Raw genomic sequence first — 56,724 nt, forward strand, 5'->3', positions numbered from 1 at the left:
GAAGATCGACATACCCGGAAGCTGCGTCGGCACGACCGTCTCGCGCGCGAGGAAGAACGACGTGTCCATCATCTCGAACGTCATGTTGTGCGTGCGCGAAATCTCGTCGAGCACCGCCTGCACGTCGGGCGTTTCGTTGAAGCCGTAATCGGCCTTCACGAGATAGAGCCCGCCGCCGATATCCTTCACCGTCACCCGCTCTGCGTCCACCACATACGGAATGTCGCGTATCACGAACGTGAGGAAGATCGTGCGTTCGTGCAGCACCTTGTTGTGCTTGAGATTGTGCAGCAGGCTCACCGGCACGAGCGATTCGCTGCCCGTGAGATAGATCGCCGTGCCCGAAACGCGATGCGGAGGGTGCGCGAGCAGCCCTTGCAGGAAAGGCATGAGCGGAATACCGTCGGCGGCCGTGCGCTCCTTCACGATCATGCGGCCCTTGAACCAGGTCATCAGCAGGAAGAACAGCAGCGCGCCGATGCCGAGCGGCAGCCAGCCCCCCTCCTCGACCTTCAACAGGTTCGCGCCGAAGAAGCCCAGATCGACGGCCAGTAGCACGGTGATGATGCAGGTGACGAGGGCCTTGTTCCACTTCCACACCTTCGTCATCACGACGGCGACGAGCACCGTGGTGATCACCATCGTAGCGGTCACGGCGATACCGTAGGCGGCGGCCAGATTGTCCGAACTCTTGAAGGCAACCACGATGCACAGAATGATGAAGAGCAGCATCCAGTTCACGACCGGCACGTAGATCTGGCCGATCGCGAGGTCCGACGTGTGCAGCACCTTCATGCGCGGCACGTAGCCAAGCAGAATGGCCTGGCTCGTGAGGGAGTACGCACCGGAGATCACAGCCTGCGAAGCGATCACGGTCGCCACCGTCGAAAGCACGACGAGCGGCAGCAACGCCCAATCCGGCGCGAGCAGGAAGAACGGGTTTTCGATCGCGCGATGGTCCTGCATCAGCAGCGCGCCCTGCCCGAAGTAGTTGAGCACGAGCGAGGGCATCACGAGCACGTACCAGGCGTAGCGAATAGGCTGCGCGCCGAAGTGACCCATGTCGGCGTAGAGTGCTTCCGCGCCGGTCAGCACCAGCACGACCGAGCCGAGCACCACGTAGGCCTGCAGCATATGTGCGCCCATGAAGGCGACCGCATAGTACGGATTGAGCGCGGCGATGACACCCGGGGCCTGCACGATGCGCGAAACGCCAAGCACGCCGATCGTGATGAACCACAGCACCATGATCGGCCCGAACAGGCGCCCGACGAGCGCCGTACCGTGACGCTGGATCCAGAACAGTGCGACCAGGATCACCATGGTGAGTGGCAGCACGAGGTGCGAGAGCTTCGGCGCGGCGATCTCGAGGCCCTCCACCGCCGATATCACCGAGATGGCTGGCGTGATGACCGCGTCGCCGTAAAACATGCACGCGCCGAAGATGCCGAGCGCCGTGAGCAGCGCGGCAGCCTTGCTCTTGCGATTGAACGAGCGCATGGCGAGCGCCATGAGCGCCAGCACGCCGCCCTCGCCGTTGTTGTCGGCACGCATCACAAAAAGGACATATTTGACGCTCACGACGATCACGATCGCCCAGAACAGCAGCGAGATGACGCCGAGGATGGACGTCTCGTTGAGCGGAATGCCGTGGGCCGGGCTGAACGCCTCTTTCAGCGAATACAGCGGGCTCGTGCCGATGTCGCCGAACACCACGCCGATGGCCGCTACGGCGAGAGTAGGTAGCGGCTGCTTGGCCACGTGTGTGCTAGTTGTCATATACGCGGTAATCCGTTGCGAGGCGGAAAAAACGAGCGCTATTCTAAACCGGGCTGCGGCGGAAACCGAGCGGTCGTCGCGGCACTGCGACATCCCTTGGTCCCCGCGCAGTTTAGCACTGGCCCCAGATGCCGTCTGCCCGCCTGCGCCACGGCTGGCGAATCGGTGGGCGACGCACAAAAAAAACGGAGCCGTGAAGGCTCCGTCGCTGGATCTGGCCACCGCAGGTTTGGGAACACTGGCGGCGGCACGACCTCTGCATTACTTCTGCGCGTCTTGCGCTCGCTGCAGACCACGCTTGATCCACGCACCGAGATTGTGGGGGCGCACCGTATCCCACTCCTCGAACGGCTGGTGGATCCACGGATTGGTCGGCAGATGCTGGACGAAATAGTCCGGCGTTACCTTCGAGCAGCCCTTGTACCAGAGCACCGCCGAGCGCACGCCGGTCACAGCCGGGTAACGCTCCTTGAGGTGCTCCTGCACACGAGCGAGCGTGACGCCCGAATCGACGAGATCGTCGACGAGCAGCACGTTGCCCTCCAGGTGACCGCGCGTCATCGTGATGTACTGCGCGATGTCGAGCTCGCCCTGCTCCGTGCCGGCGGCTTCGCGGTACGAGCTGGTTGCGAGGATCGCGAGCGGCAGGTCATAGATGCGCGAGAGCTGGTCGCCCACGCGCAGACCGCCGCGTGCGAGGCACAGGATCTGGTCGAACTTCCAGCGCGACTCGTGCACCTTGAGCGCGAGCAGTTCGATCAGCCGGTGATACTCGTCCCAGCCGACCCACAGGTTCTTTTCGTCGTTGCGCGGGTCCATCATTTGAATCATTTTTGCTTCTGCCTTCTTACCACTTAGACCTTGAACGGATGACGCAGCAGGATCGTTTCGTCGCGATCCGGGCCAGTCGAAACCATGTCGATCGGCACGCCGGCGACTTCCTGCACGCGCGTGAGATACGCCTGCGCGCTCTTGGGCAGCGCGTCGAACTGCGTGATGCCGATGGTGCTTTCGTTCCAGCCTTCAAACGTCTCGTAGACCGGTTCGCACGCGGCCACTTGCGAGGCGCCGCGCGGGAGAATGTCCACGTCCTTGCCGTCCACCTTGTAGCCGACGCAGAGCTTCACTTCGTCCAGACCGTCGAGCACGTCGAGCTTCGTGATGCACAGACCCGTCACGCCGTTGATCTGGATCGAGCGGCGCAGCGCGGCGGCGTCGAGCCAGCCGGTGCGGCGCGGACGGCCGGTGACCGAACCGAATTCCTTTCCGACCTTCGCGAGCGTGAGGCCCACTTCTTCCTGGCGATCGGCGTTGTCGGCGTCGTACAGTTCGCTCGGGAACGGACCCGAACCGACGCGCGTGCAGTACGCCTTCGTGATGCCGAGCACGTAGTTGAGCTTTTGCGGACCGACGCCCGCGCCTGCCGACGCCGCACCCGCGACGCAGTTGCTCGACGTGACGAACGGATAGGTACCGTGGTCGATGTCGAGCAGCGTGCCTTGCGCGCCTTCGAACAGGAGATTTCCGCCTTCGTGGTTCACGTCATACAGACGACGCGAAACGTCCGTGACCATCGGCTTCAGACGATCGGCGTACGAGAGCATCGTGTCGAGCGTTTGCTGATAGTCGACGGCCGGCGCACCCAGGTACTGCGTGAGCACGAAGTTGTGGTAGTCGAGATTCTCGCGCAGGCGCTCGGCGAAATTCTCCGGCTCGAACAGGTCCTGCACGCGCAGACCGCGGCGTGCCACCTTGTCTTCGTAGGCCGGACCGATGCCGCGACCCGTCGTACCGATCTTCGCGGCGCCGCGCTTGGCTTCGCGCGCCTGGTCGATAGCGATGTGGTACGGCAGGATGAGCGTGGTGGCTTCGGAGATGAACAGACGCTTCTGGACGTCGATGCCCGCTTCTTCGAGCTCGCCGATTTCCTTGAAGAGCGCTTCGGGCGAGAGCACCACGCCGTTGCCGATGTAGCAGGCGGTGCCGGCACGCATGATGCCCGACGGGATCAGTCGGAGAATGGTCTTCTTGCCGCCGATGATGAGCGTATGGCCGGCATTGTGACCGCCCTGGAAACGCACCACGCCTTGCGCGTGGTCCGTCAGCCAGTCGACGATCTTGCCCTTGCCCTCATCGCCCCATTGGGTGCCCACGACGACGACATTGCGTCCCGGGGTTACATTCACTGCGCTGGCAGACATGGTGTTTCGTTAGCTGGTTAAAAACGTATTCTACCTGGGTTCAGCGGCAAGGCCGCCTTTTTTTCCCCAGATTCGCGGAATTTCCTTTTGCACTCAACGGCATGCGCGATGCGAAGCGTGCTTTGGCGCGCTTGCGCAAAGGCTTGCGGGGCGGCGCGAATGGCCGCCCGAGTGCGGCATCAGGCGTGCTTTTCGACGACCCAGACGCCGTCGCGCTCGACGAGCACGCGGTCGCAGGCGAACTCGTCCATGTCGTGCTCGTGACCCGGCAGCGCCTGGATCACGACCTCGCCCGCATCGCGCAGCGCGGCGACCGCGCTGCGCAGCCCCTCGTCATGGCGCCACGGCGCGAGGATCGCGCTGCTGCGCGCTTCGACCGGCGAAATACGCGCCACTTCCCGCAAATCGAGCGAGAAGCCCGTCGCTGCGCGGGCACGTCCGTAGACTTCGCCCACCTTGTCGTATCGCCCGCCACGGGCCACGGCGTTCGGCACGCCGTCTACATAGGCCGAGAACATCACGCCGCTGTGGTACGCGTAGCCGCCGAGATCCGCGAGGTCGATCATCAGCTCCGCACCCTCGATCTCGCGCACGAGGAACGCGAGGTCGTCGAGCGCACGGGCAATGCCCGGCAGCGCCGGCAGACGCGTGCGGGCTTCGTCGATCACGCTCGCGTCGCCGTAAAGCGACGGCAGCGCGCGCAAGGCGTCGCGCGTGGCGGCTCCGAGGTTTTGCGTGAGTTCCGCGAGACGCGGCACGTCCTTGCCAGCGAGCGCTTCATACAAAGCGTCGCCAAGCGCGGCCGCAGCGGGATCCGCTTCGAAGATCGCCGCGAGCACACCTGCGTGCGAAAGGTCGAGGCGTACCTTCGCGAGGCCCGCGAGGCGCAGCGCATCGAGCATCAGCTGCTGGATTTCGAGGTCCGCTTCGAGGCCGGCATGGCCGTAGATTTCCGCGCCGGTCTGGATCTGTTCGCGCGTGGCGTGCAGACCGCGCGGCAGCGTGTGCAGCACGTTGCCCGCGTAGCACAGGCGCGTCACACCCTGGCGGTTCAAGAGGTGCGCGTCGATGCGCGCGACCTGCGGCGTCATGTCGGCGCGCAGGCCGAGCGTGCGGCCCGAAAGCTGATCGACGAGCTTGAACGTGCGCAGGTTGAGGTCGCGCCCGCTGCCCACGAGCAGCGACTCGAGATACTCGAGCAACGGCGGCATGACCATCTCGTAGCCATAGGCGCGGAAACGGTCCAGCAGGCGACGGCGCAGCTCTTCGATCTTGCGCGCTTCGGACGGCAGCACGTCCGCAATATTCTCGGGGAGTAACCAGGTCGACATCGGTTGAGTCCTACCACAATGAGGGCCGCGCGCGGCGAAACGCCACGCGGCCCGATAATTCGGAATCCGTCAAAAAACGCCAGTCGCACACCGCGTCTGAGGACAGCCGCGGCACGAGGCCGTCAGGTCGCCAGCATCAGCAGGACGAGGCCGAGCCCCATCACGATGAGCCCGCCGATCCTGATGTGATGCGGCGGCCGTTCCGCGATTTTACGGAATGTGTCACGCCACGCCGTCGGAAAAACGAACGGGAACATGCCCTCGATAATCAGCATCAGCGCGATCGCGAGCAAGAGGGAGCCAGCTATGTCCATGCGAAGAAATACGCCGCGCAGTGCGCGGCGCGTGTGTCTCGTTTTGTCTAGTGTTTGCGCGGGGTGGCGGAAGCCGGAGCGTTATCTCCGCTATTCGCGCCGCCGTTAGGACCACGCATGAAGCGGAAGAAGTCGCTCGACGAATCGACCACAATGACGTCGCCGGGCCGGAAGCTCTCGCGGTACGCGAGCATGCTCTGATAGAACCGGTAGAAGTCCGGGTCGCGCCCGAACGCCTCGGCGGCAATCGCGGCGGCCTTGCCGTCGCCCTCGCCCTTGATCGCTTGCGCCTGCGCGTAGGCATCGGCCAGCACGCCCTGCTGCTTGCGCTCCGCGTCGTCCTTGATCTGCTGCGCTTCGGCCGCGCCCTTCTCGCGAATCTCGGCGGCAGCCTGCTCGCGTGCGGCGCTCATGCGCTTGAAGACCGCCTGCGCCAGCTCCGGCGGGTAATCGACGCGCGTGAGTTCGATTGCGATCACGTCGATGCCGAGCGGCGCCGCGGTTTGCCTCAGCGCGTCGCGCGCGCCGTTGGCAATGGCTTCCTGCTGCGCGAGTGCCTCGGCGAGCGTGACCTTCGAGATCGCGTCGCTGAGCGCGTCGCGCGACAGCGAGGCGAGACGGTCGGAAAGCGTCTGCGCATCGCCCTTGGTGGCCTCGAAGAGCTTGAGCGGATCGGAAATGCGATAACGCACGACCGGGTTCACGAGCAGCTCGGTCTTGTCCGAGGTCGTGTAGCGGTCGGCGTCGGGCGCATCGAACGCCTGAATGCGCGTGTCGATGAACGTGACGGTCTGGAACGGCGGCGGCAGCTTCACGTGCAGCCCAGGACCGGCGAGCGTGGCATTGGCCCCGCCCGACGAAGAAATGATGGCGACGTGGCGCGGATCGACCATGAAGACGGCCGACGACGCAACCAGCACGACAACGACGACGGCAACGACGAGCGCAATGATCTTGTTCATATTGGCGCGCCCCTTATTGCACGTCGCTTTCGCGGCCGCGCGAGCGGAACGCATCGCGCGAACGGAAGGCGTCGCTCGCGGCAGCTGCCGCGTCGCTGGCCGTGGTTGCGGGAGCCGCACCTTGCTGCTGCGCGCCCTGCTGCTGGGCACCCGGTTGGGCCCCAGGCTGTACGGCCTGCTGCGCGCCTTGTTGTGACTCGCTGCCGGCTGCCGGCGCGGAAGCCGCATTGGCGTCCGAAGCCGCGCCTGCCGTTGCCGCACCAGCACCTGATGCCGCAGCGGCACCCGTTGCGCCTGCCGCCACAGCGGCGCGCTGGCGTGTCGTATCGACGAGCTTGTCGAGCGGCAGGTAGATCACGTTGTTGCCCGACTTGCTGTCGACGAACACCTTCGTCGCATTCGAATAGATGTGCTGCATCGTCTCGAGATACATACGCTCGCGAATCACCGCCGGCGCCTTCGCATATTGTTCGTAGACCTGCGTGAAACGTTGCGCGTCGCCCTGCGCCTGCGAAACCACGCGTTCGCTGTACGCTTTGGCTTCGTCGACGAGACGCGCCGCCTCGGTCTGCGCGCGCGGCAGCAGCTGGTCGGCATAGGCCTGCGCGTCGCGCTTCGCGCGATCGCGGTCCTGGCGCGCCTTGGCTTCGTCGTCGAGCGCAGCCTGCACCTGATCGGGCGCCGAGACGCTCTGGATCGCGACGCCGGTCACGCCGAGGCCGGTCTTGTACTCGTCGAGCGCGTGCTGGATCGTGTCGGCAAGCTGAGCGCGAATCGGTTCGCGGTCCGCGTACAGCATGTCGTTCGTGCTGCGCGCGCCCACCACGGTGCGCATCGCCGCCTGCGCGGCCTGCGTGACGGTGAGGTCGGGATCGACGCTGCGGAACAGATAGTCGGTCGGCTGCTTGACCTGGTACTGCACGGTAAAGCGCACGTTGAGAATGTCGCCGTCATGCGTGATGACCGCGGCATCCTTCACGTTTGCCGGGCGCACGAGGTTGCTGCGGCCGATCTCGACGGTGCGGATCTGACCGACATTGACGATTTCGTGAGTCTGGAACGGATACGGCATGCGCCAGTGCACACCCTGGCCGACCGTGTGGCGATACTGGCCGAACTGCAGCACGACGCCGGCCTGGCCTTCCTGAACGACGAACACGCCGCTGCCCACATAGATCGCGATGAGCACGCCGAGCACGATACCCACGCCGATGCGCGCGCCATGGCCATTGTCCGGACGCGGCCCGAAGCCGCCCGGCCCCTTGCCCTTGCGGCCGAAGAAAGCGGACACACGGCGGTTGAAGTCGCGCCACATTTCGTCGAGATCCGGCGGACCGTCGCCCTTGTCGCCGTTGCCACCCTTGTTGCCGTTATTGCCCGGCGGGCGGCGCCCGTCGTCAGAACGCTGGCCATTGCCGTCGCCTCGACCCCAACGCGGGTCGTTCAGCGAGAAAATGGCGCTTGCGCGCTGCCAGCCAGTCCGCTTGTTGTAATCGTTCACCTGTGTTCGTTCACCAGAGTAGACAGCGGGTCAATTGCGTGCGGACTCCATCGGAGCCGCTGGGCCGGCCTTGTGTGCAAGACAACGCCGGTCGCGCTTCAGCGCTCGTGTTCGGGTTCCCAGCGAGGTTCTTCCTGCACCGCGCTCCAGTCCGCGGCCAGGGACTGCGACGCATCGGCAAGCGGCTCGGCAGTCGCGATTTCAGCGATGGCGGAGCGCAGCGCATCCAGTCCGACACCCGTGCGCGCGCTCAAAAAGACGCGCGAAATATTACCATATTCATCACGCTCGACCGTTCCGCCGCGGGCCGCCAGTTCCGGCACGGCGTCGATCTTGTTGAAGACCAGCACCTGTCGGATCGTGTCCGCGCCGATATCGTGCAGCACGCCGTTCACCTGATCGATCTGATCGAGGCGCACGGCACTCGACGCGTCCACCACGTGCAGCAGCAGGTCGGCCTGAACCGTTTCCTGCAGCGTTGCGCGAAACGCGGCGACGAGCTGGTGAGGCAGCTCACGGATGAACCCGACCGTATCGGACAGCACGATCTGCCCCACTTCGTCGCCGAGCCAGACGCGCCGCGAAGTCGTGTCGAGCGTCGCGAACAACTGGTCGGCGGCGTAGGCCTGCGCCTTCGTGAGCGCATTGAAGAGCGTGGATTTGCCGGCGTTCGTATAGCCCACGAGCGACACCGACATCGTGCGGTTGCGTTCGCGCTGACGCCGCTGCGTGCCGTGCTGGCGCCGCAGCTTCGCAAGCTTGCCTTGCAGCATCTTGATGCGCTCGCCGATGAGCCGGCGGTCGGTTTCGAGCTGCGTTTCACCCGGGCCGCGCAGGCCGATACCGCCCTTCTGGCGCTCGAGGTGAGTCCAGGCGCGCACGAGGCGCGTGGCGAGGTATTGCAGCTGCGCGAGCTCGACCTGCAGCTTGCCTTCGTGGCTGCGGGCGCGCTGGGCGAAGATGTCGAGGATGAGGCTCGTGCGATCGACCACGCGGCGATTGAGTGCGCGCTCCAGATTACGTTGCTGGGCGGGCGACAGCGCGTGATTGAAGATGACGATTTCGATGTCGTTCGCCTCACAGGCGAGACGCAGTTCCTCGGCCTTGCCGCTGCCGATGAACATGGCAGCGTCGGGACTGGAGCGTCGCCCGGTGAGCGTGACAGCGGGAGTGGCGCCCGCGCTTTTGGCGAGCAGGCTGAGTTCTTCGAGACTGGCTTCGAACTCGGTCTTGCCGAAGTCGATGCCGACGAGTGCGGCGTTGATCAAATTAGAGGATGTCAAAATGAAAGCGGCCGGACCAGAGCAGCCTGCGAGGCGCCCCGGGCCGGCCGCGTCATGGGTCAGGACGCTTCCGTATCCGGGTGGAAGTTCACCGGACGGGCCGGAACCACCGTGGAGATGGCGTGCTTGTAAACCATTTGCGTAACCGTATTACGGAGCAACACGACGTACTGGTCGAACGATTCGATGTTCCCTTGAAGCTTGATGCCGTTGACCAGATAGATCGAAACAGGCACGTGCTCCTTGCGCAGCGCGTTCAGAAACGGGTCTTGTAACAATTGCCCTTTGTTGCTCATAGCAAACTCCGTATTTTTTTGCAGGTTTAACTTATATTGGGATGAAGAAAAAGAAATCCACCACCAATCGCTACACTATAGCTGATTCTCGTTCCCCCGCGCGGTTCCTGGCGGTTCGGCCAGGAGGCCTTTGCGGGGTAGCGAACGCTATTCAGCAACAGCCTAGTTTTTCTCTGTATAGGGATTCGTCGAGGAGCGAAACTCTATGCGCAATGGAGTGCCGGTGAGCGAGAAAGTTTCCCGGAAGCGGTTCTCCAGATAGCGCTTGTAGGTTTCGGTCACGGCGTCGAGTGCGTTGCCGTGAATGACGATAATGGGCGGGTTCTGTCCCCCCTGGTGCGCGTAGCGCAGCTTCGGACGCACCGGGCCGCGACGGCGCGGCTGCTGGAACTCCACGGCTTCGATGAGCGCACGCGTGAGCTTCGGCGTGGGCAGTTTCGCCATGGCGGCGGCATAGGCGTCGTCCACCGAGCGCATCAGCGGGCCGATGCCGAACTTCTCTGTCGCCGAGATGAAGCGCATTTCCGCGAAGTCGAGGAACTTCAGCTTGCGCTGCAGGTGGTGCTTGGTGCGGTCGCGCGCGTGGTCGTCCATGCCGTCCCACTTGTTCACGCCCACCACGAGCGCGCGGCCCTGCTCCACCACGAAGCCCGCGATATGCGCATCCTGGTCCGAGATTTCCTGCTGCGCATCGAGCAGCAGAATCACCACGTTGGCGTCGGCGATCGACTGCAGCGTCTTCACCACCGAGAACTTCTCGATCGCTTCGAACACCTTGCCGCGGCGACGCAGACCCGCCGTGTCGATCAGCGTGTACTTCTTGCCGTTGCGCTCGAAATCCACGTAAATCGAATCGCGTGTCGTGCCCGGCATGTCGAACGCGATCACGCGGTCTTCGCCGATCAGCGTGTTGACGAGCGTCGACTTGCCCACGTTCGGGCGGCCGACGATCGCAATCTTGATGCCGTGCTTCGCGGCGTCCTCTTCGCTTTCTTCGGGCTGGTCGGCGTACGCCTTTTCAAGCGCCTCGTTGATCATTTCCGTCACGCCGTCGCCGTGCGCCGCGGAAATGGCACGCGGGTCGCCGAGACCGAGTTCGTAGAAGTCGGCTGCCACGGCGCTGTACTTCATGCCTTCGGCCTTGTTCACGACGAGGTAGATCGGCCGGCCGGTCTTGCGCAGGTAGTCGGCGATGTGCTTGTCCTGGGGCGCCAGGCCATTGCGGCCGTCGCAGATGAACACGACGATATCGGCCTCTTCGACGGCCTGGCGCGTCTGGCGCGCCATCTCGTGCAGGATGCCGTCCTTGGCGACCGGCTCGAAGCCGCCGGTGTCGACCACGAGATACGGGCGATCGCCCACGCGCCCTTCACCGTAGTGGCGGTCGCGCGTGAGGCCAGGCAGGTCGGCCACCAGCGCATCGCGCGAACGCGTGAGCCGGTTGAACAGCGTGGATTTCCCCACATTGGGGCGCCCGACGAGGGCGATTACGGGTTTCATCTGATCTTTTCTACAGTAAGGCGCAGCGCCGGAGAGTCCGGCGTGCTGCGCGGCAAGTCCCGCGCCTGCGGGGCTGCATCAGTTGCAAATTATCACGAATTTCACGAGCCGGGCCGCGGCCCCGAGCCGAAAGCGCGGCGTGACCGGGGCTGGGCGCCGCGCAACCGCCGGGTGGCGATAACGGTGAACGGCGGGGTCGTGCACGCCGCCGTCCCAAAATGCGCATGGCCGGCTTGAGCCGGCCAGCGGACAAGGCATCGGAACCTGCTGGCTCCGGCGCCTCCTGCATCTGCTCGAAGCGCCGCTCGTGTGGCGCTCCCGCAGACGACGCTTAATGCGGACGCAGACCGTACAGGTCGCCGTCCTTCGTCTGCACGACCAGCGTATTGCCAGCGAGCACCGGCGCGGCCGTGATCGGGCTGCCGTCGGTCTTCACGCGCGAGACGAAGCTGCCGTCGTCGAGCGAGAGGAAATGCACGTAGCCTTGAAAATCGCCGAGCACGACTGCGTGACCCAGCAATGCAGGCACGCTCACATCGCGGCTCTTGAGCTTCTCGTTCGTCCAGGTCGGCTCGCCCGTCGAAACGCTGAAGGCCTTCACGACCGACCAGTCGTCGCCGCCCACCACCGTGCTTTCATCCTGAGCGATGCCGCTCGTGCTCGAGAACGCCTTTTGCCACATCGGACGACCGGAATTGGCGTCGAAGCAGCCAAGCTGGCCCTGGAACGTGACCGCACAGGTCGTAGCGCCTACCAGCGTGGGCGGGCCGCTCACGTCGTTGATGCGCTCGACTTCCGTCACGCCCTTCGGGTACGAAACCGGCGTTTCCCAGAAGGCGTCGCCGCTTTGCAGGTTGATCGCCGCGAACGAGCCGCCCGGGAATCCGGCCAGCACGGCCTGGTCGCCGGCGAACGTCATGCCCGCCGAAACGCGCAGGTTCAGCGGCACGGCGCGGTTGCGGTAGATCCACTTCTGCTCGCCCGTCTGACCGTTGAACGCGACGATCTGGCCGTCGATCGTACGCACGATCACGAGGCCGTTGCCGACGAGCGGCGGCGAGATGATCTCGCCCGGCGCCTTGGCTTGCCACGAGAGCTTGCCGTTTGAGTCGAGCACGTAGACGTCGCCCTTCAGGCCGCCGACGGCCGTGAGGTTACCGTCGCTGCCCACGCCCGCCGAGAGGTCGTCCTTGAGCTTGGTGCGCCAGACGTCCTTGCCCGACGCTGCGTCGATCTTCGCGACCGAGCCGTTCTCACCCGCTGCGTAGACGGCGTCGCCCACGGCGACCGGCGCGAACAGATAGCGGCCAGCCTTGCCGACACTCGACTTCCACACCTGCTGGACGTCCAGCGCCGGCTTGAATTCGGTCAGCGGCACCGGCACGCGGCGCACGTCTTTCGTCGATGAGCAGGCTGCGAGAGCCAGGACGGTCATCGCGAGAGCGACGGGCACAACGGTTCGTTTCAGCAGATTCATCGGTGAACGACGCATGAATGAAGTTGGTATGAATGGTTTCGCAATGCTGCGCGCACGCTCGGCACGCTTCGCAATTTAGCCGCCGAGCGCATCCAGCTTGAACTGGATCAGCTGACGCTCGGAAGCGTCGCTCTTCGGCAGGCTGTCGAGGGCGAGCTTGTAGGCCGCGCGCGCGTCGTCGCGCTTGCCGGCCGCAGCCAGCAGATCGCCGCGACCGTCGGCCACGATGCCCTTGAACGGACCCGAATCGGGTTGCGGAATCAGCGCGAGGCCCTGATCGTAGGCCTTTTCGTCGAGCAGGAGCGAAGCGAGACGCAGCTTGGCGATCTGGCGGAATTCGTCGTCCTTGGCGTGGTCGGCGGCCCATTGCAGCTGCGCCTTCGCGCCGGCCGTGTCGCCCGCCATATAGAGCGCCTTCGCCACGCCGAGCGCCGTCATCTGCGCGTACGCCGTGCCGCCGAAGCGATCTTCCATGTCAGTCGCGACGCGCGTGAGCATGGCCTTGTCGCTGCTGTTCGCGGCCTGCTGGACCTGGTCGTACAGCACGGCGGCTTCGGCCGCCTGGCGGCGCTGCCAGAAGTTCCAGCCGTTCCACGCTGCGAGCGCGAGCAGAACGATCAGCACGACCCACGTAGTGGCGTTACCCCACTGCCCCCACCATGCCTTGAAGCTCTCGATCGATTCCTGTTCGTCGTGGTAACTCATCGCGTAGCGATTCCTCGTTTATTCTGAAGCCTGTTTTCGAATGCGCAGCGACCTGAGCAGCCCCACCGGGGCGGCCCTTATTAATCGTCGCCGTCTTCGGCGGATGCAACCATCGCATTGATCAGATATTCGGTCAAGTCCTCAAGCGCTACCGTTTGTTGCTCGCTGCGGGCCTCCGCGGCCGTGCCGCGCAGCGCCTTCACACCGGCCTCGCCCCTGGCCACTTCGTCCTCGCCGAGCACCACCGCAAAGGCCGCGCCGCTTGCATCCGCACGCTTCATCTGCGACTTGAAGCTCGCGCTCTGACCATCGGCGCTGCAATGCAAAATCACATCGAGACCCGTATCGCGCAGACGCTCCGCCACGATGAACGCTTTCTCGCGCGCGGCTTCGCCCTGGTGGACAACGTAGACATCGCAACCGTCTTCTTCCGGCACGAGGTCTTCTTCCTTGAGCAGTTCGAGAATGCGTTCGATGCCCATGGCCCATCCGCACGCTGCCGTCGGCTTGCCGCCCAGTTGCTCGATCAGCGGATCGTAACGGCCGCCCGCCGCGACGGTGCCCTGCGCGCCGAGCTTGTCAGTCACCCACTCGAACACGGTCAGATTGTAGTAATCGAGACCACGCACGAGACGCGGATTGATCTTGAACGGAATGTTGTTCGACTTGAGAATGCGCTGCAGCCCTTCGAAGTGCGCGAGCGACTCCTCGCCAAGGAAATCGATCAACTTCGGCGCCTTGTCCGCGATCTCCTGCAGCGCGGGATTCTTCGTGTCGAGCACGCGCAGCGGGTTCGTGTAGAGGCGGCGCTTGCCGTCTTCGTCGAGCAGATCGACGTGCTGCTCAAGGTACTTGATGAGCTCGACACGATGCGCCGCGCGCTCTTCGGCCACGCCGAGCGAGTTGATCTCGAGCTTGATGCCGGTGAGACCGAGGTCGTCCCAGAGGCGTTGGCACATCAGGATGATTTCAGCGTCCGTATCGGGGCCCGCGAAACCGAGCGCCTCGACGCCCACCTGATGAAACTGGCGATAGCGGCCGCGCTGCGGACGCTCGTGACGGAACATCGGGCCGATGTACCACAAGCGCTTCGGACCGTCGTAGAGCATGTTGTGCTCGATCGAGGCGCGCACGGCAGCCGCCGTGCCTTCCGGGCGAAGCGTGAGGTTCTCGCCGTTGAGCGCGTCGGTGAAGCTGTACATCTCCTTCTCGACGATGTCGGTCACTTCGCCGATGCCGCGCGTGAAGAGTTGCGTATGCTCGACGATCGGCGTGCGGATATTTTGATAGCCGTACGAACGAAGCAGCGACTTCACCGTGGTTTCGAAGAATTCCCACAGCCCTGCCTCCTGCGGCAGGATGTCGTTCATGCCCTTCACGCCCGTGAGCTTTTCGGGCTTGCGTTTTTGTTCAGTCATTGCGTTGCGAATTGGCTTTATGCGGTTGTGCGTATCGAGCTACAAGCAGGCTACAAGCGAGCTACATGCGAACTACAAGCGGATCGACCGGCTTGCTCAGTTCGTCGCTTCGGCCTTGCCGTACTTGCGCGCGACGTAGTCGCTCACGATCTGCTGGAACTCTTCGGCGATGTGCTCGCCGCGCAGCGTCTTCACCTTCTCGCCGTCGATGAAGACCGGCGCCGCGGGGTTCTCGCCCGAGCCCGGCAGGCTGATGCCGATGTTCGCGTGCTTCGATTCGCCCGGACCGTTCACGATGCAGCCCATCACGGCGACGTTCATCGTCTCGACGCCGGGATACTCGTCGCGCCACAGCGGCATCTGCGCACGCAGATAGCCCTGGATCTGCGAAGCCAACTCCTGGAACAGCGTGCTGGTCGTGCGGCCGCAGCCGGGGCACGCGATGACCATCGGCGTGAACGAGCGCAGGCCCATGGTCTGCAGGATTTCCTGGCCCACCACGACTTCGCCCGTACGCGCACCGCCCGGTTCCGGCGTGAGCGAGATGCGGATCGTGTCGCCGATGCCCTGCTGGAGCAGCACGGAAAGCGCCGCCGTCGAAGCGACGATGCCTTTCGAGCCCATGCCCGCTTCCGTGAGGCCGAGGTGCAGCGCGAAATCGCAACGCTTCGCGAGTTCCTGGTAGACGGCGATCAGGTCCTGCACGCCGCTCACCTTGCACGACAGGATGATCTTGTCGCGGCCGAGGCCGAGTTCGACGGCGCGTTCCGCCGAGCCGATGGCCGACTGAATGAGCGCTTCGTACATCACGCTTTGCGCTTCCCACGGCTCCTTGCGCGCACCGTTCTCGTCCATCATGCGCGCGAGCAGGTCCTGGTCGAGGCTGCCCCAGTTCACGCCGATACGCACCGGCTTGTCGTACTTGATGGCCGTTTCGATCATCTGCGCGTACTGCGTGTCGCGCTTCGCGCCCTGGCCCACGTTGCCCGGGTTGATACGATACTTCGACAGCGACTCGGCGCAGGCGGGATAGTCGCGCAGCAGCAGATGGCCGTTGTAGTGGAAGTCGCCGACGAGCGGCACCATCACGCCCATGCGGTCGAGCTGCTCGCGGATATGCGGCACGGCCGCCGCCGCTTCCGGCGTGTTGACCGTGATACGGACGAGCTCCGAACCCGCCTGCGCGAGTTCCTTGATCTGGATCGCGGTGCCGATGGGGTCCGCGGTGTCGGTGTTGGTCATCGACTGCACGCGCACCGGCGCGTCGCCGCCGATCGTCACCAGCTGGCCGCCCCAGCGCACATGCACAGCATGCGACTTGCGGCGCGGCGCGTGGCCGCCGAGAACCGGCTCGTTCGAGCAGATCTGACTGTTGCTGGTCGAGGATTGCGTTTCGCTTTGCATCGAAAAACCCATTTACGCCTCACGCGCGCTTTTCGCCGACTAGTCGGCGGCGGCACTACGTGAATTGAAAAAGCGTCGCGGCCGGCAATGAGACTTGCCAGGCCGCGACGCATGCCATGTCTTGATCAGGGCAGCACGAAGCGCGCGACATTGCCACGCGCCGACGCGTACTTCGACGTGTCGACCGGCTGGCCGTCGATGGTCATCGACTCGATGCCGGCCTTGTTGCCCACGGTGACCTTGAGCGGCTCGGTGCCGGTGATCTCACGCGCGTCGCTGCCGTGGATCAGGCCCGAGAAAACTTCTTTGCCATCTTTCTGGCGCACATTGACCCAGGTGTCCTGCGTCACGCGGATCGCGAACGTCGAGGTGTCGGCGCCATTGTCGGCTGCCGCGGCCTGCGCCGCCGCTGCGGCCGGTGCGCTCGCCGCCTGCGCGCGCGCAGCGCTTGCCGCGTTGGCAACGGCCGCCGCCGGTGCGGCGCTTGCAGCGGCAGGCTTCGCGGCCTGCGGTGCCGGTTGCGCAGCTTGAGGCGCGGGTTGCGCAGCTTGAGGCGCCGGTTGCGCAGCCTGCGGCGCGCTCGCCGTAGCGTCCTGATCGGGCGCCGCGTTGGCGTTGGCGTTGTCGCCCGCGTCGTTCGCGTCACCAGCCTGCGGCGCGGCGGACTGATCCGCGCCCTGAACGGCCGATGCACCCTCGTTGCCGGTCGCAACGCCCTGCGTCACGGTCGGCGACGACGCGCCCGTCTGCACGCTCGCGCCGTTCGCCATCGCCTTCAGGCGCGCAAACCAGGCCGACGATTCGCCACTGTTCGTGTGCCACATGGAAATCGCAAGCACCGCGATAACGATGATCGCCACGCCCCACAACCACGAGGCGCGGCGGCGCGGAGCCCGCGCGCCACTGCCGCCGAGCGAGAGCGAGACGCGGCCGCGCGGCAGATCGGAGCCCGCCGAAGCCGGCATCGACAGATCCGGCTGCGCCATGCCGCGCTCGCGGCGCAGCGCCTGCGTGAACGGCGTGGAATCGGTACCGAGCAGCTTCGCGTAGGCACGCACCACGCCGAGCGCGAACGTCGTGTCCGGCAGATGGCTGATATCGCCCGCTTCGAGTTCGCGCAGCTTCGACACCGACACCTTCAGGCGCGCCGAGACATCTTCGATCGCCCAACCCTTGGCCTCGCGCAGCTGCGCAAGACGCGCGCCGGCCGCGGCCATCGTGTCGGGCACTGCCTGCACCGGCGAAGGTGTGGCGCCCGGCGCCGAACGACCTGCGTTGCTGTCAGTTCCGTCTGTCCCGAAAGGGTGCTGCGGCTCGCTCATCCCAAAGTCCTTGCGTCGATTCTTTTCAATACTGGAACCGGTCAGGCGCGTCCCGCCCCGCCTCTATCCGATTCGCAGACCGTTTATAACAAAATGTGCGGCCAGTGTGCCGCTTCCGATCGCTTCTGCAACGTTTCTTTTACTACTGCCTACGGCCGCGCGTTTCCCCCGCACGCTGCCGTGGGCCCTCCTCATGCCGGCTCAGTGCTGAACCGGCCGTACTTCGATGACCTTGCCCGGTGCCCGGCCCATGCGCTCAGCAAGGCGCGTGCGGTCCTTGACCTCGCCGGCGAGCTGCCCGCAGGCTGCGTCGATGTCGTCGCCGCGCGTCTTGCGCACGGTCGTAACGACGCCCGCGTCCATCAGAATCTGCGCGAAACGCTTGATCTGGTCCGATTTCGAGCGCAGCAAGCCCGATTCGGGGAACGGATTAAACGGGATCAGATTGAACTTGCACGGCACGTCACGCGTCACGGCGAGCAACTGACGTGCGTGCTCTTCCGTGTCGTTGACGCCGTCGAGCATGCAGTACTCGAACGTGATGAAGTCGCGCGGCGCGACTTCCAGGTAACGCTGGCATGCCGCCATCAACTCGCGAAGCGGGTACTTGCGGTTGAGCGGCACGAGTTCGTCGCGCAGCGCGTCGTTCGGCGCATGCAAGGAAACGGCGAGCGCCACGGGCAATTCGGCGCCGAGACGATCCATCATCGGCACGACGCCCGACGTGGAAAGCGTGACGCGCCGGCGCGACAGGCCGTAGGCGTTGTCGTCGAGCATCAGGCGCATGGCGGGCACGACCGCGTCGTAGTTCAGAAGCGGCTCGCCCATACCCATCATCACGACGTTCGTGATGACGCGTTCGCCCTTGCCGTCACCGCCGGTCGCCCGGCCGCCAGCCTCGCCCAGAAGCGAGGCGCGCAGGGCGAATTCCGCCATGCGCAGCTGGCCGATGATCTCGGCGGTGGTGAGATTGCGTGAAAAACCTTGCTTGCCGGTGGAGCAAAACCGGCAGTTGACCGCGCATCCCGCCTGCGAGGACACGCACAGCGTGCCGCGATTGTCTTCGGGGATGAATACGGTTTCGACCGCGTTGCCGTTGCCGACGTCCACGAGCCACTTGCGCGTGCCGTCGGAGGAAACGTTGTCGCTGATGATGCCGGGCATGCCGATGGTGGCGCGCCCTTTGAGCTTCTCGCGCAGCGATTTGGCGAGATCCGTCATGCCGTCGAAGTCGGCGGCGTTGTACTGATGGATCCAGCGCTGAAGCTGTTTGGCGCGAAACGGCTTCTCGCCCAGGCTCTCGCAATAGGCGACGAGCCCTTGGGCGTCGAGATCGAGAAGGTTGACGGTGGAACTGCTCGTCATATCGAATCCTGCCATTTCAGTGCGAGAGCGCGCTCACCGCCCGCGCTGCCCGGTTGCCTGCGCACTTGCGCGGCATCGGGAACTGGACGGTGAGCGTCATCGCCGTTCGCGACCCTATGCTACTACTGCAGTCTGCTCGCGCTGTGCTTAGCGCGAGTAGACGTTGACTTGCGGGAAGAAGAACGCGACTTCCACGGCTGCCGTTTCAGCGGCGTCCGAGCCGTGCACGGCGTTCGCGTCGATGCTGTCGGCGAAGTCGGCGCGGATCGTGCCCTTCTCAGCCTTCTTCGGATCGGTTGCGCCCATCAGATCGCGGTGCTTCAGGATAGCGTTCTCGCCTTCCAGAACCTGGATCACGACCGGACCCGAGATCATGAAATCGACGAGGTCCTTGAAGAACGGGCGCGCTGCGTGAACAGCATAGAACTTCTCAGCGTCGGCGCGCGAGAGGTGAACCATGCGGGAGGCAATGATCTTCAGGCCAGCGTTTTCGAAGCGGCTGTAGATCTGGCCGATCACGTTCTTCGCCACTGCGTCCGGCTTGATAATCGACAGGGTGCGTTCGATCGCCATAAAAACTCCAGAAAATTAAGAGGTTACAGATTCAAATGAATCCGCAATTGTAGCATGTTCCCATGTATGATTGCGATTGAACCCTCATAGCCCGGCAAACTGGGGCAAATGAGCGCACGCCGGGCACATGCACTGCGCTGCCGTACCATTCAGAGAGGCTTAAGATTGGCGGCATACGCTGTGCAAACATAACGGAAACTGTGTGGCAACCCGTTGAAACTCTGGGTCGGCGCACTTATCTTATGGGGGAGCGGACCGCGCACCTGCGCGCCCTCACCCACGCGTCTCACGCAAGGAGAAAGCATGAACGAGTATCCCTATAACTTCGGCCGCGGCGGCAGCGTCACCTCGGCGGAGACCCGCAACCGCGTACTGCGCAACACCTACTGGCTGCTCGCGCTGTCGATGGTGCCGACGGTGCTCGGCGCGTGGGTGGGCGTCGCGACCGGCTTCTCGCTTTTTGCGGCTACCAGCCCGGCCATGAGCCTGCTCGCGTTCTTCGCGATCGCCTTCGGCTTCATGTTCGCAATCGAGCGCACCAAGAACAGTTCGGTGGGCGTGGTCGTGCTGCTCGGCTTCACGTTCTTCATGGGCCTGATGCTCTCGCGCCTGCTGTCGTTCATCCTCGGCTTTTCGAACGGCCCGCAGCTCATCATGCTCGCATTCGGCGGCACCGGCATCATTTTCACCGCCATGGCCACCATCGCCACGGTCAGCAAGCGTGACTTCTCGGGCCTCGGCAAGTGGCTCTTCATGGGCGTGATCGTGATCCTGCTGGCCGGCGTCGCGAACATGTTCCTGCAACTGCCCGCGCTGATGCTCACGGTTTCGGTGCTCGCCATCGCGATCTTCTCGGCCTACATGCTGTTCGACGTGCAGCGCGTCGTGAACGGCGGCGAGACGAACTACATCTCGGCCACGCTCGCGATCTATCTAGACCTGTACAACGTGTTCACGAACCTGCTCGCCATCCTCGGCATCTTCGGCGGCAACCGCAACTAAAGCGTAACCACACTCAGATGGGGCGGGATCGTCAGATTCTGGCCTCATCAAGCAAAAAGCCCATGACCTTCATCATGGGCTTTTTTTCGTCTGTTCATTTGGCGGCGTCGCGGGCGTGGGATTCAGAGTGCAATCCAGTCGAAACCCTCGGCTTGCGAAGCGACCCCGATTTCCGTCGCAGCATTTCCCAGCACCGCCGCCATCGCCGCGCGCGCCAGCTCCGGCGTGTTGTTCTGCTGGCTCAGGTGCGCAGCGATCAAATGCCGCAGTTTCGCGCGGTCGAGTCCGGCGAGGATGCCGCCGGCCGCCTCATTGTTCAGGTGACCATGCGACCCACCGATCCGCGCCTTGAGCGAAGCCGGATAGCGGCTCGTCGCGAGCATTTCGAGGTCGTGGTTGCATTCGAGCACCAGTGCATCGCAACCGCTCAGCACATTGCTGATATGCGAGGTCGACTCGCCGACATCGGTCAGCACGCCAAGCCGGCTCGCGCCGTCGCTGAACACGAACTGCAACGGCTCGCGCGCGTCGTGCGGCACCGTATAGGGCAACACGCCGAGTTCGCCGATCTCGACCGTCTCGTCGCCCCACAACACGTTGAGGTCGACGCCTGCGGCGTCGTCGGCGCCCACGGCCTGCGCCGTGCCCCAGCTCATGTAAAGCGGAATCGACCAGCGGCGCGCCAGCGTGAGCGCGCTGCCGATGTGATCGCTGTGTTCGTGGGTGATGAGAATCGCGGTGAGCGAGTCGGCGGCCAGGCCCGTACGGGCGAGGCGCCGCTCGACTTCTTTCGCTGAGAATCCGCAGTCGAGCAGCACGCGCGTGGGCGTCGTGCCGCTGCCTGCTTCTACGACCAGTGCGTTGCCCTCGCTGCCGCTGCCGAGGCTCGCAAATCGCATATCAGCGCACGTCAGTTCAACTGCGCGTGGAGCGCGGAGACAATACGCTGGGCGTCCGACGAGGTGTCGATACGGCCGGTCTGATCGACCACGGCGACCTGAGTCGAATTACCCGACGAGCGCACGGCCACGCGGTATTCCGGACCCTGATCCTTCGCGGCCTTCTTCGGATTGTAGAAAAGCTTGCCGAGCAGGCCATCGCCCTTGAGCTCCTGCATCGAATCGGCGTAGCGCACGAAGTAGAGGCCCTTTTCGCGGTCGCGGTTGTCGACCGTAAAGTTCGTGCGGTCGAGCGCGAGGCCCACACGCAGCCACGCGGTGTCGAACGCTTCGGGCAGGTCGAGCGTCGTGCCGTCAGGACCGGCGGCGACCTTGACGCCAGCCGTCGACGGGCGCGCATCGGTCAGCAGTTGCTTGGACTGCGCGTCGGTCAGGCCGAACTTCTGCATGATCTTTGCGAGGAAGGCGGCTTCGAGTGCCGGGTCGCGCGGACGCTCGACCCACTTCGACCCCGTCTTGTCCTGCCCCGTCAGCACTTCTTCCATGGCGTTATGCGTGACGGAAATGTCCGTTTGACCGTCCGGGCCACGCGAGACCAGCACGCGGAAGCGATCACGCGTGCCCGACGAGTACGCGAAGTCGATCACGCGCCCGATCGTGCGGCGGAACCAGTCGTCCGGAATGTTGGCGCGGTTCTCGGCCCAGTCGGTCGTCATGATGCCCGTGGACGGCGAATCGGTCGTCAGCGTGAAGCCATTTTCCGTCCAGAATTCCTGCAGCTGCGGCCAGACGTCGTCAGGCGAGCGGCCGTCCACCACGAGCCAGCGGCGGTCGCCGTCGCGCTCCACGTGCATACCGAACGGGTCCTGCGCATCCGGCACGCCGAGCGTGGCGTTGCCGGCCGGCATGACTGTGCGCTGAGCGGAGCCGCCAAGCGTGATCGTGGGCGGCGGCGCGACGTACTTCTGGTCGTTCGGCGCCGACGACAGATCCTGCGGCACATTCAGCGGCGGCGCGGTCGGCGTGTCCTTGTAGTTGACGCGATCGGACGCGAACATGTCGTTCAGCGACTCGCAGCCTGCGAGCGAGCCGAGGGCAAGCGCCAGCACCGCCATGCGGGTTGCGTGGAGGGAAAAAGCGGAACGTTTCATGTGGGCCTTCGTGATACGGGAACGCTAAGCCTTGCTCTGCGAGACGGTGGACCGAGGTCGGTCCGAGGTCTTTCAGTGATTGGGCGGCTGGGCCGTGGCGGCGTCGGTTGATAAATCGGCGGCTGGCTGATCAGATCAGCCAGCCAGACCGGCTTCGCGCAGCGCGGCGCGCACCACGTCGTGGTAGCGCGCATCGAGCGGCGTGAGCGGCAGTCGGATGCCGCCTTCGATGCGGCCGAGTTCCTGCAGCGCCCACTTCACCGGAATCGGATTCGATTCGATGAACAGGTTCTTGTGAAGCGACAACAACTTCATATGGATCGCACGCGCCGTTTTCGCGTCGCCTGCAAGCGCGGCCTTGCACAGGTCGCTCATCTGGCGCGGCGCAACGTTCGCGGTCACCGAAATATTGCCGTGGCCGCCAAGCAGCATCAGCGCGATCGCCGTGGGATCGTCGCCGCTGAAGATCTTGAAGCCCTTCGGCGCATGCTTGATGAGGTGCGCAGCGCGGTCGATGTTACCCGTCGCTTCTTTCACCGCGATGATGCCCGGCACTTCGGCCAGACGCAGGATGGTCTCGTTCGCCATGTCCGCGACCGTACGGCCCGGCACGTTGTAGAGGATGACCGGCAGGTCCACGTCTTCCGCGATCTTCGCGAAGTGACGGTACATGCCTTCCTGGGTCGGCTTGTTGTAATAGGGCACGACCTGGAGCGACGCCTGCGCGCCCACTTCCTTCGCGTGCTTCGTGAGTTCGATCGCTTCGGCGGTGGAATTGCCGCCGGCGCCCGCGATGATCGGCATACGGCCAGCGGCATGCTCGACCGCCGTCTTGATCATCAGGATGTGTTCTTCGACGTCCAGCGTGGCGGACTCCCCGCTCGTACCGACAACGACGAGGGCATCCGTCCCCTCTTCCACGTGCCAGTCGATCAGCTTACGGAATGCCGGCAGATCGAGACTGCCGTCCTCGTGCATGGGGGTGACGATCGCGGGAATGCTGCCTTGCAGCGTAATGCCGTCCTGAGTGCCGTTAGCCATGAAACGCCAGAAAAATGAGTCAGTTAAACCGCGATTGTAGCGGATTAGCCGGTCAGATCGTAACGCGTTACGGGTAGGCCCTGGTTCTCAGGTACATTACCGGCGCTTTCGGGGGACACTGAGGTCGTTTTTTCTCGTACCGCGCAGATGCGCTGAATATACGCCTCACGCGGCTGCGAAAGAAATCCGTCCTGATAGGCGACTACCCGCAGCGCGGGCGTACAGACGGCCAATAACTCGCCGGGAGCGAGCAGGAAAGCGGGGTTCGATGGCTTCCCCACCGTCTCGTTGCCCTGCGCGAAGGTTTCGTAGATCAGGATGCCGCCCGGCGCCAGCGCGTCGATGAGACGCGGCATGAGCGGGCGATGCAGGTAGTTCGTGACCACCACGGCGGCAAATCGCGCGTCCGGCGCGAGCGGCCAGGGCGCGCCTTCGAGGTCGCACTCTATCGTCGCGACGCCCGCTACGTCATGCAACGTGGCAAGCGCGGCGGCGTCGCGATCGAGCGCCGTCACCGGGTGGCCCTGACCAGCCAGCCAGCGCGTGTGCCGCCCGGCGCCGGAGGCCACGTCGAGCACCGTGCCGCCGGGCGCGATGAGGTGCGCCCAGCGGCGCACCCAGCGCGAAGGCTCGGAAAGCCCGTGGGCCGGCGAGCCGGCGGCAGGCGACGCCATCTGCTCGATCAGCTGTACGAGAGGCCCATGGCCTCACGCACGTCGCGCATCGTCTCGTTGGCGAACTTGCGCGCCTTGTCGCAGCCGTCCGCGACGATTGCACGCAGCAGCGACGGATCGTCCATGTACTTCTGCGCGCGCTCGAGCATGGGCTGCTGCTCGCGCAGGATGCCCTCGATCACGGGCTGCTTGCATTCGAGACAACCGATGCCGGCCGAACGGCAGCCCTTTTGCACCCAGTCGTGCGTCTGCTCATCCGTGTAGACCTGGTGGAGCTGCCACACCGGGCACTTGTCCGGATCGCCCGGATCGGTGCGGCGCACGCGCGCGGGGTCGGTCGGCATGGTGCGGACCTTCTTCGTGATCGACTCGGCGTCTTCGCGCAGACCAATGGTGTTGCCGTACGACTTCGACATCTTCTGGCCGTCGAGACCCGGCATGCGCGACGCTTCCGTCAGCAGCACCTGCGGCTCCGGCAGGATGATCTTGCGCGAGCCTTCGAGGTAGCCAAAAAGACGCTCGCGATCGCTCATCGAGAGGCTTTGCGACTCCGAAAGCATGGCGCGGGCCTGTTCGAGCGCCTCTTCATTGCCTTCCTGCTGATAAGCGTTGCGCAGCTCGTGGTAGAGCTTCGAGCGCTTGCCGCCCAGCTTCTTCGCGGCGTCGTTGGCCTTCTCTTCGAAGCCCGGCTCGCGGCCGTACATGTAGTTGAAGCGGCGCGCCATCTCGCGCGCCATCTCGACGTGCGGCACCTGGTCCTCGCCCACTGGCACGAGCGACGCACGGTACAGCAGGATGTCGGCTGCCATCAGCACCGGGTAGCCGAGGAAGCCGTAGGTACCGAGGTCCTTGTCGCGCAGCTTCTCGATCTGTTCCTTGTAGGTCGGCACGCGTTCGAGCCACGACAGCGGCGTGCTCATGCCGAGCAGCAGCGCGAGTTCGGCGTGCTCGGGCACGCGGCTCTGGATGAAGAGCGTGGCCTGGTTCGGGTCGATGCCCGAAGCGAGCCAGTCGATCAGCACGTCCCAGACGTTCTTCTCGATGACATCCGGCGTTTCGTAGTGCGTGGTGAGCGCATGCCAGTCGACCACGCAGAAGAAGCACGGATACTCGGACTGCAGGCGCACCCAGTTTTTCAGCACGCCGTGATAGTGGCCGAGGTGCAGCGACCCGGTGGGCCGCATGCCGGAGAAGATACGGTCTGGGAACATGATGTTATGAAAAGAGCGACACAAGAGGGGTAAGGATGGCGGTAACCGCGTCGTAACCTAGACTTACGAGCGGGCGCAGCCAGAATCGCGTGAAGATGCCACTCACGAGCAACCCCATCACGATGATGAAACCATAGGGCTCGATACGGGCGAGCGCAATGCTCGCACGCGTGGGCAGGAGCGCCCCGAGCACGCGGCCGCCGTCGAGCGGCGGCAGCGGAAAGAGGTTCAGCACGCCGAGCACGAGATTCACGCCCACGCCGGCGGCGGCCATACGCGTGAAGAACGGCTCGTCCACGCCGAGCACCGCGAGACCCACGCCGAACACGCCCCATATGATGGCCTGCACGAAATTGCACAGCGGTCCGGCGGCCGCGACCCACAGCGTGCCCCAGCGCGGATTGCGCAGATTGCTGAAGGCGATCGGCACCGGCTTCGCGTAACCGAACACGAACGCGCCGTTCGTCAGGAAATACAGCACGAGCGGCATGGCGATCGTGCCGATCGGGTCGATGTGGCGCATCGGGTTGAACGAAACGCGGCCGAGCACATACGCGGTGTTGTCGCCGAGCATGCGCGCGACATAGCCGTGTGCGGCCTCGTGCAGCGTGATCGCGAAGATCACGGGCAAGGCGTAGACGACGATCGTCTGAATCAGATTGGCTTCCATGGCGGGCTATTGTATCAATGCGTCAATGTGCTCAGGCCACGGTCATGCCGCGTTCACGCCGTACATGATTCTTCATGCCTCTTCTTCTTCGATGCCGAACGGCGCCAGCGAACCCCGCCCCGGCCGCACGAGCACCGGTTCCTCGCCCGTGAGATCGATCACGGTGGACGGCTCGCAAGGGCATGCCCCGCCGTCGATCACGAGATCGAGCTGTTTCTCGAGGCGCTCGCGAATCTCCTCGGGGTCGTTGAGCGGCTCGGTGTCCGGCGGCAGGATCAGCGTGGTGGCAAGCAGCGGCTCGCCCAGTTCTTCGAGAATCGCAAGCGGAATCGGATGCCCGGGCACGCGCAGACCGATCGTCTTGCGCGACGGATGCGAGAGGCGCCGAGGCACTTCCTTCGTCGCCACCAGCACGAACACATACGGCCCCGGCGTCACCGACTTGATGAGCCGGTATTGGCGGTTGTCCACCATGGCGAAGTTCGCGAGTTCGGACAGGTCCCGCACCATCAGCGAGAGCAACGCCTTTTCGTCTAGCCCGCGGATGCGGCGCAGGCGCTCGGCGGCGTGCTTGTCGTCGATGCGTGCGGCGAGCGCGTAGCTCGAATCGGTCGGCAATGCGATCACACCGCCGTCACGGATGATCTCCACCGCCTGCTTGATGAGACGCGGCTGCGGGTTTTCTGGGTGAAGCCGAAAGAACTGGGACATGGCAGTAATCAGCTGACGAATGGCAATGGAAACAGCGGGCGATGGAAACAGCGGGACGGTGCGCGAAAACGGCAGACGACTGCACGTAGTACCACAAAGCGACGACAAAGCTGGATTGACCGGCGCGAAACGCCTTGCAGCAAACAGGCGGGATCAGCGGGCCACGCGCCGTGCGCGGCCTACAGCCATCGCTCCCAGACCGGCTTGAGATCGGAAGGCAAAGGCGGCAGCGTGCCCGGCTCGATCGTGTCGGGCCCGGGCGCATGGAAGTCCGAACCGCGCGACGCCTCGAAGCCAAAGCGCCGCGCAACGGCCGCGTACTCGGCGTACTGGTCGGGCGTATGGCTGCCGGTGACGACTTCGATGGCCTTGCCGCCCAGATCGATGAATTCGCCGAAGAGCGTATCGAATTCGAGCTGGGTGTAAGCATAGCGGCCCGGATGCGCGATGACCGCCTCGCCGCCCGCCGCCTTGATCCACGCTACGGCATCGGCGAGCTTCGCCCAGCGGTGCGCGATGTAGCCGGGCTTGCCGTCGCCGAGCCAGCGCGAAAACGCGTCCTGGGTGTTCTGCGCGCGGCCGCTTTCCACGAGAAAGCGCGCGAAGTGGGTCCGCGAGATCAGGTCGGGATTCGAGACGTACTGCAGCGCGCCTTCATACGCGTCAGGAATGCCGAGTTCGCCGAGCCGCTCGCCGATGGCTTCGGCGCGCGCCGCGCGGCCGTCACGCGTGCGCGCGAGCCCGTCGACGAGTGCGGCGCACTCCGGATCCACATGCAGACCCACGATGTGCACCGTGCGCGATGCCCAGGTGACCGAAATCTCGACGCCGCTCAAATAGCGCATGCCGAGCGCTTCGGCCGCCTCGCGCGCTTCGCGCTGGCCGCCGAGCACGTCATGATCGGTGAGCGCCCACAAGCCCACGCCACCCGCTTTCGCAAGCTGCGCGACGGCAGCCGGGGCCAGTTGCCCGTCGGAGACAGTGGAGTGACAGTGGAGATCAGCGTTCATTGGATGTGGGAAAAGGATGAACGTCCATTTTACTGCAACGCAGTGAAGTCGTCGGGCGGTGCCTTGCGCCTAGCCGCCGCCCGAATAAGCGCTCGACGTGCCTTACGCTCCCGCGCAGAACGCCTCGATCAGGCGCGCGACCTCTTCCGGCTGGTCGTGGTGCACCATGTGCCCCGCCCCGTCGACGATACGCTCGCGCCAGTCGGGGAATGCCTCGAAGCGCTTCTTGAATTCGTCGATGGGCACCGCCCCCGCGAGCCGCACGAGCGTTTCGGAGCTGGCCGCTTCGACATGCAGCACCCTTGCGCTCACTTGCGACCAGATCGCCATCACCTCGTCGAGCTGGTACAGCAGCGGACCGCGCATCTTGTGCGCGGGATCGCCGAGCAGCACATAGCCGCCCTCGCCGTCGGGCTTCGACCAGTGTTCGGCGAGAAAGCGTGCACGCGGTGCAATCAGACGCGGATTGGTCTTCACGAGCCGTGCGGCCACTTCGTCGAGCGACGCGTACGTGCGCAGTTGCGGCGGCGTGCGCAAGTCGTCGAGCCATTCGCGCATGCGGCCCGGCGCCTGTTTGGATGACGGCGCCGGCAGGCCGAAACCCTCCAGATCGACCACGCGGCGCACGCGCTCCGGCCGCACGCCCGCGTAGAGGCACACGATGTTCGCGCCGAGACTGTGCCCGACGAGATCCACCTGGCCCTCGGGCGCGTAGTGGGCAAGCAGCGCATCGAGATCCGCGAGGTAGTCGGGGAACCAGTAGTTGCTGCCCTGTCCCCGCGCGACGGGCCAGTCGGAAAGGCCGAAGCCGCGCAGATCGGGCGCGATGACCTGCCAGTCGCCGCCGCGTGCATCGAGTGCATCGACGACAAACTGGAACGACGCCGCGACGTCCATCCAGCCGTGCAGCATGAAGAGCACGGGCGCGCCCTCTGCACCCCAGCGGCGCACGTGCAGCCGGATGCCATTGACGTCGACGAATTCGGATCGGGATTGATTCATTTGCGCCGCCGCAAAAAAGAATGATCGTTCGATTATATAGGCGCTGAGCGTCTGCGCCAGGTCATTCGTTCGAATGACGCTCCGTTGACTTCTTCGCGACGCCCTGTTCCGCGGCGTCCTGGGCCGCGAGCGTATCCAGTTCGGCTTCGTCGAAACCCGCCGAGCGGCGCGCCTCGAAGTTGAACGGGCCGCGCATGCGCGGCGCGTGGTACTGCTCGGCGAGCGCGAGCCACGCCGCGTGCGGGTCGAGCGCGCGCGCCTCGCACAAGTGGCGGAACCAATGGTTGCCGATGCGCACGTGCCCCACTTCGTCGCGCAGGATGATGTCGAGGATCGCGGCCGATTCGTCGTCGCCAGCCTGCTTCAGGCGTGCGCGGATGGGCGGCGAGGCGTCGAGCCCGCGCGCCTCCAGCACGCGCGGCACGAGCGCCATGCGCGCGAGCACGTCGGCGCTCGTGCGCTCGCACATCTCCCACAGGCCGTTGTGCGCGGGGAAGTCGCCGTATGCGTGGCCATAGTCGGCGAGCCGCGCACGCAGCAGCGAGAAGTGATACGCCTCCTCCGACGCGACCTTGAGCCAGTCGCCGTAGAACGCGTCGGGCATGGCGGGGAAGCGCCAGACCGCGTCGAGCGCGAGATTGATCGCGTTGAATTCGATATGGGCCAGCGCGTGCAGCAGCACGACGCGACCCTGAGGCGTGCTCATGCTGCGGCGCTGCAGTTCGCGCGGCTCGACGAGCGGCGGCTCGGCCGGGCGGCCAGGCAAACCGTCCGGCGTCGGGATAGCGCGTTTTGGTTCCCAGCGAGGCGCAGCGGCCCGAGCCTGGCTTAGCGCGTACAGCGCGCTCACCGCATCGGCCTTGGCGACCGGATCACAATCGCGCAGCGCGGCGAGTGCGGTGAGACGCCAGCAGTCGGGCTCGGCATCTGTTGGACTTGGGAGATCAGCACTCGCGCTGACGGCGGAAAAAGCGGAATTCATCGGCAGAAGAAACAGGGACCGAAAAGCGGAAGAGCAACACTGTCGCGCGGGCGCCCGAAAAGCACCCCGAGCGGACCGCGCACGCAACCGTTTACAATACGCGATTCACCTGCCTTGCGTCGTCCGCACCCGTTGCACGTCGCCAGCAGACCGGCAGCAGCCCCGAAAGACATAGGAGACTCAACACCGTGGCCATCTACAAGCTTGGCGAAGCCGCACCGACCATTCACGAAAGCGTGTTCGTCGCGGACAACGCGACTGTCATCGGCAAGGTCGAACTGGCCGAAGACGCGAGCGTCTGGTTTGGCGCGACGCTGCGCGGCGACAACGAGCCGATCACCGTCGGCGCGCGCAGCAACGTTCAGGAAGGCGCGGTGCTCCACACGGACCCCGGCTACCCGCTCACGCTCGAAGCGAACGTGACCGTGGGCCATCAGGCCATGCTGCACGGCTGCACCGTGAAGGAAGGCGCACTGATCGGCATTCAGGCCGTGGTCTTGAATGGCGCGGTAATCGGCCGCAACTGTCTGGTTGGCGCGGGTGCGGTGGTCACCGAAGGCAAGGTGTTCCCCGACAACTCGCTGATTCTCGGCGCGCCGGCCAAAGTCGTGCGCGAGTTGACCGAGGCCGACATCGCCGGCCTCAAGCGCAACGCGGATGCCTACGCGCAGCGCCGCGAATATTTCAAGGCGCAGCTCGTGCGCATCGGCTGAGAGCGGCACGCTCTTGCCGTGTGCGGCGCGGGCCGCGCCGCCCCGATTGAAACGAAGGAAAAGATTGTGAACGACCAGTTGCAAAAATTCATGTTCAGCGCCGCGCCGGTGCGCGGCGAGATCGTCTCGCTGAACAACACGTGGCAAGAAGTGCTCAAGCGCCGCCAGTATCCGACGCCTGTGCGCACCGTGCTCGGCGAGATGATGGCGGCGTGCGCGCTGCTCTCGGCGAATCTCAAGTTCGACGGCACGCTGATCATGCAGATCTTCGGCGACGGCCCCGTGAAGATGCTGGTCGTGCAGTGCGGCTCGGACTTGACGATGCGCGCGACCGCCCGCCTCGGCGAAGACTTTACGGGCGAAAACGCCCTGCCGCTCGGCGAGGAACTCACGTTCGCCGACCTCGTGAATCCGGACGGCCAGGGCCGCTGCGTGATCACGCTCGACCCCGCGAAAAAGCAGCCGGGCCAGCAGCCCTACCAGGGCATCGTGCCGCTGAATGGCGAAGACGGCCCGCTCAAGTCGATCGCCGCCGTGCTTGAGCATTACATGCACCACTCGGAACAGCTCGACTCGCGCCTGTGGCTCGCTGCCAACGACGACCGCGCGGTCGGCATGCTGCTCCAGAAGCTGCCGGGCGACGGCGGGATCGTGCCGCACCAGGGCGAGCACGATCTCGATACGTGGGAGCGCGTCTGCACGCTCGGCGGCACGCTCACGCGCGACGAAATGCTCAAGGAAGACGGCGAGACGTTGTTCCGTCGCCTCTTCTGGCAAGAGAACGTGCGTCACTTCGAGCCGATGGCGCCGCGCTTCCAGTGTTCGTGCTCGCGCGAGAAAGTGGGCGCGATGCTCAAGATGCTGGGCCGCGAGGAAGTCGACGGCGTGATCGAGGAACGCGGTCATGTCGAGATTCATTGCGACTACTGCAATCAGCGCTATGAGTTCGACCCTGTGGATGTCGCGCAACTTTTTGCCGTGACTGGGCTCTCAGAAAGCGTGAGCCCCGCGGCCGAGCGTCGCCACTGAGGCAAACGGAAGCAAAGTGAAGCAAACTGCGGCGCAACACGTGTTGCGCCGCAGCCCTAAGCAGCGGTACATAGGCCCGGGGAACAAGTCGAGATGCGGACCCGCCTTCCTCTCTAGTTACTTAGGCGTCCGATAGATGGAGAGAAGCATGATCAAGAACAATCGCTTCATACGTCCATTACGCGAGCGCATGCCGCGCGTGAGCGCGTTGCTCGTACTCGCGACGCTCGGCGCGGCCGTTGTGTCGACGAGCGGCTGCATGATGGACCCGCCGGGTCCGTCGCCGATCTACAGCCGGCTGCCCCCGGCGCAGTCGGGCCTCCCGGCCGCCGCGCCCGTGCTCACGCCCGACGAAAAGGCGAGCTACGACGCGATCGACCGTCAGGTGCTCGCCGAACAGGACAACGCCATGGCCGCGGAAGCTGCCGCACAAGCCTGGTCGCGCGCGTATGCGCCGCCGGTCACCGTCTACGGCAGCTATTACAGCGGCGGTTGGGGGCACGGCTGGGGTACGGGTATTGGCTACGGCTATCCGGGCTGGGGATGGTAATCGCGCGGGCTTCACGAGGCGCACTCCCACAACGAAAAAAGGCGCGGCTCAATGCCGCGCCTTTTGTTTGCCTGCCTGCTCAGCGCAAGCGGCGCACTTAACCCGCCTTCTTCACTTCCTTCCCGTGCCCGTGCTTCTTCTCCGGCACACGCGAAACCGGATTCGGCACCACCCTGACCGGCGCCGCCGACATCTCGCCGCGCGTCGAGGTATTCGACGAACCGCTCGGCGTAACCGGCGGCGTCTGGTTCGGCGAGACGAACTGCACGAACACCTCGCTGTCCTTCACCATGCCCATCTCATAGCGAGCACGCTCCTCGACGGCAGCCGTGCCGTTCTGCAGATCCTGCACTTCGCCCGCGATGCGTTCGTTGCGCAGTTTCTCGTCGTCATTCTGCTTTTGCTGCTGCGCGAGTTGCTGCTGCAGTTCGTGGACACGCAGCCAACCACCATGGCCCCACCAGAGCGGATACTGGATCAGCACGAGCAGGATGATCAGAACGACAGTGACAAGCCGCATGAAAGGTGCCGGATAAATACACGCCGCCCTGCGCTATACGCAGGGCGGCGGAGAGAGATGACGAAGGGTGACAGCAAGGCTGCTGCCGGCGCTGGGTCCGCTTAGCGGAGGTTATAGAACGCCGACTTGCCCGGGTAGCTGGCGATATCACCGAGATCTTCCTCGATGCGCAGCAGCTGGTTGTACTTCGAGATGCGGTCGCTGCGCGAGAGCGAACCGGTCTTGATCTGACCCGCGTTCAGGCCCACGGCGATGTCGGCGATCGTCGAGTCTTCGGTTTCGCCCGAACGGTGCGAGATCACGGCCGTGTAACCCGCACGCTTGGCCATTTCGATTGCCGCGAAGGTTTCCGTCAGCGTGCCGATCTGGTTGATCTTGATGAGGATCGAGTTGGCGATGCCCTTCTCGATGCCTTCCTTCAGGATGCGCGTGTTGGTCACGAACAGGTCGTCGCCCACGAGCTGGACCTTCTTGCCGAGCTTGTCGGTGAGCGTCTTCCAGCCTGCCCAGTCGCTTTCGTGCATGCCGTCTTCGATCGAGACGATCGGGAACTTGTCGGCGAGGTTCGCGAGGTAGTCCGCGAACTCAGTCGACGACAGTTGCAGGCCTTCGCCCGCGAGCTGGTACTTGCCGTCGTGGTAGAACTCGCTCGCTGCGCAGTCGAGCGCGAGCAGGACGTCTTCACCGGCGCGGTAGCCAGCCTTCTCGATGGCTTGCAGGATGGTCGAGAGGCACTCGTCGTTGCTGCCGAAGTTCGGTGCGAAGCCGCCTTCGTCGCCCACTGCCGTGCTCATGCCGCGATCCGAGAGGATCTTCTTGAGCGCGTGGAACACTTCCGCGCCGCAACGCAGCGCTTCGCGGAAGGTCGGCTGGCTCACCGGCACGATCATGAATTCCTGAATATCGAGGCTGTTGTTCGCGTGCGCGCCGCCGTTGACGATGTTCATCATCGGGACCGGCAGTTGCATCGCGCCCGAGCCGCCGAAGTAGCGGTACAGCGGCAGGCCGGCTTCTTCAGCTGCTGCCTTCGCGACGGCCATCGAAACGGCCAGCATGGCGTTTGCGCCGAGGCGCGACTTGTTGTCGGTGCCATCGAGCTCGAGCAGGGTCTTGTCGAGGAAGGCTTGTTCCGACGCGTCGAGGCCCATGATCGCCTCGGAGATTTCGGTGTTGATGTGCTCGACGGCCTTCAGCACGCCCTTGCCGTTGTAGCGGCCGGCTTCGCCGTCGCGCAGTTCGATCGCTTCACGCGAGCCCGTGGATGCGCCCGACGGCACTGCCGCGCGGCCCATCGTGCCCGATTCGAGCAGCACGTCGCATTCGACGGTGGGATTGCCGCGCGAATCCAGAATCTCGCGACCGATGATATCTACGATTGCACTCATGGTTTCCTCAGGAAATGACAGTAATTCTTGCGCGAGCTGCGCCGCCTGCTGCATCGGCCCGCGAGGCACAGTTTCTATGCTCGCTCGGGGCACACCGTCACATGGGACAGGCTGCGTGCTCGCCAGGTTCAACTTGCCGCAACACAACGGTCACGTTCCAGTGACCGTTGCGCTGCCACGCTGCCTTGTACATCGAGCGCGGTGCGTTGCGCCGCGCTGCTCCTCCATCGCGCCGCTCATGCAATCGAAGCGGCGCGCCGTACTACGTAATTTCCAGCTCAGCTGAAGTCGTTCTCGAGGAACGGCGTGCGCTTGACTGCCTGGTCGAGCGTCACGAGGGTTTCGAGCAGGTCGGCCATGCGGTTCAGCGGCACGGCGTTCGGGCCGTCGGACTTCGCCTGCGCGGGGTTCGGGTGCGTCTCCATGAAGAGACCCGCCACGCCGGTGGCCACGGCCGCCCGAGCCAGCACCGGCACGAATTCGCGCTGACCGCCCGAGCTCGTGCCCTGCCCGCCCGGCAGCTGCACCGAGTGGGTCACGTCCATCACGACCGGCGCACCCGTCTCGCGCATGATAGCGAGCGAGCGCATGTCCGAGACGAGGTTGTTGTAACCGAACGAAACACCGCGCTCGCAGGCGAAGAAGCGGTCTTCGGAAAGACCCGCCTCACGCGCGGCTTCGCGTGCCTTGTCGATCACGTTCTTCATGTCGTGCGGCGCGAGGAACTGGCCTTTCTTGATGTTCACAGGCTTGCCCGAACGCGCGCACGCGTGGATGAAGTCGGTCTGGCGGCACAGGAACGCGGGCGTTTGCAGCACGTCCACGACCGAGGCCACGGGCCCGATCTCTTCTTCCGTGTGCACGTCGGTCAGCACGGGCAAGCCGAGCTGACGCTTCACTTCGGAAAGGATGCGCAGGCCTTCGTCCATCCCGAGGCCGCGAAACGACTTGCCGCTCGAACGATTGGCCTTGTCGTAAGACGACTTGTAGATGAACGGAATGCCGAGCTTCGACGTGATTTCCTTCAGGCGGCCCGCCGTGTCGATCGTCATCTGTTCGGATTCGACGACACAGGTACCCGCGATCAGGAAGAACGGCCTGTCGAGGCCTACCTCGAAACCGCACAGATTCATGCTTTCTCCTCGGCGCGCGCCTCATGGTGCGCGACTGCCGCTTCGACATACGCCTTGAAGAGCGGATGGCCGTCACGCGGCGTGGACGTGAATTCCGGGTGGAACTGGACGCCGACGAACCACGGGTGCATGTCGCGCGGCAGTTCCATCATTTCCGGCAGATCTTCAGTCGGCGTACGGGCGCTGATGATAAGGCCGCCGGCTTCGAGCTTGGGCACGTAGCCGTTATTGACTTCATAACGGTGACGGTGACGCTCGTTCACGTCCTTGCCATAGATTTCTGCCGCGAGCGTGCCGGGCTTGATCGGGCAACGCTGCGAACCGAGGCGCATCGTACCGCCGAGGTCCGAGTCTTCGGTGCGCTTCTCGACCTTGCCTTCGCGGTCGGCCCATTCGGTGATGAGCGCGACGACGCGGTCGGGCGTGTCCGGATCGAATTCCGTGCTGTTCGCGTGCTTCAGGCCCACCACGTCGCGCGCGAATTCGATGACGGCGAGCTGCATGCCGAGGCAGATGCCGAGGTACGGCACCTTCGCTTCGCGGGCGTACTGGATGGCCTTGATCTTGCCTTCGGTGCCGCGACGGCCGAAACCGCCCGGCACGAGGATCGCGTCGAGATGCTTGAGGCTCTCGACACCCTCTTCGTCGATCTGCTCGGAGTCGATGTACTCGATGTTCACCTTCGCCGAGGTCTTGATCGACGCGTGGCGCAGCGCTTCGATGAGCGACTTGTACGACTCGGTCAGGTCGACGTACTTGCCGACCATGCCGATCGTGACTTCGTGCTTCGGATGCTCGAGCTTTTCGACCATTTCCGCCCAGATCGACAGATCAGCCGGCTTGGCGGAGAGCTTCAGCTCGTCGCAGACGATCGAGTCGAGGCCCTGGTCGTGCAGCATCTGCGGGATCTTGTAGATGCTGTCGGCGTCCCACACCGAGATCACGGCGTCTTCGGGCACGTTCGAGAACATGGAGATCTTCGAGCGCTCGTCGTCGGGAATGCGGCGATCGGCGCGGCACAGCAGCACGTTCGGATAGATACCGATTTCGCGCAGCTTCTGCACGCTGTGCTGCGTAGGCTTGGTCTTGAGCTCACCCGCCGTGGCGATGAACGGCACCAGCGTGAGGTGCACGAAGCACGCGCTGTTGCGGCCAAGGCGCAGGCTCATCTGACGTGCGGCCTCGAGGAACGGCAGCGACTCGATGTCGCCCACCGTGCCGCCCACTTCGACGATCGCGACATCCGGCTCGCCGCACGTCGCCGATGCGGCGCCGCGTTCGATGAATGCCTGGATTTCGTTCGTGATGTGCGGAATGACCTGCACGGTCTTGCCCAGATAGTCGCCGCGGCGTTCCTTGCGGATCACCGATTCGTAGATCTGGCCCGTGGTGAAGTTGTTGGCCTTGCGCATCTTCGTGGTGATGAAGCGCTCATAGTGGCCGAGGTCGAGGTCGGTTTCCGCTCCATCTTCCGTCACGAACACTTCGCCGTGCTGAAACGGGCTCATCGTGCCGGGGTCGACGTTGATGTAGGGATCGAGCTTGAGGAGGGTGACTTTCAGACCGCGCGATTCGAGGATCGCGGCGAGGGAGGCGGCGGCAATACCCTTGCCAAGGGAGGAAACTACGCCGCCGGTGACGAAAACATATTTGGTCATCGCTGGATGCTCGCGGGAAAAACGGATTATACCTGAAAGCAAGGGCTAACCCTGAATTTTGAGCGAGCAGAAACGACGCGCGGCGCGTTGCCCTGCGCTCCACCCTGTCCCGCAAGCAGCCGCGCCGAAAAGCGGCCGCTCAGGCTCCGTTTTCCATGGCGTAAAGCATGCGCTGCACCGCGCGCGCGGTCTCGATCGGACGCTCCATCGGATACAGATGACTGCCCTCGATCCACTCGAAGCGCTCGCCGGCAATGCGCCGCGTTGCCGCAAGCCCGACCTGGCGCACTTCACGCGACTGCGTGCCCGCGACGAAGCTCACCGGCACGGGCGAGCCGTGCACGAGCCGCGGGCCTAGCGTGTGCGGCAGCGTGCGGTAAATCATGTATTCGGTCTGGCGGTCGAAGGCGAGCGTGCGGCCGCCGTCGACCGAGGTCTGAGGAATACCGAAGTCGACATAGTCGGATAGCACGCGCTCGTCCCAGCGCGCGAACGCCGCCTTCGTATGGAAGTGCCGCCAGGCTTCGTCGCGGCTCGCCCAGTTCGTGCGGCGCGTGCGCGTGGCGGCGGCAGGCGAGAGGCGCTCGTCGAGGCCGGTCCACTGCGAGACCCGCAGCATGCTGCTGCGCCAGCCCGCGATCACCGGCGAATCGAGCATCACGACGCCCTTGACCCATTGCGGCCTTTTCAGCGCGGCCATCAGCGAGAGATAGCCGCCGAGCGAATGGCCGACGAGCCACACGGGCTCCTCGTAGGTGCGGCCAATGTCGTCGAGCAGCTGCTCGACGAGATGCGGCCAGTCGCGGGTGACGGGAAAGCGCGCGTCGTGCCCGATGCGCTCGATGTAGCGCAGCTCGTAGTTGTCGCCCAGTTCGGCGAAGAACGTGCGATACGTCGAGGCCGGAAAGCCGTTCGCGTGCGAGAAATGGATGACGTTTTTCAAAGGCGGCGTGTCTCTCTATTTTGTTGATCTCTTTCGTGATTCGCGCTTTCGTTCATCCTGCTATCGGCCCGGCGCGTCAGTCCTGCGTCGGCGGGTCCATCCAGTAGCGCCGCTGCGTGTCGCGAAAGCGCTCGACGGCGAGTTCGCCGGGCCGCGCCTCGACGCGTGCGGCGCCGTCCGCGTCGCTTCGCGTGAGTACGATGTGGCGCGCCGCGTAGCGCGCGTAGACGCCCGGATGCGGGTGATGAAAGCGGTTCAGATAGCCTACCTGAAATATCGCGACGAGCGGCCAGACAGAATCGAGGAACGGTTCAGTCGACGAGGAGCGGCTGCCGTGATGCGGCACGACCAGCACCTGTGCGCCCAGCCGCCCAGGGTCGCGCGCGACCAGCGTGCGCTCGACGCCCGCTTCGATGTCGGCGGCGATCAGCGCGGAAACCGGACCGTCTTGTGCCTCGGGCGCAACGCTTGCCGCCGTTGTCACCCGCAGGACGCAGCAATGCGCATTGGGTTTGCCCGCGAGCGGCCCGGGGTCGGGCCATAGCACCTCGAAGTCGACGCTGTCCCACTGCCAGCGCTGGCCGGCGGCGCACTGCACGGTCTGCGCGCCCCTTTCGCGCGCGCTCGCCCACAGCGGATGCGCGGGCAGGATGCCCGCCACGAGTGCCCCGACGTCGACACCGTCGAGCACGGCTTGCGCGCCGCCCGAATGATCGGAGTCGTCGTGGCTGATCATCAGCGCGTCGAGCCGCCCTATGCCGTGCGCCTGCAGATACGGCACGACGATGCGCTCGCCCGCCCGCGTCGATTCGGGGCCCGGGCCCGCGTCGAACAGCAGGCGATGCCGGGCCGTCTCGACCAGCACCGACGTGCCCTGCCCGATGTCGAGCGCCGTGAGCCGGAAAGCGCCCGGCGGCGGCCCCGTGGGCGCGGGCACCAGAAGCGGCAGCCACGTGAACGGCGCCAGCCAGCGCAGCGGCCAGTCGCGCGGCGCAAGACACCAGACGACGCCCACGGCAGCACACGCGAGCGGCCACGCTCCGGGTTGCGGCAAGCGCAAAACCGCCCACGGCAGGCCCTCGAGAGCACCCAGCGCCACGGCGAGCCAATCGAGGCAGCTATGCGCGGCGTGCAGCGCGAATGCATCGATCGGCGCGGGCATGGCTGCGCTCCCGATGACCAGCGGCGCGACAAGCATGCTTACCCAGGGAATCGCAAATGCATTGGCGAGCGGACCGATGAGCGGTATTTGCGCGAACCAGTACGCCGTGAGCGGCGCGAGGGCCACCGTCACGGCCCACTGCACGCGAGCGCTGTCGCCAAGGCGTGACAGAAGACGTTGCATCGCCCCTCGCCAGCCGCCGCGCGGAAGAACCATGGCGGCGAGACGTCGAAACCAACCGTCGCGTGCGGCTGGCTCCGCTGCTGGTTCGGTTCGGTCGCGCATCGGATCGTCGGCGTCCGCAGCAGAATCGGGCGGCGCGTTTCTGTGCAGGCGCGGCACGCTACTCGCCGCGAAGAGGATCGCGCCGACCGCGCAAAACGAGAGCCAGAAGCCAGCGGCCGTCACCGCCCACGGATCGCGCAGCAGCACGAGCCCGAGCGCCCATGCCAGCACGTGCGAGCGCGCGACCTCGCGCCCGGCGAACAGCGCGAGCGCAACGACCACCAGCATCCAGAGCGCGCGCTGCACCGGCACATTGAAACCGGCGAGCGCGGCATAGACGCCCGCCGCGAGCACCGCGCCCGCAACGGCCACCTTCTGCGCGGGCACGATGAGCGGCGCCTCGACGCCGCGCCAGCACGCGCGCCGCCACAGTGCGCCCGCGACCCACCCTGCAAGCCCCGCGACGAACGCGAGATGCAGCCCGGAAATCGCCACCAGATGGCTCGTGCCCGTATTGCGCATGAGACGCCAGTCCGTGTCGCTGACCGCGTCCTGCGCGCCGGTGGCGAGCGCGATGACGATGCCGCGATGCGGCGCATCGCCGAGCACCGCGTCGATGCGCGCACGCAGCGCGGCGCGCGCCCGCTCGATACGCACGCCGATGCCGGCGGCGTCAATGGGCAGACGCACGGCATGCCCGGGATCGCTCACATAGCCGCTGGCGCGCACGCCGCGCGCGAGCAGCGCGGCCTCCGTGTCGCGCAGGTCGAAGTTGCCGTTGCCGTGCGGGCGTTTGAGCCGCACGGCGAGGCGCCAGCGCGCGCCGGGCACGAGCGGCGGCAGCGGTGCCTCGCGCGCCACCCACGATAGTTGAATCAAATGCGGCAGCGCTGTGCCGGCTTTGTGCGTTTCCCAGGATTCGACACGAAAGAGAAAACTCGCGCCGTTCGCGCCGTAGGAAGGCAAGCTGGAGATATGACCGGTGATGTCGATGTCGCGCGCCTGCCAGGCAGCGGGAAGCGCCTCTGCAAGCCGCATTTCGGCGCGCCCGGCGGCGTAGCCAAAGCCCGCGCATCCGGCCGCAAACCACACCGCCGCCCAGCCGCTCGCCATGCGCCAGCGTCGCGCGCATGACAGGCCGACGTGAGATTCATCCACCGGTGCCGCAGCGCTCAACGCCCACACCGCCCATGCCGCTGCAAGCACGGTTGCCAGAACCAGCGCGATCCACGCACCCCACCCCGGCAACGCCGCCTGTCGCTGCAAGACAATTACGCCCAGCGCGAACCCGCACCATATCGCCCGCATCCCGCCTCCTCGCAACGAGGGGGCTGAATGCACGGACCGCGTCAATCGCGCCGCGCTAAATGCACGTTGTGCACGCCACCCTGGAATCGATTATGCAGAGGAAAGCGCGAGTCGCGGCAGCGCAGCCGCCGCGTTAGCCGTCGTGCCAAGTGCGAGTTCCTCGGGGCTCAAGCCCCGCAAGCCCGCGAGCACGGCGCCGATGCGCGGCACCTGGTCGGGCGTGTTGCGCTCGCGATAGAGCCACGCGGGAGAGATATCCGGCGCATCGGTTTCCATGACGATCGCCTCGAGCGGCAACTGCTGCGCGAGCCTGCGGATCTGCAGCGCGCGCTCGAACGTCACATTGCCGCCGAAGCCCAGATGCATCCCTTGATCGATGAACGCTTGCGCCTGCTGGAAGCTGCCGTTGAACGCATGCGCGATACCGCTTTTCACGCCGTTGCGGCGCAGCCCCTTGAGCACCTGATCCTGCGACTTGCGCACATGGCAGATCGCTGGCAAGCCGAACTCGCGCGCAAGGCGCAGCTGGGCATCGTAGAAGTGCTGTTGACGGGCCTCGTCGAGGCCCGGCACGAAGTAATCGAGCCCGATCTCGCCGATGCCGACGAAGCGCGGATCATCGAGACTCGCCTCGATCTCGCGGCGCAGCACTTCAAGGTCTTCGTCACGCGCCTGCGGCGTATAGAGCGGGTGGATGCCGAGCGCGTAGACCGCGCCCGCGGTGCGGTGCGCGAGCGCGCGCACCACGTCGAAGTTCTCGCGCGCCACAGCCGGGATCACGATGCGCGACACGCCCGCCGCGCGCGCCGCCGACGCGACCGCGTCGCGGTCAGTGTCGAATTCGGCGGCATCGAGATGGCAGTGCGTATCGATCCACATGGTGCAAGCTCGCGAGAAGGCTCAGACAGGTACGACCGGTTCCTCGTGCAGCATGCCGTCGCGCAGGCGCACGATGCGGTCGCAGCGCGCCGCGAGGTCGGAGTCGTGCGTGACGATCACGAAGCTCGTATCGAACTGGTCGGAGAGTTCGAGCATCAGGTTGAAGACGTTATCCGCAGTCGCGCCATCGAGGTTGCCCGTGGGCTCGTCGGCAAGCACGCACGCGGGCTTCGTCACGAGCGCACGCGCGATGGCCACGCGCTGGCGCTCGCCACCCGACAGCTCGCCTGGCCGGTTGCGCGCGCGATGCGAAAGACCCACACGCTCGAGGATCTGCATCGCCTCGGCGCGCGCATCTTCCTGCGTCATGCGGCGAATGCGCAGCGGCATCGCCACGTTGTCGAGCGCCGAAAACTCCGGCAGCAGATGGTGGAACTGATAGACGAAGCCCAGCGCGCGATTGCGCAGTTCGTTGCGCTCACGCTCGGACAGCTCGGTGAACGGCTTGCCGAGCACCGAGACCTTGCCCGCGCCCGGCTCGTCGAGCCCGCCGAGCACATGCAGCAGCGTGCTTTTGCCCGAGCCCGACGCACCTACCACAGCGAGCTTCTCACCGCGCTTCACTTTCAGATCGGTGTCGTGCAGCACCTGCACGGTAAGCGGACCCTGGCCAAACACCTTCGAGACGCCGTGCGCTTCGAGCACATACGGATAATCGCCAGCCGCGGCGATGAGCGATTGACGGTCATTCATAGCGCAGCGCCTCCGCGGGACGAACCTTGGCCGCGCGCCAGCTCGGATAGAGCGTGGCGAGCGCGGACAGCACGAAGGCGATCACGCCGATGCGGATCACGTCGGAAGCCACGAGTTCCGAAGGGAGCTCGCTGATGAAATAAACCGAAGGCGGCAGGAACTGAATGCCGAGCAGATGCTCGATCGCCGGCACACTCCATGGAATGCTCCACGCGATCAGGCAGCCGAGCGCGATGCCGATGGCCGTGCCCACGAAGCCGATCGTCACGCCCTGCACGACGAAGATCTTCATGATCGAGCCCGGCTGCGCGCCGAGCGTGCGCAGGATCGCGATATCGGCCTGCTTGTTGGTGACGGTCATGACGAGAGACGAAACGAGGTTGAACGCCGCGACCGCGATGATGAGCGTGAGAATGATGAACATCATGCGTTTTTCGATCTGCACGGCCGAGAACCAGGTCTTGTTCTGCTGCGTCCAGTCGCGGATATAGAGGTCGCCCGAAAGCGTATGCACGAGCTGGCGCGCCACCGCCGGTGCGCGCTGCATGTCCTTCAGGCGCAGGCGCACGCCGCTTGGCGCGCCGAGGCGATAGAGCACTTCCGCGTCGCGGATGTTGGTGAGTGCGAGCGTGCTGTCGTACTCGTAATGGCCCGACTCGAACACGCCCATCACCGTGAACTGCTTCAGGCGCGGCAGCATGCCGGCCGGCGTGATCGAACCCTCGGGCGCGACGAGCGTGACCTTGTCGCCCACCGTCACGCCCAGGTTCACGGCGAGATCCGCACCGAGCACGATGCCGAAGCTGCCGGGCGTGAGGTCGTTCAGGCTGCCCGCCTTCATTTCCCGGCCGATGTCTGAAACCTGCGGCTCCTCGGAAGGCTCGATGCCGCGCAGCGCGACGCCGTTCACGCTGTCGCCGCGCGTGAGCAGCGCCTGGGCATCCACGTAAGGCGCCGCGCCGATGACTTCGGGATTGGTCTTCGCTTCCTTCGCCGTGAGCTGCCAGTCGGGCATCGTGCCCGTCGGCGAAAAAATCTCGATGTGCGCGAGCACGGAGAGCATGCGATCGCGCACGTCGCGCTGGAAGCCGTTCATCACCGAGAGCACGACGATCAGCGCCGCGACGCCGAGCGCGATGCCCGACATCGAAATGAGCGCGATGAACGAGATGAACCCGTTGCCGGTCGTGCGTTTGCCGGCGCGGGTGTAGCGCCAGCCTATCTGCCATTCGTAGGGAAGTTTCAAGCGAATCCTTTTGCGTCTTCGTTGCGCTCCGGCGCCGTATTGACCCTGGGGCCAGTGCGCCGGAAGGCCGGAGAATATCGTGCCGGGTCGGGCGACGATCAACCGCGAAGTTTGCCACACTGGCGGCAGGTCACGGATATTCGACGGAGTTCCCTCGAACTTTTACGCGTGAGCGCCGCGCCCCCGGGAGGCGTTTGGCCGCCCTATCCTTCGAGCCGCAATTCGCCAACAAGTGCCGCAGCGCGAGCATATCGGGCCAATGCAATGCGGTTGCGGCGCGCCCGAGGGCCGCCCGGCGCGCGGAGTGCCGAAGTACAATGCGCACCATCATGCCCGTCGACCGACTCCATCTCCTCGTCCCCTTTGCCTTGCCCTCCGCGGCAGCTGCCTCCACCGCGCTCGCGGGCCTCGAATACCCGGCGCTCGCGAAACTGGTAGCGCGCGCGACACTCGGCGAGCAGGTGATCGGCGAGGACTTCCAGCGCACGCTGCCGCATGAGCGCTGGGTCGCGCGCCAGTTCGGCGCGCTAGGTCCCGCGAACGTGAACCATGCACAACCCGCGCCGGCCGCCGACGATGAAGCGCCGCTTGCGCCCTACATGCTGCTCGCCGACGGCGGCACGCCCGGCGATGCCACGTGGGCATGCGTGCAGCCCGTGCACGTGCGCATCGCGCACGATCATCTGGTGCTGATCGACCCCGCCTCGCTGGAACTCGCCGACGCCGACGCCGCCACGCTCTACACCATCGCCCGCCCGCTGATCGAAGAGCTGGGCGTGCGCATCGAGGCCCCCACGCCGCAGCGCTGGTATCTGTCGTCGGAAGCGTTCGGTACGCTCGCGGGCGCGTCGCCCTTGCGCGCGAGCGGCCGCAACATTGAGATCTGGCTGCCGCACGAGGCCCATTCCGGCCAGCGTTCGCGCGCATGGATGAAGGTGCAGAACGAAGTGCAGATGGCGTGGTTCGAGCACCCTGTGAACGAGGCCCGCGAAGCGCGCGGTCTGCCCGCCGTCAATTCGATCTGGTTCCACGCCCAGGGCGCGCTGCACGCCGTCACGAGCCCCTATGCGCGCGTGCGCTCCGATGCGGCCGCCACGCGCGGTCTCGCACTCGCCGCGAAGACGGAAGTGGACGCCGCGCCCGCAACCTTCGCCGCGCTCGCAGCCTCGCTCAACAACGGTGCGGGCACGGGCGCGACGCTCGTCGAACTCGATCCGTTCTCGGCGGCCTTCATCCAGCAGGACTGGGGCCGCTGGAACGCCGCGTTCGCTCAACTGGAGCGCGACTGGTTCGCGCCCGCGCTCGCGGCGCTGCAATCGGGTGCGCTCGCCGCGCTCGACCTCACACTGTGCGGCGACACCGGCTCGGTCACGCTGTCCGTCACGCGCGGCGATTTACGCAAATTCTGGCGACGCCGACTGTTCGCGTCGCTCTTTATCGAATGATCCCCGAATGACCTCTTTTTTCTGCGCTCACGCATGACCCGAATCGTCACCCGCGCCTGCTCGCCCGCCGACACCGAAGTGCTCGTGCGCCACGGCCTGCATCCGGTGCTCGCGCGCCTCTACGCCTCGCGCGGCGTTTGCCAGCCCGACGAGATCGAAACCGGCCTCGCGCGCCTCATCCCGCCCACGGGCATGAAAGGCCTCGACGAGGCCGCCGAACTGCTCGCCGACGCGCTCGAAGCCGACTGCCGCATGCTCGTGGTCGCCGACTACGACTGCGACGGCGCGACGGCGTGCGCCGTAGCCGTGCGCGGCCTGCGCATGTTCGGCGCACAGATCGACTATCTGGTGCCGAACCGCTTCGAGTATGGCTACGGCCTCACGCCCGAGATCGTCGCTCTCGCCGCGCAGCGCAAGGGCGGGCCGCCCGACGTCCTGATCACGGTGGACAACGGCATCGCGAGCGTTGAAGGCGTCGAAGCTGCCAACGCGCTCGGCATCGAGGTGCTCGTCACCGACCACCACTTGCCCGGCGACACGCTCCCCGACGCGCGCGCCATCGTCAATCCGAACCAGCCGGGTTGCGAGTTTCCGAGCAAGTGCATCGCGGGCGTGGGCGTGATGTTCTACACGCTGCTCGCGTTGCGCGCGGAGCTGCGCAAGCGCGGCGCGTTCAGCGATGGCAAGCCCGAGCCGCGCCTCGACGGCCTGCTCGATCTCGTCGCGCTCGGCACTGTCGCCGACGTCGTGAAGCTCGACTGCAACAACCGTGTACTTGTCGCACAAGGCTTACAGCGCGTGCGCAACGGCCGCATGCAGCCGGGCATCGCAGCGCTCTTTCGCGCGGCGGGCCGGGACGCGAAAAGCGCGTCGGGCTTCGACTTCGGCTTCGCGCTCGGGCCGCGCCTGAACGCGGCCGGCCGGCTCTCGGACATGTCGCTCGGCATCGAGTGCCTGACCACCGACGACGTGGGCCGTGCCTGGGAGCTTGCGCAGCAGCTCGACGGCATGAATCGCGAGCGCCGTGAGATCGAAGCCGGCATGCAGCAGCAGGCGCTAGCCGATCTCGCCGACGTCGATCCGCAAGGCAAGGCCACGCTCACGCTATTCAACGAAGGCTGGCACCAGGGCGTGATCGGCATCGTCGCGGGACGGCTCAAGGAGCGCTTCCACCGCCCCTCGTTCACCTTCGCGCCTGCCGACGACGACGGCGAGCTCGTGAAGGGCTCGGGCCGTTCGATCCCCGGTTTCCATCTGCGCGACGCGGTCGATCTGATCAGCAAACGCGAGCCCGGTCTGATCCAGAAGTTCGGCGGCCACGCCATGGCCGCGGGCATGACGATCGCCGCTGCCGACGTGCCGCGCTTCGCCGCTGCCTTCGAGCAAGTGGGCCGCGAGTGGCTCACCGAAGAGGCGCTCGCGCGCACGGTCGAAACCGATGGCGATCTCGAAGACGCCTACTTCACGCCCGATTTCGTCGAGATGCTCGACGCCGCCGTGTGGGGCCAGGGCTTCCCGGCGCCCGTGTTTTCGGGGGAATTCGAGGTGGCCTCGCAGGCGCTCGTGAAGGACAAGCACCTCAAGCTGCAACTGCTGCGCGGGCGCCAGCGCTTCAACGCGATCTGGTTCAACCACACGGAGTCGCTGCCGCAGCACACCACGGTCGCCTACCGGCTCGTGCGTGACACCTGGAATGGCGTGTCGCGCGTGCAGCTCGTGGTGGAGCACGCTGCGCTCTAAGCGCGCCTTGAACTGCACGTTGCACTGAGAAGCGCGGGCCGCCAGAAGCGCCCGCGCCGCCCTTGATCCGGGTCCAATCGGCTATAATTCAATGTTTTACACGCCGGATCACGATACAAATGGAAGCGGAACGTCTCAACGCGATCGAAGCCCTTTTGGCGGACCTGCGCACGCGCGCGGGCGAGCTACGGGGGTATCTTTGACTACGACGTAAAAGCCCGACGGCTCGTCGAAGTCAACAGCGAACTCGAAGACCCCAACGTCTGGAACGACTCCAAGCACGCCCAGGGTCTCGGCAAGGAAAAGAAACTGCTCGAGGGCGTAGTGCACGTGCTCGACGGCATCGAGAACGACACGCGCGACACGCAGGACCTCTTCGAGATGGCCCGCGAGGAAGGCGATGAAGACACGCTCGTCTCCATCGAGTCCGACGCTCACGCGATCGAAGCGCGCGTAGCCGACGTCGAATTCCGCCGCATGTTCGCGAATCCGGCCGACCCGAACAACGCGTTCATCGACATTCAGGCCGGCGCCGGCGGCACCGAGGCCTGCGACTGGGCTTCCATGCTGCTGCGCCAGTACGTGCGCTACTGCGAACGCAAGGGCTTCAAGACTGAAGTGCTCGAAGAGTCCGAAGGCGACGTGGCCGGCATCAAGAGCGCGACGATCAAGGTCGAAGGCGAATACGCCTACGGCTTCCTGCGCACCGAAACCGGCATTCACCGCCTCGTGCGCAAATCGCCGTTCGACTCGTCGGGCGGGCGTCATACGTCGTTCTCGTCGGTGTTCGTGTATCCGGAAATCGACGACTCGTTCGAGATCGAAGTCAATCCGGCCGATCTGCGCATCGACACGTACCGCGCTTCGGGCGCGGGCGGTCAGCACATCAACAAGACCGACTCCGCCGTGCGTATCACGCACGTCCCGTCGGGCATCGTCGTGCAGTGCCAGAACGACCGCTCGCAGCACCGCAACCGCGCCGAAGCGATGGCCATGCTGAAATCGCGCCTGTACGAAGCCGAAATGCGCAAGCGCCAGTCGGAACAGGACAAGCTCGAAGCGGGCAAGTCGGACGTGGGCTGGGGTCACCAGATCCGCTCCTACGTGCTCGACAACAGCCGTATCAAGGATCTGCGCACCAACGTCGAAATCAGCAACACCAAGGCCGTGCTCGACGGCGATCTCGACGCCTTCATCAGCGCGAGCCTGAAACAGGGCGTGTAAGCTTGCCGCACGCCACGGGCGCAGCAGTTCACCGCATGCCGCCCTCTCCTGCTGCGCCGCCCGCCTCGACTGAGAGGCGCGCGACGCGCAGCAGGAACCGAAGTCCGCTTATCTGCGCGCGATGCGCGCCGTGTCCCGCGAAGGACCATGCCGGGGCCGCAGCCCCGAAAACTCGCCGAAACACCTGCGAATCAAAGAACTCCGAGCCATCATGACCGAACCAACCCAGCAGAACGCGCCCAGCGCCGCGCCCGAAGTCGACGACAACCAGATCATCGCCGAGCGCCGCGAGAAACTGCGCGCGCTGCGCGAGGCAGGCGTCGCCTACCCGAACGACTTCCGCCCGACCCACCACGCTGCCGACCTGGCGCGCGACTACGCCGACACCGACAAGGACGCGCTCGAAGCCAAGCCGCTCGAAGTGTCGATCGCAGGCCGCATGATGCTCAAGCGCGTGATGGGCAAGGCGAGCTTCGCCACGGTGCGCGACGGCTCGGGCCAGATCCAGTTCTTCATCACGCCCGCCGACGTGGGCGAGGCAACCTACGACGCATTCAAGAAGTGGGACCTCGGTGACATCGTCGCGGCCAAGGGTGTGCTGTTCCGCACCAACAAGGGCGAGCTGTCGGTGCGCTGCACGGAACTGCGCCTGCTCTCGAAGTCGCTGCGTCCGCTGCCGGACAAGTTCCACGGCCTCTCGGACCAGGAGATGCGCTACCGCCAGCGCTACGTCGACCTGATCGTCACGCCCGAAGCGCGCGAGACCTTCGTCGCGCGCACGAAAGCGATCTCCTCGGTGCGCCGCTTCATGGCCGACTCGGGCTTCATGGAAGTCGAAACGCCGATGCTGCACCCGATCCCGGGCGGCGCGGCCGCGAAGCCGTTCGTCACGCACCACAACGCGCTCGACATGCAGATGTTCATGCGTATCGCGCCCGAGCTGTATCTGAAGCGCCTGGTCGTGGGCGGCTTCGAACGCGTGTTCGAGATCAACCGGAATTTCCGTAACGAAGGCGTTTCGCCGCGTCACAATCCGGAATTCACGATGATGGAGTTCTACGCCGCGTACACCGACTACGCGTGGCTCATGGACTTCACCGAACAACTGATCCGCCAGGCCGCCATCGACGCGAGCGGTACCGCCGTGCTGACGTATCAGGGCCGTGAACTCGACCTCTCGAAGCCGTTCCATCGCTTGACGATCGTGCAGGCGATCCAGAAGTACGCGCCGCAATACACGAACGAGCAGCTTGGCGACGCCGCCTTCCTGCGCACGGAACTGAAGAAGTTCGGCGTGGACGCGAACCAGCCGCAGTTCCTCAACGCGGGCGTGGGTTCGCTGCAACTGGCGCTCTTCGAAGAGACGGCCGAATCGCAGCTGTGGGAGCCGACCTACATCATCGACTACCCCGTCGAAGTCTCGCCGCTCGCGCGCGCCTCGGACACGCTGCCGGGCATCACCGAGCGCTTCGAGCTCTTCATCACGGGCCGCGAGATCGCCAACGGCTTCTCGGAACTGAACGATCCGGAAGACCAGGCCGCGCGCTTCAAGAAGCAGGTCGAGCAAAAGGACGCCGGCGACGAAGAAGCGATGTTCTATGACGCCGACTACATCCGCGCGCTCGAATACGGCATGCCTCCGACGGGCGGCTGCGGTATCGGCATCGATCGTCTGATCATGCTGCTCACGGACAGCGCAAGCATCCGCGACGTGATCCTCTTCCCGCACCTGCGTCGCGAAGACTAAGCCAGGCACTGCCTGACATGACGGGGCGCATGCGGTTCATACCGTATGCGCCCCGTTTCTTTGGGGCCTTTCAGCGCACACGTTTGTAACCATCGGTAAAATCTTCCGGATAGCGCAGCGGCTGGGACGGGTACGTCAATTGCGCTCCCTGTGGAAAACCGCGCTGTGCAACGCTGCGCGACGACCACGCCCTCAGCGCCTTCCCGCACCCACCGCGCGGGGTTACAAATTGAAACGCTCACAGAATTGGATTGGCTCAAACTGGGTCTCACAAGAGAGCCAACTCTGCCAAAGACGGAGCCTGTCATGAACACAACCGATCCGACCACACCGAAACGCCGCCTCCATCCGCTGATCGCTACGGCGGCGGCAGCCGTCATCGTCGCGAGCCTTGCGGCCACGGCGGCCATCACCGGCGTTTTCCCGAGAGCTTCCAGTACCGCCGAACAGAGCGCCCAGGTTCAGACGGGCCAGACCACCATGACGGCTTCGCAGCCGCCGGTGGTCGACTCGACAAAGCCGGTGCAGGCCTCGCAATATGCGCAGAACGGGCAGAATGCGCCCGCCGAGCCGCAAGAGGCGCCGGCGCCGGCGCCGGCACAGGCACAGGCTCAACAGCAAGCGGCCGTGCCCGTCGCCCCGGCGCAGCAGTATGGTCAACAGCCTGCCCAACAGCCGCAGCCTGCGCAGCAGCAATATGCGCAGGAAGCGCCACCCGCCCAGCCCGCATGTTCGACTTGCGGCACGGTCGTCGCGATTTCCGAGGTCAAGCATGAAGGCCATGGCACCGGTATCGGTGCAGTAGGCGGCGCGGTGGCGGGTGGCGTGGTCGGCAACCAGTTCGGCTCGGGTAACGGCCGCACGGCCATGACGCTGCTCGGCGCACTGGGTGGCGGCTTCGCCGGCAACTCGGTCGAAAAACACCTGCGCAGCACGACCAGTTATTCGGTGCGCGTGCGCATGGAGAACGGCAAGACGCGCTACTTCACGTATCACGAAGCGCCGCCGTTCCAGCAAGGCGAGCGCGTGCGTGTCGAAAACGGCACGCTGGTCGCGGGTTGATTGCCCTGACGCTGAACGAGCAATAAAAAAGGCGATTTGCCGTACTGGCAAATCGCCTTTTTCTCGCCTGCTTGCCGGGCGTGCCGGAGATCAGTAGTCCGCGTCTTCGATCCACGCGGCCTGGATCGCTTCGAGAATCTTCTCGTTCGAGCGCTCGGGGTCATCGTCGAAACCGTCGAGCTGGGTGATCCAGCGATGCAGATCGGTGAAGCGCACGTACTGCGGATCCACTTCGGGATGGGTGTCCGTCAAGGCCATCGCGATGTCCTGCGTATCGGTCCATTTCATGGCTGCGCGCTCCTCCTCGTGTTCAGTGGCTCAGTGGTTTTCTTTCGCGTGATTGATCGAGTACCGCGGAATCTCGACCACCAGGTCGTCGTTCTCCGGCACGATGGCCTGACACGACAGCCGCGACGTCGGCTCGAGGCCCCACGCCTTGTCGAGGAGATCGTCTTCGTCTTCCTCGGACGGCACGAGCGCATCGAAACCTTCGCGCACGATCACGTGACAGGTCGTGCAGGCGCACGACTTTTCGCATGCGTGCTCGATTTCGATGCCGTGTTCGAGCAGCGCATCGCACACGCTCTCACCCGGTTTGGCGTCGATGACCGCGCCTTCAGGGCACAGTTCGACATGGGGCAGCACCACGATTTGAGGCATTGTGATTTCCGTATCCAATAACTTTCATATCGGGCGCATGCCCCGCCTCCGACGGCGGCATGTGCCCATTCTACTGTCGGTGCGCGCTCTGCCACATCGGGAAAGCACGCACGCGTGCGCCGTTTGCTAACGACGCATTCGCCTATAAGCTGTTGAGGCTGCAGGCCCGCTCTTAGCCGAGCCTTTTAGCCGATCTCGTCGAGCTTCTTGCCCGCCAGCGCGCGCTTGATGCCCTTGTCCATCCGGCGCGCGGCGAACTCGTCGGTGCCTTCGGACAATGCCTTGGTGGCGGCTTCGATCGCACCGGCGTCCTCGCCCTGCGCGACTTGCGCGAGCGCGGCGATCAACGCATCGACTTGCGCGCGCTCGGCTTCGTCGAGCAGTTCGCCGTCAGCACCCAAAGCGGCGTTCGTCGCTTCGATGATGCGTTGCGCCTCGACCTGCGCTTCGCGCAGCGCGCGGGCGCGCATGTCGACTTCGGCGGTCTTGAAGCTGTCTTCGAGCATGCGGGCCACGTCGTCGTCGGCAAGACCGTACGACGGCTTCACCACCACCGACGCCTCCACGCCCGAGAGCTGCTCGCGCGCGAACACGGACAAGAGGCCGTCCGCATCCACCTGGTAAGTCACGCGAATGCGCGCCGCGCCCGCCGCCATCGGCGGAATACCGCGTAGGCCGAAACGCGCGAGCGAGCGGCAGTCGGCGACGAGCTCGCGCTCGCCCTGCACCACGTGAATCGCCATGGCCGTCTGGCCGTCCTTGAAGGTCGTGAAGTCCTGCGCACGCGCGACCGGAATGGTCGAATTGCGCGGGATGATCTTCTCGACGAGGCCACCCATCGTCTCCACGCCGAGCGAGAGCGGAATGACGTCGAGCAGCAGCCAGTCGTCCTCGCCGCCGCGGTTGCCCGCCAGCAGGTCGGCCTGGATCGCCGCGCCGAGCGCGACGACCTGATCCGGGTCCAGATTGGTGAGCGGCGCCTGACCGAAGTGCTGCTCCACGGCGCGGCGGATCACGGGCATGCGCGTCGCGCCGCCAACCAGCACCACGCCCTTCACATCCTTCGCGGCCACCTTCGCGTCGCGCAGCGCCTTCTTCGTCGGCGTGAGCGTGCGCTGCACGAGCGCTTGCGTGAGCGCTTCGAAGCGCGGCTCGTCGATCGTCAGTGCGATCTGCTGGCCGCTCGACAACGTTGCCTCGATGCGCGCTTCGGGCGCGGACGAAAGCGCTTCCTTCGCATCGCGCACGCGGTCGAGCAACAGACGCACGTCTTCGGGCGCGAGCGTCGCGCGCTCGATGCCGGACTGCTCCAGCGCGTAAGCAAAAAGCGCATGGTCGAAATCGTCGCCGCCGAGCGCCGAATCGCCGCCAGCCGCCAGCACTTCGAACACGCCCTTCGTGAGCTTGAGAATCGACAGGTCGAAGGTGCCGCCGCCGAGGTCGTAGACCGCGTAGAGGCCTTCGGCGCCGTTATCGAGCCCGTAGGCGATCGCCGCCGCGGTCGGCTCGTTGAGCAGACGCAGCACGTTCAGGCCCGCGAGACGCGCGGCATCCTTGGTCGCCTGGCGCTGCGCTTCGTCGAAGTACGCCGGCACCGTGATGACGGCGCCGACGAGCTCGTCGCCGAGCGTGTCTTCGGCGCGCTGACGCAGCGTCGCAAGAATTTCCGCCGAGACTTCGACGGGGCTCTTCACCCCGTCAATCGTCTGGATTTGCACCATGCCCGGCGCGTCGACAAAGTCGTACGGTGCGTTGGCCGCGCCTTCGACCTCGGACTTGCCGCGGCCCATGAAGCGCTTGACCGAAACGATCGTGTTACGCGGATCGGTCGCGGCTTCCGCCTTCGCCGTGCGGCCGATGCGGCGGCCGCCGTTCGCGAGATAGCGGACGACCGAGGGCAGCAGCACGTGGCCGTCTTCGTCGGGCAGCACATCGGGCACGCCGCTGCGCACCGCGGCGACCAGCGAGTTCGTCGTGCCGAGGTCGATGCCGACGGCGAGTCGCCGCTGATGCGGCGCCGGCGCCATGCCGGGTTCGGAGATTTGCAGTAAGGCCATCTGTGTGATCTGCTTTTTAACCTGATGGGCGCGAGCGCCCGATATCCGTTTGCGCGCCCGGCTTCAGCCTTCGAGCCGCTCGATCTGCGAGTCGATTTCGCCGGCCACGCGCTCGATGAACATGAGCTGGCGCACCGCCTCGGCCGCGGGCTGGTTCGAGCCGCTGTCGAGCAGCGCCGCAAGCTTTGTGAAGCGCACGCGTTCGTCGTCGCGCAGCTCGCCTGCAAGTGCATCGAGCGCATCGATGTTCTTCGCGCCGACCGCGTCTTCGATCGCCTCGCGCCACTCCATCTGCTGCATGAGGAACGCGGGCTCCATCGCCGTGTTGTTCTCCGCCCCAACGTCGATGCCGCGCAGATGCAGCAGATACTTCGCGCGCTTGAGCGGATCGCGCAGCGTCTGATACGCCTCGTTCGTGCGCGTGGCCCACTGCATGGCGATGCGCTTTTGCGCCTCGCCGGCCGCGGCGAAGCGGTCGGGATGCACCTGCGCCTGCACCGTGCGGTAGGCATGGTCGAGCGCGTCCGCGTCGATCGCGAACTGCTCGGGCAGGCCGAACAGCACGAAGTGGCTGTCGGAGAGCGACCGGGAAGGCGTGGAAGGCGTGCTCATCGGCTGGAACGTTCTTGTGGGGCTATGAGGGGCTGACGGGGACAAACAGCTGCGGCCGTCAAAATCAAAAAGGCGGCACAAGCCGCCTTTTCACCGCTCTACGCGGGCTCAAACGCGGAAGGACTCGCCGCAGCCGCACTCGTCCTTCACATTCGGGTTGTTGAACCGGAAGCCTTCGTTCAGCCCTTCGCGCACGAAGTCGAGCTGCGTGCCGTCGATATAGGCGAGACTCTTCGGGTCGACGATGACCTTCACGCCGTGGCTCTCGAAGACGTTGTCCTCGGGCGCGAGTTCGTCGACGTACTCGAGCTTGTACGCGAGGCCCGAGCAGCCCGTCGTGCGCACGCCAAGACGCAGACCCACGCCCTTGCCGCGACGGGTCAGGTACTTTTGCACGTGCTGTGCCGCTTTTTCAGTCAACGTAATTGCCATAGCATCTTCGCCGCGCCTCGCGCCGCCGGTTGGGCTTTCGCCTTCCCCCGCGTCGCGACGCAACCCTGCTGCATCCAAAATCGTTAGTCCCAGAGCGCCGAGCTTGTAGGCCCGACGCCGTCCTGCATCTATTACGCCGCAGCGCCGTGCTTTACGCCGCGTCGGCCTTCGCTTCGGTCGTGTGACGCTGGCGATAGTCCGCAACCGCTGCCTTGATCGCGTCTTCCGCGAGAATCGAGCAGTGGATCTTCACCGGCGGCAGCGCCAGTTCTTCGGCGATCTGCGTGTTCTTGATGTCGAGCGCCTGGTCGAGCGTCTTGCCCTTCACCCACTCGGTCACGAGCGAGCTCGAAGCGATCGCCGAGCCGCAGCCGTAGGTCTTGAACTTCGCGTCTTCGATCACGCCGTCCGCGCCCACGCGGATCTGCAGCTTCATCACGTCGCCGCACGCCGGCGCGCCGACCATGCCGGTGCCCACTGCGTCGTCGTCCTTGGCGAACGAGCCGACGTTGCGCGGGTTTTCGTAGTGGTCCAGAACCTTGTCGCTATATGCCATGATCACACTCCTTCAATTCGTGTTTGCCGCGCTGCATGCAGTTGACTGCTCATTGCGCTGCGGCCGGGTCGTTGTTCGCTGCTAACTGCGCCGCCTTGCTTAGTGCGCCGCCCACTGGATGGTCGACAGATCGATGCCGTCCTGATGCATTTCCCACAGCGGCGAAAGCTCGCGCAGCTTGGCGATCTTCGTCTTCAGCAGGTTGATCACGTAGTCCACGTCCTGTTCCGTCGTGAAACGGCCCACCGTGAAGCGGATCGAGCTGTGCGCCAGCTCGTCGTTGCGGCCGAGCGCGCGCAGCACGTACGACGGCTCGAGCGATGCGGAAGTGCACGCCGAACCCGACGACACCGCCACGTCCTTCACCGCCATGATCAGCGACTCGCCTTCGACGAAGTTGAAGCTGATGTTCAGGTTGTGCGGGACACGCTGCTCCATGTCGCCATTCACGTAGGTTTCTTCGATTTCCTTCAGGCCGCGCAGGAGCTTGTCGCGCAGCATGCGCACGCGCTCGTTTTCCGTGGCCATCTCTTCACGCGCGATGCGGAACGCTTCGCCCATGCCGACGATCTGGTGCGTGGCCAGCGTGCCCGAGCGCATGCCGCGCTCATGGCCGCCGCCGTGCATCTGCGCTTCAATGCGCACGCGCGGCTTGCGGCGCACGTACAGCGCGCCGATGCCCTTCGGGCCGTACGTCTTGTGCGCCGAGAACGACATCAGGTCGACCTTGAGCTTTTGCAGGTCGATGGGCGCCTTGCCCGTCGATTGCGCGGCGTCGACGTGGAAAATGATGCCCTTTTCGCGGCAGATTTCGCCGATCGTCGCGATGTCCTGGATCACGCCGATCTCGTTGTTCACGTGCATGACGGAAACGAGGATCGTGTCGGGACGCAGTGCGGCCTTGAACGCTTCGAGGTCGATCAGGCCGTCGTCCTTGACGTCCAGATACGTGACTTCATAGCCTTCGCGCTCGAGCTCGCGGCAGGTGTCGAGCACGGCCTTGTGCTCGGTCTTCACCGTGATGATGTGCTTGCCCTTGCTCTTGTAGAAGTGCGCGGCGCCCTTGATCGCGAGGTTGTCCGATTCGGTCGCACCGGAGGTCCAGATGATTTCGCGCGGGTCGGCGTTGACGAGCGCGGCGACCTGCTCGCGCGCTTCCTCGACGGCGCGCTCCGCATCCCAGCCATAGGCGTGGCTGCGCGACGCCGGATTGCCGAACTGCTCGCGCAGATACGGAATCATTTTGTCCACCACGCGCGGGTCGACGGGGGTCGTCGCGCTGTAGTCCATGTAAATGGGCAGGTGGGGAATGTCGTTATTCATCTATCGCTCCGGGGAATCTTGTGTGCTGCGCTGTACTGTGTATTGCTTTCTAACGGCGCTCGAAGGACTTACGAGCCCGCCATGTTGAAGATCGAGTTCGGACCCAGCGGCATCGCCCTGACCGGCTCCACCGCCGGCGCCTCGGCGCGGCGATCGCGCAGGACGGCGGGCGCGGCGCCTTCGCGGGCGCGCTGCTTGTCCACCAGATCCTTGAGCGACACCGAATCGAGGTACTCGACCATTTTCTGGTTCAGCGTCGACCAGAGTTCGTGCGTCATGCAGTGACCGTCGTGCTGCTTGGTGCCCTCGCAGGCGCCCTTGCCGCCGCACTGGGTGGCATCGAGCGGCTCGTCCACGGCGATGATGATGTCCGCGACCGTGACGTCCTCCGCGCGGCGCGCGAGGTTGTACCCGCCGCCCGGCCCACGGACCGATTCGACGATTTCATGACGGCGCAGCTTGCCGAACAGCTGTTCAAGGTACGACAGCGAGATATGCTGCCGCTGGCTGATACCCGCAAGCGTCACCGGGCCCTGCTCCTGGCGCAGTGCCAGGTCAATCATCGCCGTGACGGCGAA

General features: G+C 65.2%; 53 protein-coding genes (2 of these 53 running past the window's edge). 9 read left to right on the top strand and 44 right to left on the bottom strand.

Going from position 1 to position 56,724, the window contains the following annotated elements; translation table 11 throughout:
* The 17 genes from E1N52_RS06835 to ndk all read right to left on the bottom strand — a co-directional run.
* Window positions 1-1,779 carry the 5' portion of a potassium transporter Kup gene (locus E1N52_RS06835; protein ID WP_133181380.1) on the bottom strand. It extends 108 nt beyond the left edge of the window, so 1,779 of the gene's 1,887 nt are visible here — the first part of the coding sequence; its start codon is at window positions 1,777-1,779; the stop codon falls past the left edge of the window.
* 261 nt (window positions 1,780-2,040) lie between these two features.
* Entirely contained in the window at window positions 2,041-2,610 is a 570-nt protein-coding gene (locus E1N52_RS06840) for a phosphoribosyltransferase (protein WP_133181381.1), read from the bottom strand.
* Between the two features lie 23 nt (window positions 2,611-2,633).
* Entirely contained in the window at window positions 2,634-3,980 is a 1,347-nt protein-coding gene (locus tag E1N52_RS06845) for an adenylosuccinate synthase (protein ID WP_133181383.1), read from the bottom strand.
* 179 nt (window positions 3,981-4,159) lie between these two features.
* Entirely contained in the window at window positions 4,160-5,311 is a 1,152-nt protein-coding gene (locus tag E1N52_RS06850; protein ID WP_133181385.1) for an ATP phosphoribosyltransferase regulatory subunit, read from the bottom strand.
* 122 nt (window positions 5,312-5,433) lie between these two features.
* Entirely contained in the window at window positions 5,434-5,625 is a 192-nt protein-coding gene (locus E1N52_RS06855) for a DUF2065 domain-containing protein (protein ID WP_028210024.1), read from the bottom strand.
* Between the two features lie 47 nt (window positions 5,626-5,672).
* Window positions 5,673-6,587 carry a protease modulator HflC gene (gene hflC / locus E1N52_RS06860; protein WP_133181387.1) on the bottom strand — a complete coding sequence of 305 codons (915 nt, stop codon included), beginning with the start codon at window positions 6,585-6,587 and terminating at the stop codon, window positions 5,673-5,675.
* A 13-nt stretch (window positions 6,588-6,600) separates the two neighbouring features.
* Entirely contained in the window at window positions 6,601-8,088 is a 1,488-nt protein-coding gene (hflK, locus tag E1N52_RS06865; protein WP_133181388.1) for an FtsH protease activity modulator HflK, read from the bottom strand.
* 98 nt (window positions 8,089-8,186) lie between these two features.
* Window positions 8,187-9,371, bottom strand: coding sequence for a GTPase HflX (gene hflX, locus E1N52_RS06870; RefSeq protein WP_246088981.1), 1,185 nt, complete (start codon window positions 9,369-9,371; stop codon window positions 8,187-8,189).
* A gap of 59 nt (window positions 9,372-9,430) precedes the next feature.
* The gene (gene hfq / locus E1N52_RS06875) at window positions 9,431-9,667 is read right to left on the bottom strand and encodes an RNA chaperone Hfq (RefSeq protein WP_027793540.1); all 237 of its coding nucleotides are present in this window, start codon (window positions 9,665-9,667) and stop codon (window positions 9,431-9,433) included.
* Between the two features lie 162 nt (window positions 9,668-9,829).
* Window positions 9,830-11,167, bottom strand: a complete 1,338-nt coding sequence (der, locus tag E1N52_RS06880; RefSeq protein WP_133181393.1) for a ribosome biogenesis GTPase Der — start codon at window positions 11,165-11,167, stop codon at window positions 9,830-9,832.
* A gap of 331 nt (window positions 11,168-11,498) precedes the next feature.
* Window positions 11,499-12,644, bottom strand: coding sequence for an outer membrane protein assembly factor BamB (bamB, locus tag E1N52_RS06885; RefSeq protein WP_133181395.1), 1,146 nt, complete (start codon window positions 12,642-12,644; stop codon window positions 11,499-11,501).
* A gap of 75 nt (window positions 12,645-12,719) precedes the next feature.
* Window positions 12,720-13,349 carry a tetratricopeptide repeat protein gene (locus E1N52_RS06890; protein ID WP_133181396.1) on the bottom strand — a complete coding sequence of 210 codons (630 nt, stop codon included), beginning with the start codon at window positions 13,347-13,349 and terminating at the stop codon, window positions 12,720-12,722.
* Between the two features lie 80 nt (window positions 13,350-13,429).
* Window positions 13,430-14,767, bottom strand: coding sequence for a histidine--tRNA ligase (gene hisS, locus E1N52_RS06895; protein ID WP_133181398.1), 1,338 nt, complete (start codon window positions 14,765-14,767; stop codon window positions 13,430-13,432).
* Window positions 14,768-14,863: 96 nt separating this feature from the next.
* On the bottom strand, window positions 14,864-16,183 hold the full coding sequence (ispG, locus tag E1N52_RS06900) for a flavodoxin-dependent (E)-4-hydroxy-3-methylbut-2-enyl-diphosphate synthase (protein ID WP_133181400.1): 1,320 nt from the start codon (window positions 16,181-16,183) through the stop codon (window positions 14,864-14,866).
* 113 nt (window positions 16,184-16,296) lie between these two features.
* Complete coding sequence (locus E1N52_RS06905) at window positions 16,297-17,493, bottom strand: helix-turn-helix domain-containing protein (protein ID WP_133181402.1); 1,197 nt, start codon at window positions 17,491-17,493, stop codon at window positions 16,297-16,299.
* A 201-nt stretch (window positions 17,494-17,694) separates the two neighbouring features.
* Window positions 17,695-18,858: a dual-specificity RNA methyltransferase RlmN gene (rlmN, locus tag E1N52_RS06910; RefSeq protein WP_133181404.1), complete on the bottom strand. Its 1,164-nt coding sequence runs from the start codon at window positions 18,856-18,858 to the stop codon at window positions 17,695-17,697.
* Window positions 18,859-19,005: 147 nt separating this feature from the next.
* The gene (ndk, locus tag E1N52_RS06915; protein WP_133181406.1) at window positions 19,006-19,431 is read right to left on the bottom strand and encodes a nucleoside-diphosphate kinase; all 426 of its coding nucleotides are present in this window, start codon (window positions 19,429-19,431) and stop codon (window positions 19,006-19,008) included.
* A gap of 303 nt (window positions 19,432-19,734) precedes the next feature.
* On the opposite strand from ndk, the gene E1N52_RS06920 reads away from it, so the two are divergent.
* Window positions 19,735-20,433, top strand: coding sequence for a Bax inhibitor-1/YccA family protein (locus E1N52_RS06920; protein WP_133181408.1), 699 nt, complete (start codon window positions 19,735-19,737; stop codon window positions 20,431-20,433).
* Window positions 20,434-20,555: 122 nt separating this feature from the next.
* Here E1N52_RS06920 and E1N52_RS06925 read toward each other — a convergent pair whose 3' ends face one another.
* The 10 genes from E1N52_RS06925 to E1N52_RS06970 all read right to left on the bottom strand — a co-directional run bounded on the left by E1N52_RS06925 (window position 20,556) and on the right by E1N52_RS06970 (window position 29,784).
* Window positions 20,556-21,332: an MBL fold metallo-hydrolase gene (locus E1N52_RS06925; RefSeq protein WP_133181410.1), complete on the bottom strand. Its 777-nt coding sequence runs from the start codon at window positions 21,330-21,332 to the stop codon at window positions 20,556-20,558.
* An 11-nt stretch (window positions 21,333-21,343) separates the two neighbouring features.
* Entirely contained in the window at window positions 21,344-22,483 is a 1,140-nt protein-coding gene (bamC, locus tag E1N52_RS06930) for an outer membrane protein assembly factor BamC (protein WP_133181412.1), read from the bottom strand.
* A gap of 135 nt (window positions 22,484-22,618) precedes the next feature.
* Window positions 22,619-23,524 (bottom strand): 4-hydroxy-tetrahydrodipicolinate synthase, encoded by a 906-nt coding sequence (gene dapA, locus E1N52_RS06935; RefSeq protein ID WP_133181414.1) that lies wholly within the window; start codon window positions 23,522-23,524, stop codon window positions 22,619-22,621.
* Between the two features lie 44 nt (window positions 23,525-23,568).
* Complete coding sequence (locus E1N52_RS06940; protein WP_133181416.1) at window positions 23,569-24,198, bottom strand: class I SAM-dependent methyltransferase; 630 nt, start codon at window positions 24,196-24,198, stop codon at window positions 23,569-23,571.
* Between the two features lie 8 nt (window positions 24,199-24,206).
* On the bottom strand, window positions 24,207-25,409 hold the full coding sequence (locus tag E1N52_RS06945; protein WP_042264918.1) for a tryptophan--tRNA ligase: 1,203 nt from the start codon (window positions 25,407-25,409) through the stop codon (window positions 24,207-24,209).
* 4 nt (window positions 25,410-25,413) lie between these two features.
* Window positions 25,414-26,079 carry a site-2 protease family protein gene (locus E1N52_RS06950; RefSeq protein WP_028204146.1) on the bottom strand — a complete coding sequence of 222 codons (666 nt, stop codon included), beginning with the start codon at window positions 26,077-26,079 and terminating at the stop codon, window positions 25,414-25,416.
* 72 nt (window positions 26,080-26,151) lie between these two features.
* Entirely contained in the window at window positions 26,152-26,790 is a 639-nt protein-coding gene (locus tag E1N52_RS06955) for an L-threonylcarbamoyladenylate synthase (protein ID WP_133181418.1), read from the bottom strand.
* Window positions 26,791-26,969: 179 nt separating this feature from the next.
* Window positions 26,970-27,800, bottom strand: a complete 831-nt coding sequence (locus E1N52_RS06960; RefSeq protein WP_133181420.1) for a 3',5'-nucleoside bisphosphate phosphatase — start codon at window positions 27,798-27,800, stop codon at window positions 26,970-26,972.
* 102 nt (window positions 27,801-27,902) lie between these two features.
* Entirely contained in the window at window positions 27,903-28,802 is a 900-nt protein-coding gene (locus E1N52_RS06965) for an alpha/beta fold hydrolase (protein ID WP_133181422.1), read from the bottom strand.
* A 61-nt stretch (window positions 28,803-28,863) separates the two neighbouring features.
* Window positions 28,864-29,784 carry a ferritin-like domain-containing protein gene (locus tag E1N52_RS06970; RefSeq protein ID WP_133181424.1) on the bottom strand — a complete coding sequence of 307 codons (921 nt, stop codon included), beginning with the start codon at window positions 29,782-29,784 and terminating at the stop codon, window positions 28,864-28,866.
* 188 nt (window positions 29,785-29,972) lie between these two features.
* Between E1N52_RS06970 and E1N52_RS06975 the strand changes: the two genes are divergently transcribed.
* The 3 genes from E1N52_RS06975 (at window position 29,973) to E1N52_RS06985 (ending at window position 32,076) form a co-directional block, all read left to right on the top strand.
* Entirely contained in the window at window positions 29,973-30,497 is a 525-nt protein-coding gene (locus E1N52_RS06975) for a gamma carbonic anhydrase family protein (RefSeq protein WP_133181426.1), read from the top strand.
* 66 nt (window positions 30,498-30,563) lie between these two features.
* Window positions 30,564-31,526: an Hsp33 family molecular chaperone HslO gene (hslO, locus tag E1N52_RS06980; RefSeq protein WP_133181428.1), complete on the top strand. Its 963-nt coding sequence runs from the start codon at window positions 30,564-30,566 to the stop codon at window positions 31,524-31,526.
* A 190-nt stretch (window positions 31,527-31,716) separates the two neighbouring features.
* A complete protein-coding gene (locus tag E1N52_RS06985) occupies window positions 31,717-32,076 on the top strand; it encodes a hypothetical protein (protein WP_133181689.1) in 360 nt (119 codons plus the stop codon).
* Between the two features lie 97 nt (window positions 32,077-32,173).
* Here E1N52_RS06985 and ftsB read toward each other — a convergent pair whose 3' ends face one another.
* The 9 genes from ftsB to E1N52_RS07030 all read right to left on the bottom strand — a co-directional run bounded on the left by ftsB (window position 32,174) and on the right by E1N52_RS07030 (window position 43,288).
* Window positions 32,174-32,596 carry a cell division protein FtsB gene (ftsB, locus tag E1N52_RS06990; protein WP_133181429.1) on the bottom strand — a complete coding sequence of 141 codons (423 nt, stop codon included), beginning with the start codon at window positions 32,594-32,596 and terminating at the stop codon, window positions 32,174-32,176.
* A gap of 101 nt (window positions 32,597-32,697) precedes the next feature.
* Window positions 32,698-33,981 (bottom strand): phosphopyruvate hydratase, encoded by a 1,284-nt coding sequence (gene eno, locus E1N52_RS06995; RefSeq protein WP_064268981.1) that lies wholly within the window; start codon window positions 33,979-33,981, stop codon window positions 32,698-32,700.
* 278 nt (window positions 33,982-34,259) lie between these two features.
* Window positions 34,260-35,114 carry a 3-deoxy-8-phosphooctulonate synthase gene (gene kdsA / locus E1N52_RS07000; protein ID WP_133181431.1) on the bottom strand — a complete coding sequence of 285 codons (855 nt, stop codon included), beginning with the start codon at window positions 35,112-35,114 and terminating at the stop codon, window positions 34,260-34,262.
* Window positions 35,111-36,772 (bottom strand): CTP synthase, encoded by a 1,662-nt coding sequence (locus E1N52_RS07005; protein ID WP_069265538.1) that lies wholly within the window; start codon window positions 36,770-36,772, stop codon window positions 35,111-35,113. Before E1N52_RS07005 ends, kdsA begins: the two co-directional genes overlap by 4 nt.
* Before the next feature lie 139 nt (window positions 36,773-36,911).
* Window positions 36,912-37,715 (bottom strand): alpha/beta fold hydrolase, encoded by an 804-nt coding sequence (locus tag E1N52_RS07010; RefSeq protein ID WP_133181433.1) that lies wholly within the window; start codon window positions 37,713-37,715, stop codon window positions 36,912-36,914.
* Between the two features lie 76 nt (window positions 37,716-37,791).
* Window positions 37,792-40,410 (bottom strand): ComEC/Rec2 family competence protein, encoded by a 2,619-nt coding sequence (locus E1N52_RS07015; RefSeq protein WP_133181435.1) that lies wholly within the window; start codon window positions 40,408-40,410, stop codon window positions 37,792-37,794.
* Between the two features lie 90 nt (window positions 40,411-40,500).
* Window positions 40,501-41,289 (bottom strand): TatD family hydrolase, encoded by a 789-nt coding sequence (locus E1N52_RS07020; protein ID WP_133181437.1) that lies wholly within the window; start codon window positions 41,287-41,289, stop codon window positions 40,501-40,503.
* A gap of 21 nt (window positions 41,290-41,310) precedes the next feature.
* Window positions 41,311-42,042 (bottom strand): lipoprotein-releasing ABC transporter ATP-binding protein LolD, encoded by a 732-nt coding sequence (gene lolD, locus E1N52_RS07025; protein ID WP_133181439.1) that lies wholly within the window; start codon window positions 42,040-42,042, stop codon window positions 41,311-41,313.
* The gene (locus E1N52_RS07030) at window positions 42,035-43,288 is read right to left on the bottom strand and encodes a lipoprotein-releasing ABC transporter permease subunit (protein WP_069265533.1); all 1,254 of its coding nucleotides are present in this window, start codon (window positions 43,286-43,288) and stop codon (window positions 42,035-42,037) included. The genes lolD and E1N52_RS07030 overlap by 8 nt, the downstream gene beginning before the upstream one ends.
* 317 nt (window positions 43,289-43,605) lie before the next feature.
* On the opposite strand from E1N52_RS07030, the gene E1N52_RS07035 reads away from it, so the two are divergent.
* The 5 genes from E1N52_RS07035 to E1N52_RS07055 all read left to right on the top strand — a co-directional run bounded on the left by E1N52_RS07035 (window position 43,606) and on the right by E1N52_RS07055 (window position 50,506).
* Window positions 43,606-44,733, top strand: coding sequence for a regulator (locus tag E1N52_RS07035; protein WP_133181441.1), 1,128 nt, complete (start codon window positions 43,606-43,608; stop codon window positions 44,731-44,733).
* Window positions 44,734-44,766: 33 nt separating this feature from the next.
* A complete protein-coding gene (recJ, locus tag E1N52_RS07040; protein WP_133181443.1) occupies window positions 44,767-46,473 on the top strand; it encodes a single-stranded-DNA-specific exonuclease RecJ in 1,707 nt (568 codons plus the stop codon).
* Between the two features lie 119 nt (window positions 46,474-46,592).
* Window positions 46,593-47,697 (top strand): peptide chain release factor 2 gene (gene prfB / locus E1N52_RS07045; RefSeq protein WP_133181445.1). Its coding sequence is split into 2 segments (ribosomal slippage): window positions 46,593-46,673 and window positions 46,675-47,697, totalling 1,104 coding nucleotides; the frame shifts between segments, so codons are not numbered across the junction.
* A 211-nt stretch (window positions 47,698-47,908) separates the two neighbouring features.
* Entirely contained in the window at window positions 47,909-49,444 is a 1,536-nt protein-coding gene (gene lysS / locus E1N52_RS07050; RefSeq protein ID WP_133181447.1) for a lysine--tRNA ligase, read from the top strand.
* 306 nt (window positions 49,445-49,750) lie between these two features.
* The gene (locus tag E1N52_RS07055) at window positions 49,751-50,506 is read left to right on the top strand and encodes a glycine zipper 2TM domain-containing protein (protein ID WP_133181449.1); all 756 of its coding nucleotides are present in this window, start codon (window positions 49,751-49,753) and stop codon (window positions 50,504-50,506) included.
* Window positions 50,507-50,596: 90 nt separating this feature from the next.
* On the opposite strand, the gene iscX is transcribed toward E1N52_RS07055, so the two are convergent.
* From iscX to iscR, 8 genes are all read right to left on the bottom strand, one after another.
* A complete protein-coding gene (gene iscX, locus E1N52_RS07060) occupies window positions 50,597-50,794 on the bottom strand; it encodes a Fe-S cluster assembly protein IscX (protein WP_028204168.1) in 198 nt (65 codons plus the stop codon).
* Window positions 50,795-50,824: 30 nt separating this feature from the next.
* The gene (gene fdx, locus E1N52_RS07065; RefSeq protein ID WP_069265529.1) at window positions 50,825-51,166 is read right to left on the bottom strand and encodes an ISC system 2Fe-2S type ferredoxin; all 342 of its coding nucleotides are present in this window, start codon (window positions 51,164-51,166) and stop codon (window positions 50,825-50,827) included.
* Between the two features lie 185 nt (window positions 51,167-51,351).
* Window positions 51,352-53,223, bottom strand: a complete 1,872-nt coding sequence (hscA, locus tag E1N52_RS07070) for a Fe-S protein assembly chaperone HscA (protein WP_133181451.1) — start codon at window positions 53,221-53,223, stop codon at window positions 51,352-51,354.
* Between the two features lie 63 nt (window positions 53,224-53,286).
* Window positions 53,287-53,835 carry a Fe-S protein assembly co-chaperone HscB gene (gene hscB / locus E1N52_RS07075; protein ID WP_133181453.1) on the bottom strand — a complete coding sequence of 183 codons (549 nt, stop codon included), beginning with the start codon at window positions 53,833-53,835 and terminating at the stop codon, window positions 53,287-53,289.
* A 108-nt stretch (window positions 53,836-53,943) separates the two neighbouring features.
* Window positions 53,944-54,267 carry an iron-sulfur cluster assembly protein IscA gene (gene iscA / locus E1N52_RS07080; RefSeq protein WP_028210067.1) on the bottom strand — a complete coding sequence of 108 codons (324 nt, stop codon included), beginning with the start codon at window positions 54,265-54,267 and terminating at the stop codon, window positions 53,944-53,946.
* Window positions 54,268-54,418: 151 nt separating this feature from the next.
* Window positions 54,419-54,823 carry a Fe-S cluster assembly scaffold IscU gene (gene iscU / locus E1N52_RS07085; protein WP_028216879.1) on the bottom strand — a complete coding sequence of 135 codons (405 nt, stop codon included), beginning with the start codon at window positions 54,821-54,823 and terminating at the stop codon, window positions 54,419-54,421.
* A 99-nt stretch (window positions 54,824-54,922) separates the two neighbouring features.
* The gene (locus E1N52_RS07090) at window positions 54,923-56,146 is read right to left on the bottom strand and encodes an IscS subfamily cysteine desulfurase (RefSeq protein ID WP_069265526.1); all 1,224 of its coding nucleotides are present in this window, start codon (window positions 56,144-56,146) and stop codon (window positions 54,923-54,925) included.
* 68 nt (window positions 56,147-56,214) lie between these two features.
* Window positions 56,215-56,724 carry the 3' portion of a Fe-S cluster assembly transcriptional regulator IscR gene (iscR, locus tag E1N52_RS07095; protein ID WP_042264865.1) on the bottom strand. The gene runs 24 nt beyond the window's last position, so the window shows 510 of its 534 coding nt (coding positions 25-534); the start codon falls outside the window, past its right edge — the gene reads right to left on this strand; its stop codon occupies window positions 56,215-56,217.

Origin of the sequence: Paraburkholderia guartelaensis (assembly GCF_004353905.1) — a bacterium.
Classification (GTDB): Bacteria; Pseudomonadota; Gammaproteobacteria; order Burkholderiales; family Burkholderiaceae; genus Paraburkholderia; species Paraburkholderia guartelaensis.

What these genes read in the sequence shown, in the direction of transcription:
- E1N52_RS06965 (WP_133181422.1), bottom strand. Translation starts at nt 28,802, where the DNA reads ATGAATCAATCCCGATCCGAATTCGTCGACGTCAATGGCATCCGGCTG.
- E1N52_RS07055 (WP_133181449.1), top strand. Translation starts at nt 49,751, where the DNA reads ATGAACACAACCGATCCGACCACACCGAAACGCCGCCTCCATCCGCTG.
- E1N52_RS06945 (WP_042264918.1), bottom strand. Translation starts at nt 25,409, where the DNA reads ATGTTCCCAGACCGTATCTTCTCCGGCATGCGGCCCACCGGGTCGCTG.
- kdsA (WP_133181431.1), bottom strand. Translation starts at nt 35,114, where the DNA reads ATGAATCTGTGCGGTTTCGAGGTAGGCCTCGACAGGCCGTTCTTCCTG.
- hisS (WP_133181398.1), bottom strand. Translation starts at nt 14,767, where the DNA reads ATGACTGAACAAAAACGCAAGCCCGAAAAGCTCACGGGCGTGAAGGGC.
- E1N52_RS06960 (WP_133181420.1), bottom strand. Translation starts at nt 27,800, where the DNA reads ATGAACGCTGATCTCCACTGTCACTCCACTGTCTCCGACGGGCAACTG.
- dapA (WP_133181414.1), bottom strand. Translation starts at nt 23,524, where the DNA reads ATGGCTAACGGCACTCAGGACGGCATTACGCTGCAAGGCAGCATTCCC.
- E1N52_RS07035 (WP_133181441.1), top strand. Translation starts at nt 43,606, where the DNA reads ATGCGCACCATCATGCCCGTCGACCGACTCCATCTCCTCGTCCCCTTT.
- eno (WP_064268981.1), bottom strand. Translation starts at nt 33,981, where the DNA reads ATGAGTGCAATCGTAGATATCATCGGTCGCGAGATTCTGGATTCGCGC.
- E1N52_RS06985 (WP_133181689.1), top strand. Translation starts at nt 31,717, where the DNA reads ATGCCGCGCGTGAGCGCGTTGCTCGTACTCGCGACGCTCGGCGCGGCC.
- lysS (WP_133181447.1), top strand. Translation starts at nt 47,909, where the DNA reads ATGACCGAACCAACCCAGCAGAACGCGCCCAGCGCCGCGCCCGAAGTC.
- E1N52_RS07090 (WP_069265526.1), bottom strand. Translation starts at nt 56,146, where the DNA reads ATGAATAACGACATTCCCCACCTGCCCATTTACATGGACTACAGCGCG.
- ndk (WP_133181406.1), bottom strand. Translation starts at nt 19,431, where the DNA reads ATGGCGATCGAACGCACCCTGTCGATTATCAAGCCGGACGCAGTGGCG.
- E1N52_RS06940 (WP_133181416.1), bottom strand. Translation starts at nt 24,198, where the DNA reads ATGGCGTCGCCTGCCGCCGGCTCGCCGGCCCACGGGCTTTCCGAGCCT.
- E1N52_RS06850 (WP_133181385.1), bottom strand. Translation starts at nt 5,311, where the DNA reads ATGTCGACCTGGTTACTCCCCGAGAATATTGCGGACGTGCTGCCGTCC.
- bamC (WP_133181412.1), bottom strand. Translation starts at nt 22,483, where the DNA reads ATGAAACGTTCCGCTTTTTCCCTCCACGCAACCCGCATGGCGGTGCTG.
- E1N52_RS07020 (WP_133181437.1), bottom strand. Translation starts at nt 41,289, where the DNA reads ATGTGGATCGATACGCACTGCCATCTCGATGCCGCCGAATTCGACACT.
- E1N52_RS06845 (WP_133181383.1), bottom strand. Translation starts at nt 3,980, where the DNA reads ATGTCTGCCAGCGCAGTGAATGTAACCCCGGGACGCAATGTCGTCGTC.
- E1N52_RS06905 (WP_133181402.1), bottom strand. Translation starts at nt 17,493, where the DNA reads ATGAGCGAGCCGCAGCACCCTTTCGGGACAGACGGAACTGACAGCAAC.
- E1N52_RS06955 (WP_133181418.1), bottom strand. Translation starts at nt 26,790, where the DNA reads ATGTCCCAGTTCTTTCGGCTTCACCCAGAAAACCCGCAGCCGCGTCTC.
- rlmN (WP_133181404.1), bottom strand. Translation starts at nt 18,858, where the DNA reads ATGACGAGCAGTTCCACCGTCAACCTTCTCGATCTCGACGCCCAAGGG.
- hflC (WP_133181387.1), bottom strand. Translation starts at nt 6,587, where the DNA reads ATGAACAAGATCATTGCGCTCGTCGTTGCCGTCGTCGTTGTCGTGCTG.
- ftsB (WP_133181429.1), bottom strand. Translation starts at nt 32,596, where the DNA reads ATGCGGCTTGTCACTGTCGTTCTGATCATCCTGCTCGTGCTGATCCAG.
- der (WP_133181393.1), bottom strand. Translation starts at nt 11,167, where the DNA reads ATGAAACCCGTAATCGCCCTCGTCGGGCGCCCCAATGTGGGGAAATCC.
- lolD (WP_133181439.1), bottom strand. Translation starts at nt 42,042, where the DNA reads ATGAATGACCGTCAATCGCTCATCGCCGCGGCTGGCGATTATCCGTAT.
- hfq (WP_027793540.1), bottom strand. Translation starts at nt 9,667, where the DNA reads ATGAGCAACAAAGGGCAATTGTTACAAGACCCGTTTCTGAACGCGCTG.
- iscA (WP_028210067.1), bottom strand. Translation starts at nt 54,267, where the DNA reads ATGGCAATTACGTTGACTGAAAAAGCGGCACAGCACGTGCAAAAGTAC.
- E1N52_RS06950 (WP_028204146.1), bottom strand. Translation starts at nt 26,079, where the DNA reads ATGGAAGCCAATCTGATTCAGACGATCGTCGTCTACGCCTTGCCCGTG.
- hscB (WP_133181453.1), bottom strand. Translation starts at nt 53,835, where the DNA reads ATGAGCACGCCTTCCACGCCTTCCCGGTCGCTCTCCGACAGCCACTTC.
- hscA (WP_133181451.1), bottom strand. Translation starts at nt 53,223, where the DNA reads ATGGCCTTACTGCAAATCTCCGAACCCGGCATGGCGCCGGCGCCGCAT.
- E1N52_RS06970 (WP_133181424.1), bottom strand. Translation starts at nt 29,784, where the DNA reads ATGAATTCCGCTTTTTCCGCCGTCAGCGCGAGTGCTGATCTCCCAAGT.
- E1N52_RS06920 (WP_133181408.1), top strand. Translation starts at nt 19,735, where the DNA reads ATGAACGAGTATCCCTATAACTTCGGCCGCGGCGGCAGCGTCACCTCG.
- fdx (WP_069265529.1), bottom strand. Translation starts at nt 51,166, where the DNA reads ATGCCTCAAATCGTGGTGCTGCCCCATGTCGAACTGTGCCCTGAAGGC.
- E1N52_RS06855 (WP_028210024.1), bottom strand. Translation starts at nt 5,625, where the DNA reads ATGGACATAGCTGGCTCCCTCTTGCTCGCGATCGCGCTGATGCTGATT.
- iscX (WP_028204168.1), bottom strand. Translation starts at nt 50,794, where the DNA reads ATGAAATGGACCGATACGCAGGACATCGCGATGGCCTTGACGGACACC.
- E1N52_RS07015 (WP_133181435.1), bottom strand. Translation starts at nt 40,410, where the DNA reads ATGCGGGCGATATGGTGCGGGTTCGCGCTGGGCGTAATTGTCTTGCAG.
- E1N52_RS06840 (WP_133181381.1), bottom strand. Translation starts at nt 2,610, where the DNA reads ATGATTCAAATGATGGACCCGCGCAACGACGAAAAGAACCTGTGGGTC.
- iscU (WP_028216879.1), bottom strand. Translation starts at nt 54,823, where the DNA reads ATGGCATATAGCGACAAGGTTCTGGACCACTACGAAAACCCGCGCAAC.
- E1N52_RS07005 (WP_069265538.1), bottom strand. Translation starts at nt 36,772, where the DNA reads ATGACCAAATATGTTTTCGTCACCGGCGGCGTAGTTTCCTCCCTTGGC.
- recJ (WP_133181443.1), top strand. Translation starts at nt 44,767, where the DNA reads ATGACCCGAATCGTCACCCGCGCCTGCTCGCCCGCCGACACCGAAGTG.
- E1N52_RS06925 (WP_133181410.1), bottom strand. Translation starts at nt 21,332, where the DNA reads ATGCGATTTGCGAGCCTCGGCAGCGGCAGCGAGGGCAACGCACTGGTC.
- bamB (WP_133181395.1), bottom strand. Translation starts at nt 12,644, where the DNA reads ATGAATCTGCTGAAACGAACCGTTGTGCCCGTCGCTCTCGCGATGACC.
- ispG (WP_133181400.1), bottom strand. Translation starts at nt 16,183, where the DNA reads ATGGGTTTTTCGATGCAAAGCGAAACGCAATCCTCGACCAGCAACAGT.
- E1N52_RS06890 (WP_133181396.1), bottom strand. Translation starts at nt 13,349, where the DNA reads ATGAGTTACCACGACGAACAGGAATCGATCGAGAGCTTCAAGGCATGG.